At 40.9% G+C, this 42,497-nt stretch carries 47 protein-coding genes (1 of these 47 only partly in view); 20 read left to right on the top strand and 27 right to left on the bottom strand.

Annotated elements, in window-relative coordinates:
* The 16 genes from ODU37_RS04175 to ODU37_RS04100 all read left to right on the top strand — a co-directional run.
* Positions 1–188: hypothetical protein (locus ODU37_RS04175; protein ID WP_398580426.1), on the top strand; the 188-nt coding region annotated here is incomplete at its 5' end.
* Between the two features lie 16 nt (positions 189–204).
* Positions 205–954 carry an HAD family hydrolase gene (locus ODU37_RS04170; RefSeq protein WP_105095046.1) on the top strand — a complete coding sequence of 250 codons (750 nt, stop codon included), beginning with the start codon at positions 205–207 and terminating at the stop codon, positions 952–954.
* 195 nt (positions 955–1,149) lie between these two features.
* On the top strand, positions 1,150–2,484 hold the full coding sequence (trmFO, locus tag ODU37_RS04165) for a methylenetetrahydrofolate--tRNA-(uracil(54)-C(5))-methyltransferase (FADH(2)-oxidizing) TrmFO (protein ID WP_277942551.1): 1,335 nt from the start codon (positions 1,150–1,152) through the stop codon (positions 2,482–2,484).
* A gap of 76 nt (positions 2,485–2,560) precedes the next feature.
* The gene (locus tag ODU37_RS04160; protein WP_105141183.1) at positions 2,561–3,565 is read left to right on the top strand and encodes a winged helix DNA-binding domain-containing protein; all 1,005 of its coding nucleotides are present in this window, start codon (positions 2,561–2,563) and stop codon (positions 3,563–3,565) included.
* A 113-nt stretch (positions 3,566–3,678) separates the two neighbouring features.
* Positions 3,679–4,506: an alpha/beta hydrolase gene (locus ODU37_RS04155; RefSeq protein ID WP_024408890.1), complete on the top strand. Its 828-nt coding sequence runs from the start codon at positions 3,679–3,681 to the stop codon at positions 4,504–4,506.
* A gap of 30 nt (positions 4,507–4,536) precedes the next feature.
* On the top strand, positions 4,537–5,283 hold the full coding sequence (locus tag ODU37_RS04150) for an esterase family protein (protein WP_002935029.1): 747 nt from the start codon (positions 4,537–4,539) through the stop codon (positions 5,281–5,283).
* Between the two features lie 17 nt (positions 5,284–5,300).
* Positions 5,301–6,467 carry an acetyl-CoA carboxylase biotin carboxylase subunit family protein gene (locus ODU37_RS04145; RefSeq protein WP_105156178.1) on the top strand — a complete coding sequence of 389 codons (1,167 nt, stop codon included), beginning with the start codon at positions 5,301–5,303 and terminating at the stop codon, positions 6,465–6,467.
* Between the two features lie 139 nt (positions 6,468–6,606).
* Positions 6,607–6,747 (top strand): hypothetical protein, encoded by a 141-nt coding sequence (locus tag ODU37_RS04140; RefSeq protein ID WP_032504855.1) that lies wholly within the window; start codon positions 6,607–6,609, stop codon positions 6,745–6,747.
* 12 nt (positions 6,748–6,759) lie between these two features.
* Positions 6,760–7,149, top strand: a complete 390-nt coding sequence (locus ODU37_RS04135) for a NisI/SpaI family lantibiotic immunity lipoprotein (protein WP_249546810.1) — start codon at positions 6,760–6,762, stop codon at positions 7,147–7,149.
* Between the two features lie 8 nt (positions 7,150–7,157).
* Entirely contained in the window at positions 7,158–7,910 is a 753-nt protein-coding gene (locus ODU37_RS04130; protein WP_024385226.1) for an ABC transporter ATP-binding protein, read from the top strand.
* Positions 7,911–9,881, top strand: a complete 1,971-nt coding sequence (locus ODU37_RS04125) for an FtsX-like permease family protein (RefSeq protein ID WP_249546811.1) — start codon at positions 7,911–7,913, stop codon at positions 9,879–9,881.
* Between the two features lie 91 nt (positions 9,882–9,972).
* On the top strand, positions 9,973–10,212 hold the full coding sequence (gene relB, locus ODU37_RS04120) for a type II toxin-antitoxin system RelB family antitoxin (protein ID WP_015646833.1): 240 nt from the start codon (positions 9,973–9,975) through the stop codon (positions 10,210–10,212).
* Positions 10,202–10,468, top strand: coding sequence for a type II toxin-antitoxin system RelE/ParE family toxin (locus ODU37_RS04115; RefSeq protein WP_249546812.1), 267 nt, complete (start codon positions 10,202–10,204; stop codon positions 10,466–10,468). Before relB ends, ODU37_RS04115 begins: the two co-directional genes overlap by 11 nt.
* 38 nt (positions 10,469–10,506) lie before the next feature.
* Positions 10,507–11,175, top strand: a complete 669-nt coding sequence (locus tag ODU37_RS04110) for a response regulator transcription factor (protein ID WP_249546813.1) — start codon at positions 10,507–10,509, stop codon at positions 11,173–11,175.
* Positions 11,172–12,113, top strand: a complete 942-nt coding sequence (locus tag ODU37_RS04105; RefSeq protein ID WP_249546814.1) for a sensor histidine kinase — start codon at positions 11,172–11,174, stop codon at positions 12,111–12,113. The genes ODU37_RS04110 and ODU37_RS04105 overlap by 4 nt, the downstream gene beginning before the upstream one ends.
* A 75-nt stretch (positions 12,114–12,188) precedes the next feature.
* Positions 12,189–13,697 carry a phosphomannomutase/phosphoglucomutase gene (locus tag ODU37_RS04100; protein ID WP_398580425.1) on the top strand — a complete coding sequence of 503 codons (1,509 nt, stop codon included), beginning with the start codon at positions 12,189–12,191 and terminating at the stop codon, positions 13,695–13,697.
* A 62-nt stretch (positions 13,698–13,759) separates the two neighbouring features.
* On the opposite strand, the gene xerS is transcribed toward ODU37_RS04100, so the two are convergent.
* From xerS to ODU37_RS04065, 7 genes are all read right to left on the bottom strand, one after another.
* A complete protein-coding gene (xerS, locus tag ODU37_RS04095) occupies positions 13,760–14,830 on the bottom strand; it encodes a tyrosine recombinase XerS (RefSeq protein WP_398580424.1) in 1,071 nt (356 codons plus the stop codon).
* Positions 14,831–14,976: 146 nt separating this feature from the next.
* Positions 14,977–15,498, bottom strand: a complete 522-nt coding sequence (locus ODU37_RS04090; RefSeq protein ID WP_249562398.1) for an AAA family ATPase — start codon at positions 15,496–15,498, stop codon at positions 14,977–14,979.
* Positions 15,499–15,563: 65 nt separating this feature from the next.
* Positions 15,564–16,304: a DUF3307 domain-containing protein gene (locus tag ODU37_RS04085; protein ID WP_249562397.1), complete on the bottom strand. Its 741-nt coding sequence runs from the start codon at positions 16,302–16,304 to the stop codon at positions 15,564–15,566.
* Positions 16,305–16,307: 3 nt separating this feature from the next.
* Positions 16,308–16,976 carry a SatD family protein gene (locus tag ODU37_RS04080; RefSeq protein WP_105159210.1) on the bottom strand — a complete coding sequence of 223 codons (669 nt, stop codon included), beginning with the start codon at positions 16,974–16,976 and terminating at the stop codon, positions 16,308–16,310.
* A gap of 193 nt (positions 16,977–17,169) precedes the next feature.
* The gene (gene ffh / locus ODU37_RS04075) at positions 17,170–18,744 is read right to left on the bottom strand and encodes a signal recognition particle protein (protein WP_024395856.1); all 1,575 of its coding nucleotides are present in this window, start codon (positions 18,742–18,744) and stop codon (positions 17,170–17,172) included.
* Positions 18,745–18,756: 12 nt separating this feature from the next.
* A complete protein-coding gene (locus tag ODU37_RS04070; RefSeq protein ID WP_002935001.1) occupies positions 18,757–19,089 on the bottom strand; it encodes a putative DNA-binding protein in 333 nt (110 codons plus the stop codon).
* 102 nt (positions 19,090–19,191) lie between these two features.
* Positions 19,192–19,890 carry a GntR family transcriptional regulator gene (locus ODU37_RS04065; protein WP_002943214.1) on the bottom strand — a complete coding sequence of 233 codons (699 nt, stop codon included), beginning with the start codon at positions 19,888–19,890 and terminating at the stop codon, positions 19,192–19,194.
* Positions 19,891–20,165: 275 nt separating this feature from the next.
* Here ODU37_RS04065 and guaA point away from each other — a divergent pair, with 275 nt between their 5' ends.
* Positions 20,166–21,716 carry a glutamine-hydrolyzing GMP synthase gene (gene guaA / locus ODU37_RS04060; protein ID WP_002934999.1) on the top strand — a complete coding sequence of 517 codons (1,551 nt, stop codon included), beginning with the start codon at positions 20,166–20,168 and terminating at the stop codon, positions 21,714–21,716.
* 225 nt (positions 21,717–21,941) lie between these two features.
* Here the strand turns inward: guaA and mcrC are convergent, their stop codons facing one another.
* Both mcrC and ODU37_RS04050 read right to left on the bottom strand, forming a co-directional pair.
* On the bottom strand, positions 21,942–22,991 hold the full coding sequence (gene mcrC / locus ODU37_RS04055; protein ID WP_105143466.1) for a 5-methylcytosine-specific restriction endonuclease system specificity protein McrC: 1,050 nt from the start codon (positions 22,989–22,991) through the stop codon (positions 21,942–21,944).
* Positions 22,988–24,685, bottom strand: a complete 1,698-nt coding sequence (locus ODU37_RS04050; protein WP_249562396.1) for an AAA family ATPase — start codon at positions 24,683–24,685, stop codon at positions 22,988–22,990. Before ODU37_RS04050 ends, mcrC begins: the two co-directional genes overlap by 4 nt.
* Positions 24,686–24,880: 195 nt before the next feature.
* On the opposite strand from ODU37_RS04050, the gene ODU37_RS04045 reads away from it, so the two are divergent.
* Both ODU37_RS04045 and ODU37_RS04040 read left to right on the top strand, forming a co-directional pair.
* Positions 24,881–25,669 (top strand): hypothetical protein, encoded by a 789-nt coding sequence (locus tag ODU37_RS04045; protein WP_238710372.1) that lies wholly within the window; start codon positions 24,881–24,883, stop codon positions 25,667–25,669.
* A 27-nt stretch (positions 25,670–25,696) separates the two neighbouring features.
* The gene (locus tag ODU37_RS04040) at positions 25,697–26,644 is read left to right on the top strand and encodes a hypothetical protein (RefSeq protein WP_172087121.1); all 948 of its coding nucleotides are present in this window, start codon (positions 25,697–25,699) and stop codon (positions 26,642–26,644) included.
* 28 nt (positions 26,645–26,672) lie between these two features.
* Here ODU37_RS04040 and ODU37_RS04035 read toward each other — a convergent pair whose 3' ends face one another.
* The 13 genes from ODU37_RS04035 to ODU37_RS03975 form a co-directional block, all read right to left on the bottom strand.
* Complete coding sequence (locus tag ODU37_RS04035; protein ID WP_024378649.1) at positions 26,673–27,020, bottom strand: HIRAN domain-containing protein; 348 nt, start codon at positions 27,018–27,020, stop codon at positions 26,673–26,675.
* Between the two features lie 22 nt (positions 27,021–27,042).
* Positions 27,043–27,792: a DUF6287 domain-containing protein gene (locus ODU37_RS04030; protein ID WP_024385210.1), complete on the bottom strand. Its 750-nt coding sequence runs from the start codon at positions 27,790–27,792 to the stop codon at positions 27,043–27,045.
* A gap of 16 nt (positions 27,793–27,808) precedes the next feature.
* Complete coding sequence (locus ODU37_RS04025) at positions 27,809–28,567, bottom strand: SDR family NAD(P)-dependent oxidoreductase (RefSeq protein WP_044758525.1); 759 nt, start codon at positions 28,565–28,567, stop codon at positions 27,809–27,811.
* Positions 28,568–28,667: 100 nt separating this feature from the next.
* Complete coding sequence (locus ODU37_RS04020) at positions 28,668–29,267, bottom strand: lysozyme family protein (RefSeq protein WP_105105106.1); 600 nt, start codon at positions 29,265–29,267, stop codon at positions 28,668–28,670.
* Entirely contained in the window at positions 29,268–30,242 is a 975-nt protein-coding gene (locus ODU37_RS04015; protein WP_105105105.1) for a nucleoid-associated protein, read from the bottom strand. It abuts the gene before it with no gap.
* A complete protein-coding gene (glyA, locus tag ODU37_RS04010; RefSeq protein WP_014637944.1) occupies positions 30,242–31,501 on the bottom strand; it encodes a serine hydroxymethyltransferase in 1,260 nt (419 codons plus the stop codon). Before glyA ends, ODU37_RS04015 begins: the two co-directional genes overlap by 1 nt.
* A 23-nt stretch (positions 31,502–31,524) precedes the next feature.
* Positions 31,525–31,956 carry a GNAT family N-acetyltransferase gene (locus ODU37_RS04005; protein ID WP_029752302.1) on the bottom strand — a complete coding sequence of 144 codons (432 nt, stop codon included), beginning with the start codon at positions 31,954–31,956 and terminating at the stop codon, positions 31,525–31,527.
* The gene (locus tag ODU37_RS04000) at positions 31,953–32,555 is read right to left on the bottom strand and encodes an L-threonylcarbamoyladenylate synthase (RefSeq protein ID WP_238710413.1); all 603 of its coding nucleotides are present in this window, start codon (positions 32,553–32,555) and stop codon (positions 31,953–31,955) included. The genes ODU37_RS04005 and ODU37_RS04000 overlap by 4 nt, the downstream gene beginning before the upstream one ends.
* Positions 32,548–33,381, bottom strand: coding sequence for a peptide chain release factor N(5)-glutamine methyltransferase (gene prmC, locus ODU37_RS03995; RefSeq protein WP_238710370.1), 834 nt, complete (start codon positions 33,379–33,381; stop codon positions 32,548–32,550). The genes ODU37_RS04000 and prmC overlap by 8 nt, the downstream gene beginning before the upstream one ends.
* Positions 33,381–34,460 carry a peptide chain release factor 1 gene (gene prfA, locus ODU37_RS03990; RefSeq protein WP_015646857.1) on the bottom strand — a complete coding sequence of 360 codons (1,080 nt, stop codon included), beginning with the start codon at positions 34,458–34,460 and terminating at the stop codon, positions 33,381–33,383. Before prfA ends, prmC begins: the two co-directional genes overlap by 1 nt.
* A 451-nt stretch (positions 34,461–34,911) precedes the next feature.
* Complete coding sequence (locus ODU37_RS03985; protein WP_002934983.1) at positions 34,912–35,493, bottom strand: thymidine kinase; 582 nt, start codon at positions 35,491–35,493, stop codon at positions 34,912–34,914.
* A 98-nt stretch (positions 35,494–35,591) separates the two neighbouring features.
* Positions 35,592–35,816 (bottom strand): hypothetical protein, encoded by a 225-nt coding sequence (locus ODU37_RS03980; RefSeq protein WP_249562394.1) that lies wholly within the window; start codon positions 35,814–35,816, stop codon positions 35,592–35,594.
* Between the two features lie 61 nt (positions 35,817–35,877).
* Complete coding sequence (locus ODU37_RS03975; RefSeq protein WP_398580423.1) at positions 35,878–37,185, bottom strand: excalibur calcium-binding domain-containing protein; 1,308 nt, start codon at positions 37,183–37,185, stop codon at positions 35,878–35,880.
* A 134-nt stretch (positions 37,186–37,319) separates the two neighbouring features.
* Between ODU37_RS03975 and ODU37_RS03970 the strand changes: the two genes are divergently transcribed.
* The gene (locus tag ODU37_RS03970) at positions 37,320–37,502 is read left to right on the top strand and encodes a 4-oxalocrotonate tautomerase (RefSeq protein WP_002934978.1); all 183 of its coding nucleotides are present in this window, start codon (positions 37,320–37,322) and stop codon (positions 37,500–37,502) included.
* Between the two features lie 49 nt (positions 37,503–37,551).
* On the opposite strand, the gene lepA is transcribed toward ODU37_RS03970, so the two are convergent.
* The 5 genes from lepA to ODU37_RS03945 all read right to left on the bottom strand — a co-directional run.
* Complete coding sequence (gene lepA / locus ODU37_RS03965) at positions 37,552–39,384, bottom strand: translation elongation factor 4 (RefSeq protein WP_002943192.1); 1,833 nt, start codon at positions 39,382–39,384, stop codon at positions 37,552–37,554.
* Between the two features lie 95 nt (positions 39,385–39,479).
* Complete coding sequence (gene ndk, locus ODU37_RS03960; protein ID WP_015646859.1) at positions 39,480–39,893, bottom strand: nucleoside-diphosphate kinase; 414 nt, start codon at positions 39,891–39,893, stop codon at positions 39,480–39,482.
* A gap of 22 nt (positions 39,894–39,915) precedes the next feature.
* A complete protein-coding gene (yihA, locus tag ODU37_RS03955) occupies positions 39,916–40,503 on the bottom strand; it encodes a ribosome biogenesis GTP-binding protein YihA/YsxC (RefSeq protein ID WP_398580422.1) in 588 nt (195 codons plus the stop codon).
* A gap of 60 nt (positions 40,504–40,563) precedes the next feature.
* Complete coding sequence (gene clpX / locus ODU37_RS03950) at positions 40,564–41,790, bottom strand: ATP-dependent Clp protease ATP-binding subunit ClpX (RefSeq protein ID WP_398580421.1); 1,227 nt, start codon at positions 41,788–41,790, stop codon at positions 40,564–40,566.
* Positions 41,791–41,987: 197 nt separating this feature from the next.
* On the bottom strand, positions 41,988–42,497 hold the 3' portion of the coding sequence (locus ODU37_RS03945; protein ID WP_398580420.1) for a dihydrofolate reductase. It continues 3 nt past the right edge of the window; only the last 510 of its 513 coding nucleotides appear in the window; its start codon lies beyond the right edge, outside the window; its stop codon occupies positions 41,988–41,990.

Here is a 42,497-nt window from a genome sequence, read left to right as displayed (position 1 = left end):
TGGCTAAGAAATTAGTCCAAGATAGTAGAAGCAGAAAGAAAAACACAGACAGTTCGGCTGAATTTCATCAGAATCAGCTTGAATCTATCTGTGTTTTTTATTTACTGGCTAGTTTTTGCCCAGTCTCTTTTTGTTCTATTGTTGCAAACGTTTTCGTTGTGGGGTATAATATAAAAAATGCTGTCTAAAGATTAGGAGAAAGACATGAAAAGTTACAAAAACTATATCTTCGATTTTTATGGTACATTGGTTGATATTCGTACAGATGAGAATAAACTAGAGGTCTGGAATCAGCTAACACAGATTTACAATGCTTTTGGTTGTTCCTATCGGCCGCGCCAGTTGAAAAATGCCTATCATCGTTTTGTAGAAGAGGCGGAGAGATCTCTCGCGGAAACAGTGAGTTATCAGTATGTCGAAATTGATTTAGAAACAATCTTCATTCGTCTATTAATGGATGCACCAAATGAAAACCAAAGTACCAATAAGCCGACTGATTTAGAGACTTTTGGGCAAGTAGTAGCCACGATTTTCCGCGTGCTTTCACGTGAAAAGTTAGAGGCTTATGAAAATACCCTAACTAGTCTACAGACATTAAAAGATAGAGAAGCGCGATTATTTATTCTCTCCAATGCTCAACGAATTTTTACTCAGGCAGAAATTGAACAGACAGGTTGTGCTGATTTGATGGAAAAAATTTATATCTCTTCTGACTTTAAGATGAAGAAGCCTGAACCGGCATTTCTTCAACTGGTTTTAGAGGAAAATAATCTTGATGTTGAGGAAACGGTTATGGTTGGTAATGATTTGACATCCGATATAGCTATTGCTCATGAATTGGGAATGGATTCCATTTTGCTGAATACTTTCCCGTATAGTCAGGAAGAAATCGACTCTTATAGGAGACTTGGTTGGAATTTTGAGGTTGTTGGAGATATAGCGGAGCTATTGTAAATAAGCGATAGAACAGTAAAGAATATACATAAAATATATTATGTAAAAAGGTGAAACTACTTTCATTTCAATGAAGGTAGTTTTGTCTTTTCTAGCCATTTTCTGGTATACTAGATAGGTATAAAATTTAGAAAGGTTCTGTTTTGGGGTATTCCCAAACAGTAGTCAGATATTCTGGCTAGAGGTATTAGTTTCATGTCTCAAACCCACATTAACGTTATCGGAGCCGGCTTGGCTGGCTCAGAAGCTGCTTATCAGATTGCCAAACGTGGCATTCCTGTCAAACTCTACGAGATGCGTGGTGTCAAGCCGACTCCTCAGCACAAGACGGACAAGTTTGCTGAGTTGGTTTGTTCCAATTCATTCCGTGGTGATAGTTTGACCAACGCTGTCGGCCTTCTTAAGGAAGAGATGCGTCGTTTGGATTCCATTATCATGCGAGCTGGTGAAGCCCACCGTGTGCCTGCTGGGGGTGCCATGGCCATGGACCGTGAGAATTTCTCTCAAGCGGTTACTGATGAGATTCACAACCACCCACTGATTGAGGTCATTCGTGGCGAGATTACAGAGATTCCTGACGATGCTATCACAGTTATCGCGACGGGACCTTTGACATCTGACGCCTTGGCGGAGAAGATTCACGCGCTTAATGGTGGTGACGGTTTTTACTTCTACGATGCGGCAGCACCGATTGTCGACAGCTCGACCATTAACATGGACTTGGTTTATCTTAAGTCCCGTTACGACAAGGGAGAGGCTGCCTATCTCAATGCTCCGATGAACAAGGAGCAGTTCAACGCTTTCTATGAAGCTTTGATTTCAGCTGAGGAAGCACCGCTTAACTCCTTTGAAAAAGAAAAATACTTTGAAGGCTGTATGCCCATTGAGGTCATGGCCAAACGTGGTATCAAAACCATGCTCTATGGCCCAATGAAGCCAGTTGGTCTGGAATATCCAGAAGATTACAAGGGACCACGTGATGGCGAATACAAGACACCTTACGCAGTTGTCCAGCTCCGTCAGGATAACGCAGCAGGTAGCCTTTACAATATTGTTGGCTTCCAGACTCACCTTAAGTGGGGCGAGCAGAAGCGGGTCTTCCAGATGATTCCAGGACTCGAAAATGCTGAGTTTGTCCGCTACGGCGTTATGCACCGCAATTCCTACATGGATTCGCCAAACTTATTGGAACAGACCTTTGCGACCAAGAAAAATCCAAATCTTTTCTTTGCAGGTCAAATGACAGGAGTAGAAGGCTATGTCGAGTCTGCCGCCTCTGGCTTAGTGGCTGGTATCAACGCTGTTCGCCGCTTCCGTGGCGAAGAGCCGGTCATCTTCCCGCAAACAACAGCCATCGGAGCTCTGCCATTCTACATCACCCACACCGAAAGCAAGCACTTCCAGCCTATGAATGTCAACTTTGGCATCATCAAGGAGCTGGATGGCCCACGTATCCGCGATAAGAAGGAGCGTTATGAGGCAATAGCAGAGCGTTCCCTCAAGGACTTGGAAGAGTTTTTGGCTTACTAAGATAATCAACTATCTCCAGACACCTTCGGGTGTCTTTTGTGTTATACTGGGATTAGAAAAGCGGAGGAGAAATACGATGCACCACGATACTTGGAAGGGAATTATTCTGCAGAAACAAGGTCTGTTGAAACCCCAGTCTGTTCAGCAAATCTGCCAAAATCTCAATGGTTTGCAGGCTCAGTTTCAGCCCTATGTTCATGTCGGATTTCGTAACCGTATGACAGCGGAGGATTTTCATGAGGGTAGCTGGCAGGAGGAACTGACTCGTCAGTGGTCCATTCGGCGAACGGTTCATGCCTATCTCAAGTCGGAAATTCCTCTCTATATCCACGAGGGGCGGCTGGCCAGCACCGATTACCTCAAGACAGAAGGACGGGACGGTTTTAGTCCTCAGACCAAGCAGAAATATCACCAGCTGATTTTAGAAGCCCTTGAACAAGGTCCCATGACCCGTGAGGAACTCAAGGCCCTTTGCCGTGGGGAAAAGATGACACAGGAAGAGGAGAAACTGGTCTTTAATGCCTGGGGCGGTCTCTTTCGCTACATGGTCGAGCGTGGAGAAGTCTATCAAGAATATGGTGCCAAGCGTTTTCATCGTCTGACAGACTTTCAGCCACTTTCTCGGGAAAAAGCAGAGCTGGAAATCGCTCGACGGTATTTTACAGGTTTTGGGCCAGTCAGTTTAGCGGATGCTCGTTATTATTTCAAGGAAAATAAATCTACGGTCCTAAAATGGATGGAGCAATTAGATTTAAAAAACGTTGAGGTAGCAGGTGAAGAACGCTTTTATCTGGGAGAATTAGAAGAAGCAGAACTCCCTGACTGCCTCTTCGTTGCAGGATTTGACCAACTTTTGCTAGGCTATGAAAAGAAAGCTAATCCCTTTTTTAATCCTGAATACATCCGTAATATCTATACTTTGACGGGTATTGTCAAACCTGTTGTCTTTTATAAAGGGCGATTTGTGGCAACCTGGAAACGAGATAAAGGTACCATTTTGCTAGATATTTTTGAAGACATCACACAACAAGAAGAAAAAGAATTAGATCATTACCGCCAAATGTATGAGAAAACTCTGTGATATTGACTAACTATGTTCGGAAAATCCGAAAATTGCAAATAAATAACTAAATTTTCTGAATATTCCAGAAAAACTATGATATAATACTTAAAATACGTAAGGAAGAGATAGATATGAATAAGTCTTACTTTTATTTGGACATGAGAACTCATGAATTAGATGTACCATTTACAGGAAGAAAACGTCGAGTCCGTGTTTTATTGCCGAAAGGATATGCTGAAAATACAGAAGAGACCTATCCCGTTGTTTATTTCCACGATGGGCAAAATGTACTCTACAGTAAGGAAGCTTTTTCAGGTCATTCATGGAAAGTCATCCCAACTATTAAGCGTAATCCAGACATTGCAAAAATGATCGTAGTGGCTATTGATAACGATGGTGCTGATCGCATGCATGAATATGCTGCTTGGAAGTTTAGTGAGATGGGGATTCCTGGGGTGCAGTTCGGTGGTAAGGGAACCTTGTATGCTGAATTTGTCATGGATGTCGTCAAACCATTTATTGATCAAGAATACCGGACAAAATCTGATAAAGTTCACACTGCAATGATTGGCTCATCCTTGGGAGGCAATATCACCCAGTTTATGGGATTGGCTTATCAGAACCAGATTGGCTGTCTAGGAGTATTTTCATCTGCCAACTGGCTTCATCAAGATGCTTTCGACCGTTATATTGAACGTCAACAATTAGACTCAGAGCAACGAGTCTACATCTACGTTGGGACAGAAGAAGCAGATGATACAGATAAAACATTGATGGCAGGAAATATCAAGCAGGCCTATATCAATTCTTCATTGACTTACTATCGTCAATTGATCGCTGGCGGAGTGGATTTGGACAATATCGCCTTGGAAGTCGTTTCAGGTGCGGTCCATAATGAAGAGGCTTGGGCGCTCTATTTGCCAGCTTGCCTACGATTCCTAAGCGAACATTGGTCATAAAACAAAAATATACAAATAGGAGGCTTTACTATGCACGTTGAATTTTTAAGTCATTGGTCTGGAAATCTTGGCCGAGAAATGAATCTAAATCGTTATGGTCACGCAGGGATTCCTGTTGTCGTATTTGCTTCATCAGGTGGTTCGTACAATGAATATGCTGATTTTGGTATGATTGAAGCTTGTCGTGGCTCTATCGAGGCCGGTCAGGTCCAATTTTTTACTCTAACTAGCTACGATAGTGAAAGCTGGTTGGCAGACTGGAAATCCATTCATGATAAGGCAGAGGCTCACCGCGCCTACGAGCGGTATGTGATTGAAGAAGCGATTCCCTTTATCAAACATAAAACTGGTTGGTTTGATGGGATGATGACAACTGGTTGCTCAATGGGGGCCTACCACGCGCTCAACTTCTTCCTCCAGCATCCAGATGTTTTCACAAAAGTTATCGCCCTTTCAGGTGTCTATGATGCTCGATTCTTCAACAACAACCATGATTATGGTCATGATGATGCGGTCTATCAAAACTCACCGTCTGATTACATCTGGAACCAGAATGATGGTTGGTTTATTGACAAATACCGTCAAGCAGATATTATCGTCTGCACAGGTTTGGGCGATTGGGAACAAGATGGTCTGGACTCATTCTACAACCTAAAACGTGCCTTTGAAGAGAAGAATATCCCAGCTTGGTTTGATACTTGGGGGACAGATGTGGCCCACGACTGGGTGTGGTGGAGAAAGCAAATGCCATTCTTCCTTCATTCTATCGGACTATAAGCTAGAAAGGACTACCTATGAATTATCTCGTTATTTCACCTTTTTATCCAGAAAATTTTCAACCGTTCACCATTGAATTAGCTAAAAAAGAAGGCGTTACGGTTCTAGGTATCGGGCAAGAACCTTACGATCAATTGCCCGAAGAACTTCGTAATGCCTTAACAGAATACTTCCGTGTTGAGAATCTTGAAAACTTGGATGAAGTCAAGCGTGCAGCAGCCTTTCTTATTTACAAGCATGGTCCAATTGACCGTGTAGAATCCCACAATGAACATTGGCTTGAAAACGATGCAGCCCTCCGTGAACAATTCAACATTTTTGGTGCTAAGCCTAAACACCTGAAAAAGACCAAATTTAAGTCTGAAATGAAAAAATATTTCAAAAAAGCAGGTATTCCAGTCGTTCCAGGTGTGGTTGTTAAATCGGAACGCGATTTTGGCAGAGCTTTGAAGAATGTTGGATTTCCAATGATTGCCAAGCCTGACAATGGTGTTGGAGCATCCGGTACCTTCAAAATCGAAAATAAAGAAGATTTTGATCGGTTTGTGGAGACATGGGATGGAGCAACTATTTATTTCCTCGAAAAATTTGTCAACTCAAGCATTATCACAACCTACGATGGATTGGTGGACAGCAAGGGAAATGTTGTTTTCGAAACAGGTTTAACCTATGTTCATACTCCTCTGGAACTGATGTTGTCTAGAAAGGACAATGCTTACTTCATCGAAAAAGAACTAGATCCAAAATTAGTAAAATATGGTCGAGCGATTATCAAAGCCTTCGGTATGAAAGAGCGTTTCTTCCATATTGAATTTTTTAAGGATGGTAAAGATTATATTGCTATTGAATACAATAACCGTATGGCTGGTGGCTTCACTGTAGAAGCTTACAACTATGCGCATTCGATTGACCTTTTCCGTGATTATGCCAATGTAGTGACAGGTGGAACAGTTGAGGAACGTAGATTTGAACCTCAATACTGCTTAGTAGCAACTCGCCGAGATACGACCGAATATGTTTACACAGCAGATGACATCCATCAACGATTTGCTGGCAAGATTAAGACTGTCAAACGCATGCCAGATGCCTTTGCAGAGCTACAAGGGAATGATGCTTATCTTCTCGTGACTGAGAGCAAGGAAGAATTAGACGACATGATTGCCTTTATCGGGGAAACAAAATAGACTAGATTGAAAGATGCCAGAATGGTGTCTTTTTTTGCTTTCCTTACAAAGCTGTAAGTTTTTTAATCAGAACTGTAAGAGAGTACAGGAGGAATATTTTCTATAATAGACTCATAAGAAAGAGAAAGAAGGAAATCACATGTCATTCAAATTTTTACAAGCAAAGAGAATCGAAGAAAAGGTATTCTCAGAAAAAGAAAAGTCTGAACTCTTGGAACAAGCCGTATTCTTAGAAGAGCTCGCCCATGATTTGCAAAGTATAAGATTTATGGCATACTAGAGGGAGGAAACTATGAAAAAGAAAGTATTTGGCTTGCTGGCTTTGGGCAGTATAATGCTAACCGCTTGTTCTTCCTCTTCAGCAAGCCTTAGCTTTGATGAGGGCTATCAAACTTTCCATTACAAGGGAAAAGACTATGCTGTTAGCAAACAGGAAGTAGCCGAAGATGGTATTCAAGGAACAGAAGTTAAGTTTATGGAATGGCCTGTTGTCAAAGAAGAGGGTTCAGTGAAAAAAACAGTGTCCTTGAATAATCTCTATGTAACATCCAGCAATGACTGGGCCATCGGTGTCCAGGATGGTTATTATAAGGTGGATTTAGAAGATAATATTGCTGAATCAGACCGAATCGACTATCAAGCATTACTTGATACAGTTGATTTATCCAAAGAAAACAATTAGGAGTTTGTATGTTATTAGAAATCAATCATTTAGAAAAAGTTTACCGCACGCGCTTTTCAAAAGAGGAAACTCGTGCCTTGCAAGATGTGGATTTTAAGGTAGAAGAGGGCGAGTTTATCGCTATCATGGGGGAAAGTGGCTCTGGTAAGACGACTTTGCTCAACATTCTAGCAACCCTGGATAAGCCGACGAGGGGCTCTGTTATCTTAAACAATCAGGATATTACGAAAATCAAGGAAAGCAAGCTGGCAGATTTCCGTTTGCGTAACCTAGGCTTTGTCTTCCAAGATTTTAATCTCTTGGACACCCTGTCCATCCAAGACAATATCTTTTTACCTCTGGTATTGGCACGTACCAGCTATGAGGAAATGGAAAAACGGTTGAAAGTTTTGGCACCAAAACTGCGGATTCAAGATTTGCTGAAAAAACGTCCTTTTGAACTATCTGGTGGACAAAAGCAGCGCGTGGCCATTGCCCGTAGTTTGATTACCCAGCCACAGATTGTCCTAGCAGACGAACCGACGGCGGCTCTAGATTATCGCAATTCAGAGGACTTGCTGAATTTGTTTGAAGAGATTAACCGTGACGGCCAAACCATTCTCATGGTGACTCACTCAGCCAACGCAGCTAGTCATGCTAAGCGAGTACTCTTTATCAAGGACGGGCGGATTTTCCACCAATTGTACAAGGCAGGTAAGAGCAATCAAGACTTTGCCAAGGAAATTTCGCTCAATATGTCTGCACTTTTAGGGGGTGAGTAGATGTTTTACCTCAAACTTGCTGGGCAAAATATCCGAAAATCCATGGGTGTTTTTGCTCCATTCGTTTTAGCCAGTCTTGTGCTATTTACTCTGATTTGTTCCATGTTCTTACTCATGCTGAGTCCAGTTATGAAGACCATGGGCTCTGGTGCCGTTTCTATCGGTCTTGGTGTTGTTGTTCTGACCATTTTCTCGGTCATTATGGAGATTTATAGTTTTAATTTCCTGATGAAACAACGGGCGAGGGAATTTGGTCTCTATAACATGCTGGGGATGAACAAGAAAAAAGTAGCCTTGATAGCCAGCCTAGAATTGATGATGATATTCTTACTGGTTGTGGTTCTTGGTTCTGTCTTAGCTGGTGTGTTTGCAAATGTTCTCTACTTGATTTTTGTCAATCTAACAAATTATAGTGATTTGCATTTTGGAATAGCTCCTCTGGCATTTGCCATGACCGCCTTTCTCTTTGCAGGTATCTTCTTTATCTTGGAATTACTGGCTATTCGGACTATTGGCAAGACCAGTCCACTGATTTTGTTTCGAGCTAGTGAAAAGGGTGAGAAGGAGCCACGTGGGAATCTCCTCTTGGCTGCTCTCGGTGTCATTAGCCTAGGCGTTGGCTACTACCTATCGCTTTCATCGAAAGCAGCAGGGGTGGCTGTCATCATTCGTTTCTTCATCGCTGTGCTCTTTGTCATCGCGGGGACCTACTTGTTCTACATCAGCTTTATGACTTGGTATTTGAAGGCTCGTCGGAAAAACAAACGCTATTTTTACACACCAGAGCATTTCATTACCACGTCGCAGATGATTTTCCGTATGAAACAGCATGCAACTGGTTTGGCAAATATTACCCTCTTAGCAGTCATGGCCTTTGTGACCATTGCAACAACGACTTCACTTTATACTGGCATGTCAAGCATGACAAGTGGTCTTTATCCAAAGGAAACATCTATTACCTACAAAGTTGCGGATAGAAGTCAGGGTGAAAGTGCCTATCAGCAATCGGTGCTCAGCCATTTTCCAGAAAAAGCGGAAGATAGTCTGTCCTACCTGACCTACCAAGCTGGTCTGGTCTATGACGGTGGGAAGGAGATTGTCATTAGTCCAGAAACCATTGCCAATCCAGACTTTAGCAAAATAGCCTTTACCTACTTCGTCACCCAAGATGATTTCCGGAAGTTGGGCAATGACCTGCCAGAGCTGGCTGCCAATCAAGTTGCCTTTATCCGTCCAAGTGAAATGCCGTTGCTAGAGAAAGTCACTTTGGGAGATAGTACTTTCGAGAATGTAGTAAATCTTGACCAGGCTATTTTCCCAGACATCACCAATACGCTAAATGCCGCCGTTATGGTAGTCAGTGATGACACTGTGTTGGATGCTGTACGTGAGTATTACGAATCCAATAATCCGCAAGGCTCTCTTGTTAGTCTAGACTACCGTGTCTTTACTGACTTGACTGATGAAGAAGTAGCAAAAGTTGGTGAACAGGCAGGTGATACCTATAATATCAGCGATGCTAATGGAGAATCTTTTGGTTACGCCATGCAGAAAACAGATTTCAATAATATGCTCATGGGCCTCAGAGGCGGTTTCCTCTTTACAGGTTTCTTGCTGGGAATTAGTTTCTTGCTGGGTGCTGCCTTGATTATCTACTACAAGCAGTATTCGGAAGGGCATGAGGACAAGAAATCCTACAAGATTTTACAGGAAGTGGGCATGAGTGCAGCAGCGGTCAAAAAGACCATTAACTCGCAAACACTTACGGTCTTCTTTATGCCACTAGCTATGGCGACCTTGCATTTCGTGATTTCTCTTGTTATGCTTAAGCAAATGCTATTGACCCTTGGTGTCACCTCTTCGCTTATGATTTATACCGTCAGCGGAATTACCCTACTGGCAGTCGCTCTGATTTACTTTGTCATTTACAAGTGGACTAGTCGCACCTATTACCGCATTATTGAACGGTAGAAGAAGTCTCGCCTTGTGCGAGATTTCTTGCATTTTCAGGGAAATGGTGTTACAATGGTAATACCAAAGGAATACTATAAGAGGTAAGAAAATGGCAGCTATTACATTGAAAGTTTCTGAGCAGGACAAGCTCTTTATGCAGGCTATGGCAAAGTTTGAAGGTGTCAGTTTGTCAGAACTCATTCGGACTAAAACCCTTGAAGCCCTTGAAGATGAGTATGATGCGCGTGTGGCAGACATTGCTTGGGCAGAATACCAAGAAGACTTGGCGAATGGAATTGAGCCGATAACATTAGAACAAATGGCTGAGGAGTTGGGCATTGAGTTATAAGGTTATTTTGTCTGCTAAGGCTCAAAAACAAATTCGAAAGATGGATAAAACTGTTGCAAGTTTGATTTTGCGGTATCTTTACAAGCATATTGACGGGTGCGACAACCCTAGACAATACGGAAAAGCCTTAACTTCCAATCGTTCTGGCCAATGGCGCTATCGTATCGGAAATTACAGGGTGATCGTCAGTATTGAAGATGACAAATTGATTGTAACGGCCCTTGAAGTCGGGCATCGGAAAGAAATATATAAATAGAAAGCCAAGACCTGTGTCCTGGCTTTTGTAGAATGAAGATGATGAAAAAAGAAAAGATTTATATTGTTGAAGATGATGAGATGATTGTCCAACTCTTGAAGCAGCACCTAGGCAAATCGTATCAGGTAGAAAGTGTTCAGAATTTTCGATCTGTCAGTCAGGAAGTGGCGGAAATCAAACCTGACTTGGTGCTGATGGACATTAGCCTACCCTATTACAACGGCTTTTACTGGACGACGGAAATCCGTAAAACCATGACCATGCCCATTATCTTTATCTCCTCTAGCGATGATGAGATGAATGCAGTCATGGCCATGAATATGGGTGGCGATGATTTTGTGTCCAAACCCTTTTCACTGGGAATTTTGGATGCCAAAATCGGTGCCTTCTTGCGTCGGGTCAATCAATTCAACAAATCAACTGACTTGTCTATCGATCAATTCCAGCTTAGTTTGGACGGGCGATTCTCAAGCGAATTGGAGCAGGTTCAATTGTCTCCTACAGAAACCAAGATTTTGTCCGCCTTACTAGAACGACAAGGGCAGATTGTCAGTAAGGAAGAACTCTTGGAAAAACTCTGGGAGAATGAAGAATTTATCGACCAGAATACCCTCAATGTGAACATGACTAGACTGCGTAAGAAGGTGAGTGAAGTTGGTTTTGACCGTATTCATACTGTTCGTGGCGTGGGGTACCTGGTCAAATGATAGCAAAATTTATCCGAGAATACCGTAGTTTTTATTTTGCTTATCTGGTCTTGGCTGGTAGTTTTATCTTGCTCTTTTTACTTTACAAACTGCCCTCCGAATTCCTGCAAAACGCTCTGCTATTGTCCCTAACCCTCTTGATCCTTCTGACTGTAGGGCTTTTCTGGAAGTTTCGCAACCGCATGAGAGCCTTGGAAGACTACGTTCATGAAGAAGCTCTGCCCCTGCTTAATAAGCCTGTGGACCTTGCCTATCTCAACTTGATTGAAGCGGAGAAGGAGTCGACGCGGGAGCAACTCTTGGATTATAAGTCGCGGGAAGAGGACCTACAAGCCATGGTCAAAATGTGGTCTCACCAGATGAAAGTGCCTTTGGCTGCCCTGTCTTTGATGAGCCAGACTGACAATCTCAACCAGCAGGATGTCAATCACCAGCTCTTACGCTTGGACAATTACATGGCTAATCTGCTCAATTACCTCAAACTGACTAACCATGCCAGCGATTTTCGATTTGAGCAGGTGGAAGTGAGAGAAGTGGTTGTGGATTTGGTCAAAAAATACCGCAATCAGTTCTTGCAAAAAGACATTTCAGTGAGCATCAATGGAAATTGGTTACTGAAAACTGACAGAAAGTGGCTCAGTTTTGCCCTATCACAGATTATCGACAATGCCCTCAAGTACAATAAGACTGGTGGTAAGGTAGCCGTTGAACTGAATAAGGGAATTTCCATTTCCGATACGGGAATTGGAATTCTGGCAGAAGACATTCCACGCCTGTTTGACGAAGGTTTTACAGGTTTTAATGGCCGTGAACACCAAAAAGCGACAGGTTTTGGCTTGTATCTGACCAAGCGGGTCTTGAATCAGTTGGAACTAGCTATTTCCGTGGAAAGTCAATTGGAAGCTGGGACAACTGTAAGCATCACTAAAGTACAGTAAAAGCTGTGCTTTTTTTGCTTTGAAACCGCTTCAAAAATATGATATACTAAATTTAGTTTGAATTAGGAGGTTACTATGTCCCACCATCACGTCTTGCAAAATGGATCAGATATTCGTGGCATTGCTATCGCTACAGACGAATATGCTGTCAATCTCACTCCACAAGCCACCAAGGAAGTGGCTCGCGGACTTATTCATTGGCTAACTCAGAAGCCAGAACTGGCACAGGCCTATCAAAAAGGCCAATTGACCATCGGTATCGGTCGAGACAGCCGTCTCAGCGGTCCAGACTTGGTCGCAGCCTTTACAGAAGAAGCCGTTCGTCTGGGGGTTCAGCTGATTGACTTTGGCATGGCAACCACGCCAGCTCTCTTCATGAGCACCCAGTATCCTCAGTTCAAGTGCCACGCTGGTGTCATGATCACTGCCAGCCACCTGCCTTATTACTTCAACGGCATTAAGATTTTTTCGGAAAATGGCGGAGCAGAGCACGAAGATATTGACTTCATCCTCTCGCATAGTGAAGACTTGCCAGCTTCTTCCCTTGGAAGTGTCACCAGTGCAGACCTGATGACGCCTTACTCCCAAGACCTCGTAGGCAAAATTCGCTCAGCCTGTGACGGACAAGAAAAACCACTTGCCAATCTCAACATCATCGTCGATGCTGGAAACGGCGCGGGTGGATTCTTTGCTGAGAAAGTGTTGGCAGAATTGGGAGCAGATACCACAGGTTCACAATTTCTAGACCCAGACGGAACTTTCCCAAATCACGTTCCAAACCCAGATAACAAGGAAGCCATGGAAAGCATTCGTCAGGCTGTCTTGAAGCAAGGTGCAGACCTAGGCATTATCTTTGATACCGACGTTGACCGTGCCGCCCTGGTCACCAAGTCAGGAGAAATTCTCAATCGTAACAACCTGATTGCCGTTCTCAGCCAGATTACTTTGGCGGAACACCCAGGAACCAGCATTGTGACCAATTCTCCAACAACTGAACACCTGAAAGTCTTTATAGAAAGCCTGGGCGGCAAACAAATTCGCTATATTTCAGGCTATCGCAATGTGATTAACCGTGCTATTTTAGCTAACCAAGAAGGAGTTGACTGCCAGTTGGCTATCGAAACCTCTGGACATGCTGCCTTTAAGGAAAATTACTTCCTCGATGACGGAACCTATGTAGCGGCCAAGATTCTCATGCTCTTACCAAAACTGCAAGCGGAAGGCAAGTCCTTGGACGACTTGATTGCCCAGCTTAAACAACCGCTGGAAACCCAAGAAGTGCGGTTCAAATTAGAAGTGGCAGACTATCGAGCACTGGGTGAACAGGTCATTGCTGAACTCCGCCAAACCAGCCTCGAAGGCTTTGCTTTTAACCCAGAAAACGAAGAAGGAGTGCGGTTTGACCTGACTGAGCCTTATGGTGACGGCTGGCTCTTGCTCCGTATGAGCCTCCACGAGCCACTCTTGGTCTTGCAGGTGGAGAATGACCAGACTGGACACATACCTGCCGTTTTACGAACTCTCTCAGCCTTTTTGGACCAGTACCCAGCTGTCAATCAGGAAAAATTGAAAGCATTGCTATAATTGAAAACACGAGTAAGTTTGAGCTTACTCGTGTTGTTTTACATAATTAATTTTACGTAAAATTATAATTTATCCAGAGCATTTTTTTGCTCATCGTTGACGATATGGGTATAGAGGTCGGTGACCTGAGTATTGGCATGACCCAGTTGATGACTGACCAGAACTTGCGACTTGGTGGCGTCGTAGAGACGAGTTGCCAATGTGTGACGGAGTTTGTGGGGGGTTACGCGTATCTTGAAGTCCGCAGAGTACTTGGCAACCATTTTTTCAATAGAAGAAGCATCGATACGATTGGGTAGACCACGGTATTCGGACAGGAAGAAGGCTGTATCCGTTTTTTCAGCCTTGTAGCGTTGCTGACGGATGCTCATGTAGGCTTCCAGATAGGGCTTAGCAAAACCAGCCACATTGACCGAGTCCCGTTTATCACCCTTACGAGTTACTTCGATAATCATCATATTGAGGTTTACATCTCGAAGATCCAAATTCACCGCTTCTGACAGACGGACGCCAGAAGCCAAGAGAAGCGCCAGAATCGCCAAATCCCGCTCCTTATTTTTCTGGAAGGAGGAGAGGGCACGTTTAGAGAGAGTGACTTGGTATTCCTTGTCCACATAGTTCAAGAATTCCATCGTTTCATCGCCCAAAAAGAGCTTTTGCTTGATGTTCTCCGCCCGCGCTGCCAAGGTTTCCTTCTTCTTCTTAGTAGACACCTTTTTCATGACATTGCGGTAGAAGTAGGGCTCGCCCTGCTCATTTTCCACTTCTTCGGTTAAATACTTGAAGAGACTAGAAAGGGCCGAGAGGGTACGGTTAATGGTGGTCTGCGACACACCGTTCTGCGTGGTATTGGCGTTCAGCAGCGGACGCTCCCGCAGATAAAGAATAAAGGCCTCCATATCTTTTTTTGTCAAATGTTCCAGAACATCCAGCGGAATGTCAGCAATCCGCTCAACAGTGACCAAATCCGAATCCTGTAGCCACTCAAAAAAACGACGGTATTCTTTCAAGTATTCATATAAGGTTGTAAAACTATAAGGGACCGCCAACTTGGACTGATAATATTCCAGAACAAACCAAGGCATAATTTCTTTTAGTTGATCAATTTTTTCCAATAATAACTCGCGTCTCATCATTTTCTCCTGATTTTTGCTATATGAGTAGTATAGCATAACCTTATATAAGTTTCAAGAAAATTATAGTTTTTCGGAAAGATGTTTATAGGGATATCAGAGGGATAACCAAAAAAATTTTTAGCTATTTTTTCCAAAAATCTACATTATTTCACGGTAAACTCACTGAGCATTAGAATCTCCTTTGCAATCTCTTCTGGCTTCAAACAGTCTGTGTTTAACCTTTGCCCCGGAATGTGACTTTCAAAAGCTTTTAAACAAACATCAAGATGTCTCTTGGCCCAGATGTTGTCTTCATTGACTCGATTATCTAAACGTTCTAAAATGGTTGTTTTGTCAGCTAACAAAATATAATGTTCCAAAGGAATCTTATCCTCTATCAGCCGCTGAATAATCTCCTGATAATATTCTTTCTTATAGATTGTCATGGGAATAATAATAATCTTATCAGTTTTAGTCGCTAAATCAAATACTATTTTATAAGTACTCTGTCGCCAAACGGAATAATCTTGAAAATTTTCAGGACATACAGTCTTAGGTAATTGATGTTGTAAGAAATCACCTAGTAACTCGGGATCATAGAGATATGAGTTTTCTATTCGTTTGTGTAATATATTTGCTAAAGTAGTCTTTCCGACACCGAATGGGCCATTTAACCAAATAATCATATAGTATTCCTTTCTATTTTTATAAAAAAGTTTACATAATTTATTTTGTGTAAACTTTTTTTCTTTTATAAAATCAATAAAACGTACAATACTAGGACACTAATGATACTAAATAGCGAACCAATTAAATAGTATTCAGCAAAGGCTTGGCTTTTGGATATTTTATCATAGCGTGCGATGGACTTTGCTGTAAATACCAGTCCGATAGCTGTGTATTGCCCCAGAAGTAGAAACATTCCCATTATGAGGCGCTCCAATTGGCCAATCAATGCTCCTGCACCTGTCACAGTCTGCTCTTCTTCTCCTTCTGTTACCTGATATTTGCTAAAGTAGAGTTTAAAAAGAATATTGACGGGCTTGCTGATTAGGAGGATAAAAAGGATTTGCAGGAGGAGATAATTTGGTTCAATCCAGAGTGAGTGTGAAGCGACATTAACACCGATAATGTGATAAAGAACGATGATAGAGATGATATGTAGCAATTGATCAGCTAGGAATGCTCCAGCTTCCCAGGAGTCCTTTATCCAATGGTGTTTGTTGAGAAAATATTTGACATAGTCAATCGCAAGATGGCTCAGCCAAACTTGAAAAAATAAATCTCCGTTTTGAACGGGGGTAAGTAAGGCTAGAATAAGAAGAGGGAGAGAAACAATGAGAAGGTGCATGAAAAGAGCTTTCAAATGCAGTTTTTTAGCATCCGCCAGTGCTTGACTTTGGAAGGTGAAATCACTTAAAAAGTGGGCAATAAGCAAGGCGGTTAAAACTGGATGTTGAATAAGATAGCTAGAAATAACTAAAAATGACATGCTTTATCCTTCTTTCTGACTGATCTGGAGAATCAAATTCATGGCAGTTTGACGATTACGCAGGTAGAGTTTGATTCCGCTGGATTTCAAACGTTTGGTAAAGGCGCTTTGACTGAGTTTCATTTTCTCAGCAATTGGTTTTTGTGTGAAATCTTCTTGATAGATTTTTCTGGAGATTAAGGTCTCAAACAGATCCGTTTGCGAACGATTCCAGGCAGCTTTGATGAAATCACTAGAAGTTAGCAAGGGGTTAATCACACGATCGATTTGCTTGTATTCAGATGAAAATGCAATTTTGCTGGTGCCATAGTCATGGTTGTCATGAATGAAGTCAATAGCCTTGCGTGCTTCCCAATAAGCTGGACCATCTGCTCCAATACTTAGCTTGGGATCGATAGCTGTCAGAATCTCACCCAAACCAATTCCAAATCGAATCTCCACCTCATCACGAAAGGCTAATTGGATTTGGTCAATCATCAAAAAAATATAAGGGTTAGGCTTGCATAAGGCTTGAAATTCATCTCCCTTTGTAATGGTAAATGGCGATGCGAAGTCCTGAGCGAAGGAATGATTGATTCTATTCAGCTGCTGTTTTAGCCGCTCTTGAATACTAGAGCGGTTGGAAGTTTGTTTTGAATTGACAATATCTCCTATTATTGCGATATAATTCATAACTTGTCCTCTGATTTCTATTATATTTCTATTATAACGGACATTATAAAGATTGTCCACCAAAAAGGACATTTTTGATTATTTCCGTTATAATGGAAAGTTTGTGAGTTCAAAAAACATTTTTTCTGCTTTGCTACTTCTATTTTATATTGCTGTATCTTATTTCTTCGAATAAAAAGTAAAAAAGAAGAGATTATTTTCTCTTCTTTTTGGCTTTCTTGATTTTATTGGCTTGGCGCTTCATGGCTTGTTTCATAGCAAATTCACCAATTTTACCTTTCAAACCGCCTCCAAACATTTGGGACATGTCTGGCATACCAGCCCCGCCCATCAGTTGGCTCATATCAGGCATGCCTGCACCGCCCATCATATCTTCAAGAGCAGACATATCCATGCCGTTCATGTTTGGCATGTTTTTAGGGAGATTATTTGGGTTGATTCCCATTTGCTTCATCATTTTATTCATGTCGCCTGACATGACACCCTGCATCATGGTTTTCGCTTGGTTGAAATCCTTAATAAATTTATTGACTTCGACAAAGCTATTTCCAGAACCGTTAGCAATACGACGACGACGGCTCGGTGTCAACAAATCAGGATTTTCTCGTTCGGCTGGTGTCATAGAAGATACGATAGCTCGTTTTCTTGCAATTTCACGCTCGTCAACTTTCAAGTTGGCAAGGGCTGGGTTACCAGCCATACCTGGAATCATCTTCAGCAGGTCTTCCATTGGTCCCATATTCTGAACTTGGTCCAGCTGATCAATGAAATCGTTGAAATCAAAGGTATTCTCACGCATTTTTTCAGCGAGTTCTAAAGATTTTTTCTCATCGTATTCTTTGCTGGCTTTTTCAATCAAGGTCAGCATGTCACCCATGCCCAAAATACGCGAGGACATACGGTCTGGGTGGAAGGTTTCAATATCTGTGATTTTTTCACCAGTACCGGTGAATTTGATTGGCTGACCAGTAATGTGACGGACAGACAAGGCTGCACCACCACGTGTATCGCCGTCAATCTTGGTCAAAATCACACCAGTAATAGCCAGTTGATCATTGAACTCACGCGCAACGTTGGCAGCTTCCTGACCAATCATAGCATCGACGACCAAGAGGATTTCGTTTGGCTGAGCAAACTCTTTGATTTCTCTCAATTCGGCCATAAGGGCTTGGTCAATCTGCAAACGACCTGCTGTATCGATCAGAACGTAGTCATTATGATTAGCTTTGGCTTGTTCTAAACCTTGGCGTACAATCTCCAGGGCAGGGACTTGATTGCCCAACTCGAATACAGGTACATCAATTTGTTGACCAAGGGTCTTCAACTGGTCAATGGCAGCTGGACGATAAATATCAGCAGCAATCAAGAGTGGACGGGCATTCTCTTCCTGCTTGAGTTTGTTAGCCAACTTACCTGTGAAGGTCGTTTTACCAGCACCCTGCAAACCAGCCATCATAATGATAGTTGGAATTTTTGGTGATTTGATAATTTCTGAAGTTTCAGAACCCAATACAGCCGTCAATTCTTCATCAACGATTTTGATGATTTGTTGAGCAGGGTTCAGAGTATCAATGACTTCATGACCGATAGCACGTTCACGTACTTTCTTGATAAAGTCTTTGACAACTGGCAAGGCAACGTCGGCTTCTAGTAAGGCTAGACGGATTTCCTTGGTTGCTTCCTGAATATCACTCTCAGAAATTTTTCCCTTACGACGCAGATTTTTAAACACATTCTGCAAACGTTCTGTTAAGCTTTCAAAAGCCATATACTTCTCCTCTTATTCTCTATTATCAATACTGGTTAGAATAGCGATTTTTTCCTTCAAATAAGCATCTTCTGGATACTTGTTCAGTATTTCATCGAAAATCTGGCTACGCACCACATAGTCAGAATACATATGTAGCTTCATCTCGTAGTCTTCCAGTAATTTTTCTGTTCGTTTAATGTTATCATAGACCGCCTGACGGCTAACTTGAAATTCCTCAGCAATCTCAGCCAAACTATAATCATCTGCATAATATAGCTCAATGTAGTTCATTTGCTTGTCTGTTAGCAAGGCTGCATAGAATTCAAATAAGGCATTCATTCGGTTGGTTTTTTCAATTTCCATAAACTTTATTATATCAAAAATTCCATATTTTATAAATAAGAAAATCCGTCATCACTAGAAAGATTACGGATTTTAAAAATGTTTAACATAATTATTTTTATGTTAATTGTTTTCTAAATAGAATTCGAAACGTTCCCCAACATACTGACTATTTACAAATTCAAATGCTTGACCATCCTCGAGATAAGATACCTGTTTCAGTGCGAGAATAGCCTGGTTTTTAGAAATTTGTAAATATTGAGCCACTTTTTCGTTGGCTAAACGCGCAAAAATGGTTTGTTTGCTCGTTCCAATTCGATAACCATTGTCCATAAGTGTTTTAAAGAAATGGTTGGTAACATCTTCTTTGGGGACATTTTTTATCAAGCGTTCAGGAATGCTGGCAACCTCATACACGACGGGAACATTATCTGCATAGCGGACCCGCTCCATTCGAATAACATACTCGCCACGGGATAAACCTAATTGTTCAACTTCTTTTTCATTAGGTTTGGTTCGTGTATAGGACAATAATTTGCTGCTTGGCGTCTTTCCTTGGAGTTGTACTAATTCAGTAAAGGAAGTCGTGCCTCGCATCTTTTCTTGAACCCGTGTACTGGCGACATAAGTACCGGAACCAATCTTGCGTTGTAGAATACCTTCTTCCACTAAAAGTGTGATTCCTTGACGGAGCGTCATACGAGAAACACCAAATTCATCTGCTAAATCGCGTTCACTTGGTAAACGTTGACCAATTTTCCAGATTCCGTTATCGATTTGTTCCTTAATTTTATCGTGAATTGTGATATATGCTGCTTTCATTTATCTAGCCTTTCTCTTCTTTCTAGTTTACCAAAAATAAAGGCGTTTGGCTAATTCAGGCCACATTCTATTGGTAAAATTCTCCTAGGCAAACAATGAAGTCAGATTACCTAAAATAAAGTGAGTAAAAACAATAAAAATACGAACACTAACATTTTTATTATCACTCATAGTTTGCAAAACAGATATTTAACTAATAAAATTTGGAAAATGTTCGCTTTTATGTTAAAATAACTACTAGTATTTGAATTTTTTTCAAAACGAAAGGGAAAAACATGACAAAACAAGATGTCCAAAAAATTATTGTATTGGATTATGGTAGCCAGTACAACCAACTTATTTCACGTCGAATTCGTGAATTTGGTGTCTTTTCAGAATTGAAAAACCATAAAATTACAGCTGAGGAAGTCCGTGCTATCAATCCAATTGGTATCGTTCTTTCAGGTGGACCAAACTCTGTCTACGCAGAAAATGCCTTTGATATTGATCCAGAAATCTTTGAATTGGGTATTCCTATCTTAGGAATTTGCTATGGTATGCAGTTAATTACCCATAAATTGGGTGGTAAGGTTGTTCCTGCTGGTGAGGCTGGAAATCGTGAATATGGTCAATCAAATCTTCAACTGAAGACTGAATCAGCGCTTTTTGCTGGAACACCAGAAGAACAGCTTGTACTCATGAGCCACGGGGATGCTGTAACTGAAATTCCTGCTGATTTCCACCTGGTTGGTCTGTCTGCTGACTGTCCTTACGCTGCTATTGAAAACACGGAACGCCGTATCTACGGTATCCAGTTCCACCCAGAAGTTCGTCATTCCGTATATGGAAACGATATTTTGAAAAACTTTGCGTTTGGTATCTGTGGAGCCAAGGGCGACTGGACAATGGAAAACTTCATCGAAACAGAAATTGAAAAAATCCGCCAGACTGTTGGGGACAAGAAAGTCTTGCTCGGTTTATCAGGCGGTGTGGATTCGTCTGTTGTTGGTGTGCTTCTTCAACGTGCTATTGGTGACCAATTGACCTGTATCTTCGTTGACCACGGTCTTCTTCGTAAGAATGAAGGCGATCAGGTTATGGAAATGTTGGGCGGTAAATTTGGCCTCAATATTATTCGCGTCGATGCTGCTAAGCGTTTCTTAGACCTACTTGCTGGCGTATCTGACCCTGAGAAGAAACGTAAAATCATCGGTAATGAATTTGTTTACGTATTTGACGATGAAGCGAGCAAGTTGACTGATGTTGAATTCCTAGCGCAAGGAACACTTTATACCGATATTATCGAGTCAGGAACGGATACTGCTGAGACAATCAAATCTCACCACAACGTTGGTGGTCTGCCAGAAGATATGCAGTTCAAGTTGATTGAACCGCTCAATACTCTCTTTAAGGATGAAGTTCGTGCCCTCGGTACTGCTCTTGGTATGCCGGATGAAGTTGTATGGCGCCAACCATTCCCAGGACCAGGCCTTGCCATTCGTGTCATGGGTGAAATCACTGAGGAAAAACTTCAAACTGTTCGTGAATCTGACGCTATCTTGCGTGAGGAAATTGCAAAAGCGGGTCTTGACCGCGATGTGTGGCAATATTTCACGGTTAATACTGGCGTTCGCTCCGTAGGTGTTATGGGAGACGGTCGTACCTACGACTACACCATCGCCATCCGTGCTATCACTTCTGTCGATGGAATGACAGCTGACTTTGCCAAACTACCATGGGATGTTCTTCAAAAAATCTCTGTCCGTATCGTAAACGAAGTCGACCACGTCAACCGCATCGTCTATGATATAACAAGTAAACCACCAGCAACAGTTGAGTGGGAGTAAATTAGTCCAGTGGACTAATTTACCCGATGCCCAAAAATGAAAGAGCATCGTTGTCTGGGGATAGACTGTTTTACCCGACGCCTAAAAATAAAAAAGCGTCGCTGATCTGGGAAATCAATTAACCAGACGCTCCAAAATAGGAAAGGGTCTTATAAAAAAACAATCAAAGGGTAGTTTAGTGCTACTACTTCGATTGTTTTTTTGTTTTCTAGCTTAAAGCTCTAACTAGTACCGTTTTGGAGGGGATACAAAATGCGATGTAATGATGTCATCCAGTTGTTCAGCAATATTTGCAAACTGCAGGTTTAAGTCTAAATTTTTGACACTAATCCGGTTTCCATGCATTTGGTAGACCTGATTAGGTTGAATATCTATATCGGTTTTAGCGTATAGAAGCATTCCTGCTACTGTATCGTTTGTATCTGACAGGCGATAAGCCTGATTTTTCACATAGGTAAAAATTTGGTATAGATTATTTGAATGGAGTGTGCGCTTATCAAAGCGAATCTGTGTGTTACTAGAATAATATTTAGCATCAATAATCAATATAGTATCTTTATATTTGAGGTAAATATCACTCTGCATGATGGGGAGCATTTCTCCAAAACCATCATCTAGTGCCCAAGGTATCTGAGAGGCGGTAACCTGTATTTGGGGATAATGCTTTTTATAATATCCAAGAATGAACTTCTCATATAGCAAGGATTCCCTTCGCTCATCAAGAAAATTCATCAATTTCTTATTCCCCTCCCTCTCTGTATGAATTAATCCATTCACCACCAAATAGCAGATTGACATTAGTAATTGATACGATTGATTGTTTCGATTATATTGTAAATTCCAATTGATTGAGTGCAGATTAATTTTCGAGACTTCTCCAAAGAAAACTAAGAGTTTTCTCAATTTCTTTTTCCTGTCCCTGCTTATATCAGCTTTTAGCAGTATCTCAATGCTTGCTTTGATAATGCGATTCATTGTACTGTCAAGAGAAAAATCATCGTATTGGCAAACAAGTTGCTTTCTACGCCAATTCGGAGGCGTTAAAGATTCAGCGATATGTATTTTACCTTTAAGTGCCGAGAGTGACTCGGTTTGAGAACGATACTCTCGACCAAGTCCTCTTTTCACCTGTATCGAGAGGCTGATTATCATTATTTCCGCCAGTAGATCTGCAGCATTTTTAAATTCTTCAGTAGCAATCCGTTTATATTCCTGCTTATGAAGGATTTTGAATGCGTAGGATAGCATATAGTAGATATTTTGGACAGGTATCACTGGATGGTACTCCTTAACTTGCTACTCCAATCATGAATTTTTGTCGGTTCATCAAACCAATATTCTTTCAAGAGGGGAATCAGTTCATATTCAACAATGGCTTCTAGCAAACCTTGGTCCAGTACTTCTGCCGATAAACCGCAGAAGTAACTATGCCCAATACAGAAGCTATCTCCCAGTACTTCCTCTGTTGAAATGGCCTGATTTAGCTTTTCTACACAGGAAATGAGTCTATCGAATTTTTCGTTTTTCAGATTTGTTTGATAATCTTTGAATCCCACAGTTGAAAAACCTGGCTTGATGTCAAAGAAGGCAAAGCGTCGTCTCAGTGCATAATCAAGTAGGGCTAAACTCCTATCTGCGGTATTCATCATGCCGATGATATATAGATTTTCTGGAATTGAGAATTGCTCATCCGAGTAGAGGAGCTGTAAAGACTTGCCTCGTTTGTCATTTTCTATCAGCATAAACAATTCACCAAAAATTTTGCTCAAATTTCCCCTGTTTATTTCATCAATAATAAAGAAATAATCATGACTCTTGTCAGACTCTGCTTTTTTACAGAAGGTATAGAATGCCCCTCTTCTCAGCTCAAAGCCACTTGTCGAAGGCCTAAAGCCCATGATGAAGTCCTCGTAGGAATAGCTTTGGTGAAACTGAATTGTCATGACCCTTTCTAAATCTGGTTTCCCCATTAATGAAAATGCTAGGCGTTCTGCAATAAATGTCTTTCCAACTCCTGGCGCTCCTTGTAAGATGATATTCTTTTTCATTTGGAGTATGGTGGTTAATTGATCATACTCTTCTTCTGTCATATAGACTTCTGATAGGAAGTGATTTTTCGTATAGCTATCTTCTACTACCTCTTCACTACCTATCTCGTTTCCAGTATCAGTTTCATCAGCCAGTGGAGAAATTGCTCTAGCACTTCTTTCCTTCTCTTCTTGATTGATCTGTTTAGAGTATTTCCAAGCCATGGATGATAATTCTTTAAAATCTTTCAGTTTGCTCTCTGCACTGTTTAAATATTGAAGTATGGAATCTGAAATATAAGAATACTCGTCGGCAGAAATTTTTGACTTCATCTTTGGCAATTTTTGGACAATGTCAGTTGGAATCTCCCCAGACTCATACACATACGCTTCATTTTGCCTATCTAAGTTCAAGAAAAAGTCAGGAGCAATCCAATACAAGGCCATCGTAATCTTGCTGTTACCATTTCCTTTCTTGTTTATAGCCAAATCAAAATAGTGTGAAAATTTTTCTTTCTTCTCAGCCGTAGGCTCCTTGCTATAGGTCAAAGCAGCAATGAAAAGTTCCCATAAGTCATCAATATCTTTCTCATCACGATCTCCGATGAAGTAATAGAAAGTCGCATTCTGATTATTCAGTACTGGTATGCTTTCAAAAGAGGATGGGATTTCCGCTTGGAGGTGGAATAATTCTGCTATAGCTGTCAGAATTTTGATGCGATTCTTCTCTTTTATTTGCTTATTGAAGAGTCCAAATATCGTAAAAGGATCAATATCTATCAGTTGATTGTCCTTTTCTAACGTGGGCATATGTATTTTTGTTTTGGTATAGATAGCTTTTACTTTCTCAACCAGTTCTGCTCTATTATCTTTATAGTCTACTAATTTCCAAGCAAATTCCTTATAAAAGTTTACCCAATTGAATTGATTTTGTTCATCCATAGTATCCTCCAACGGTGTTGTATCTACACCTATTAAATTATGAGTTCGAATTTACCTATATTTTATCATTAAACATTCCTGTCGTAAACTTAGAATTTATATACTTGTGTAACCGTTTAATGCGGTACCTCAAAATAGTTGCTTTTGATATTTTTATATGATAATATGTGAATGAAAACGTTTTAGAAAGGTATGATGGCTGTGCTGAAATACTCGAAAGTGCTGTTACTTGTCTTGCTTATTGCCACTGGACTATCTTGTATCGGAATCTACTGGCTCGAAAAAGAGCAAAATAGACTATTAAATGAGCAGTGGCATCCCTTGAACATACGCATTATTAATGATCTAGGAACAAAAATTGATGCTATTGGTGGTCCGCAAAATCCGCGTATCATTGGATTCTTTCAGCAAGATGACACTACTGCTATCAGCCAGCGGATTGGTACAGCTTCTGAGGAGGAACTGAAAATAGCTAAACCTGACAATCTATTCCAGAAAGAGTGGATTGTTCTCTATCCTCAAACGCGCAGCAGTCCCTTTGAAAATACTTCTGCCTATGCAGTAATGAAAACCAGTATCAAGGCTGACTGGCTCCATGTGACTACTTCGTCAGAGACGGAATTAGATATTTTTTATGAGAAGGCAGATGAAAGCTTGCTGACCTTGGAAGACTTGGTGCAAGACAAGGAGAGTTTTCGTACTAAACTAAAAACAATCCTAGTTTCAGCTAAAAATGAGGCTGAAATTCAAGTTCAAAAAGATATTTTAGAAATGTTCGAGAGTGATGATTGGTCTGCTATTCCCTTTGCTTACACTGAAAAATCTCTGATATTGGAGAAAGCTGTCATTTCAATTTCTGCATTTGTAGATAGTCTAAATCCCTACTATTTTTCAGAACAAACCCTTGCAGATTTGCGTTTATCAGAAGAATCGCGCCAGGCTTTAGAAGATTCGGTAGATAAGACAATTATCACCTATCCTTGAATAAACGGTGGGAGTGGGAAAGTCGTCATGGATGTCTTTCCCGGCTTCTTTATATTTTTGTTTAACAAATTAAACATTTTTGTGGATTTGAAAAATATTTTTTGTTATACTTGTGTTATGAAAACATCAACACTTGGAAAGTTACTAGAATTACCAAATTTTCACCACTTCTACACCGTTCCAATTAGAGAAAATACGGAGTCTTCTGGAAATTATATAATTGTTTTTGAACAGGACAAGCAACCTGTATTTGTTGATTTGAAAAATGAGACTGGTCACACTTGTGAGGTACGCTTTGCTAGTCATTTTGACAGCGCCGGTCTTTTGGTCGGATTAGGAGCCATTCCTATCAATTATTGGCCTACCTGCCAGATTCTTGGTGTGAAGAAAAATAATAATCGACGAGGACTTAGTCTATCTAGTCTGATGGATGGTTATGGACGTTTACCTATTTTTAAGGAAATGGCAGAGCGTTATAGAGCGCGTGGACAATCAACCATTTATGACCCCTACCGTTATTCATATACTATTGATGAAAAGAAGGTTATTAAGGATAATCAATTAACCCTTATTCCAAAGAAAGAATACGAAAAGATAAAAGATTTCCATCCTTTTTTGCAAACAAAGCATGGAAATGTTTATGCAGTTCCTTGTTTCTATCAAGACAGAAAACGAAATCAGATTACTAAAATCTATATTATGGGCTGGTACTTTTATGAGAAGCAATTAAAAATATCTTGGAAACCTTCTCATTCTCGTAAAAGCCGCTGGCGTTCTTCTCTTGTTTCAGTTGATAAATTATCTGACCGCTTCTTCTTTCAAGGAGAATTGTATAAAAAAGGAACCTATCCAGTGTTCCTGGAAGATCTCACAATAAAAAATAAGGCCTACCAACATCGCCTAGATAGGGAGTTTGCAGCCTTTTTAAGCATTATTGAAGAACAAAAACGGAGAGCACAGCTCCGTGTTAAGTAGAAAATGGTTAGGTTGGTAAATTACCGACCTAACCATTCTTACGATTATCTTTTAGTTTTACAACGACTCGAAACTGGCGATCAGGATGATTTTCTGTATTGGACATCTGAATACGTGCCTCTAGAATATCGCCGTGTCCAAAATAGATTAACCGGCTGATTAGTGAGTTTTTATCCGATGGGATATATCCTAACTTTGTGCCCTGATAAAAGATTGCTACAGCTTCTGAGTCATGTGGGTTTGAAGGTTCTCCGACTAGCTGAACAGGTGTTCCTGGCTTGAGTTGGTCGATTACATCTAGTCCATCATAGTAGGCAAAGGCTGCCAAATGAAAATCTTGCACATTGCGTGTTGGTTCAAATGATGTGAATGTCATGGTCTAACCTCCTAGAGAATCATTATGGTTGATAAACAATTTGATAATCTGCATTGATAATAACACCGTTTTGGTAAATAGTGTAACGGGCATTATCATCGCCTTCCAAAATATTATAAGGAATAGATTCGGTGCGCGTGTAGTTACCTTCAATGACGCGCCAATTGTTTTCGCCTAAAATTGAGTTGGCATAATCAATCGTTTTTGGTCCACTATCCAACTGGACGCCTGTTTCAGTATTTTTTAATGGGTCTATACCGCTAGTGGCTGAATTGGTCAAGCGATAATAGACATCTACCACGTCTGCTGTTGTTTCTTGGCTTATTACAATCATTCTATCGCGCGTAGAGTCAGTAGTGTCTGTCTCAGTTGTATTTGCTTGTGTTCCTTTGGGAATCATTAATAGTGTTACATCGCCAATCGTTGTGTCTACATAGCCTGTTTCAAAAATTCCGTCAGTTATTTTTCCGCGGCCAAGTAAGGACTGGCTATCTGCTACTAATCCTTTGCTATTGAAGACTAGTGAATTTCCTTGGCTATTTTGCCAGGTGCCTAGTATACTATCGTAATTGCCTTGCATTAGAGCATCTATATCCATAGAACTAAGAGAAATCTCACGTTGGATTGTTGATGACGTGCTTGTATTGGCATTAGAAACCTGGGTATCAGCAGTTGAGGTACTTGCAGAACTGCCCTTCTTTTCAGTTTGACAGGCAGAAAGCGACATGATAGTGAGCAAGCCAAGAGCGAGTGCTAAATATTTTCTTTTCATTCTAGCTATCTCCCCTCTAATCTCTATGAATAGTAAAGCCAGTTGCCTGTTTGGTTGCCATAATGGTCATATCAGAAATCTGCACGTGTGCAGGTTGATTTGCAACAAATAGAGTACAGCTGGCAATATCATTTGCTTGAAGAGCATCAATTCCTTGATAGACTGTCGCTGCTCTCTCTTTATCTCCATGAAAACGGACTTGGCTAAAATCAGTCTCAACGATACCGGGTTGTAACGTAGTTACCTTGATATTTTTATCAATCGTGTCAATACGGATCCCGTCTGAAAGCACCTTGACAGCTGATTTGGTTGCAGCATAGACAGCAGCTCCTGCATAGGCGTAAATACCGGCCGTTGAGCCAATATTGATAATATGACCCTCATTATTTTCAACCATTTGTGGCAATAACTGACGTGTCACAGTTAGTAATCCTTTAATATTGGTATCAATCATTGTCATCATGTCAGTCAAATCATAGTCTTGGAATTTGTCCAATCCCAATGCCAGGCCAGCATTGTTTACCAAAATATGAATTTGTCCAACTTCTTCTAAGATTTTTTGACAATTTACAATCGTTTGTTCCATATTCGTAATATCAAATGAATGAACTGATACCTGAACATGGTATTGCTTTTCAATATCTTGCTTAATTTCTTCTAGTTTGTCCAATCTTCGTCCTGTAATGATGATATTATCACTATTAGCAGCAAACACATAAGCGATTGCTTTGCCAATACCACTACTTGCGCCTGTAATCAATACATTTCGTTTCATCACTCTGTCTCCTATTCTCTTTATTATACTACAATTTTACCTAGTTTGTAAAAATGCTGTAGTTAAAAACTCATCAGATTTCCGATGAGTTTGATAGGTATTAAAATAAATTAATGAGGCGCATCAGGTGCATATTAAAACGAACCTGTCTAGCATAGTAGATATTTCCACCATTTACATATAACTTCCCACCATTTAGCAAAGCCAAGGGATGAAAATAGGTATATGTTTCTTCTGTAGTATTCCCTAAGCTTGGTGCTACTACTGTTCTGGAGTATTCTTTAGCTAAAGAGAGTGTATGTTCTCCACCATGCTCAGCAATATAGTCGATGTAGGCTGGACCGAAATTATATGCCTGAACTGCTGTCCAAACCTCTACTCCTTTTTCCTCAGCCAACCGTAGGTTTTCTGTTAGGTAGATAATTCCTTGCCTGATACTCTCTCTACTATCCGTGATAGTGTTAGCATAGCCAGTAGCGGACTCACTTGATTGCATGACATCTGCTTCTTGTCCTTTGGTTTCTGTGTAAATCATTGCTAGGACTAGTTCTTCATTAGTTGGTGTGTCGTTTTCTGCCAATACTTCTTGTACCATAGTTTGATAGGTCATCACTTGCTTGACTGCACTGTAGGTTTGATAGAATTTGTAACCGAGAAAAATCAGCAAAAGAAGTATCAGCGTACGTATCAGTTTTTTCATTTACTTGCTCTTTATGTCTTCAATATTTTTGATAAGAATAGAATAGGTTCCGTTGTCATTTTGAATAAACTCAACCGATTCTGCATCCTCATAGATTGCATTTGGCACAATCAACTCAATTCCGTTTGATAAAGATAGCTTCTGATTTTCAAATTTCTTAAGTTGACGGCTACTATCAATTTCATCGAAGGAAATCTTATCAGGTATGACCTCTTTCAGTTGATCGACGAAATTTAAACGAGCGGTCAGGTTGTTATCGAATAACTGATCAGCCAATTTTTCGGGTGAAAGCTCATTATCTTCTTCCAAATTGTTAAAAATAGCTGACTTGACTTTCGATTGAAATTGAAAATCGCCTTGATGGAAATTGTCAGCAATCTTCTGTGCAGTTTGCTCTACTGCTTTGATTGATTTTTTTGCAGAAATAGCTGGTGTAACTTGCAGAAGATTATCTGAGAAATAATTGAGGAAGGCTCCATTGTGTTTGATTCTTTTCTCAATCAAATGATACTTCCGCGTTTGAAGATTGACAATCAAGGCTTCATCAGGTGCTGAACCTGCTCCAGGTAAATTATTCTGGGTGATTTTTAAAGGACTTCCGCTTTCCAGACCAACGTGGGTGAGATTTTCACGCAGTGAGATTCTCAAAAAGGCAAAATGTTCCACACCATTTCGTTCAAACTCTATGAAAATGAGGTCATTGGTTTTTAAATTCTCAGAAATTGAAAATTCTTCTTTCCATAGATTAGCAATCTTGACAGAGTTGGTCAGTAGGTCACTATCTAAATAGTCAAGAAAAGGATTGTCGGGGTTAAATTGTCCTGTTTTTGCTTCATCAGAAAAGACACGTTCAATCTTTTTACGCAAATATTCTTCTATTTTTGGGCTAACAGTCAAAAGCTGGTCGGCAAGGACCAGCTCTGTATCATCAGGACTAAATTGATGTATGATGGCTTTTTTTACAAATATATCCATTATAAACCTTCGTAAAGTGGGAATTGATCTGTCAAAGCACGCACTTCTTGACGGACTTCCTCAAGAGCAGTTTCATTTTCTGCATTTTCAAGTGCTTTGATAGTTAGTTGTGCAACCTTGCGAGCTTCCTCTACTCCAAAACCGCGAGCAGTAATGGCCGCAGAGCCAATACGGATACCGCTTGTTTTGAATGGTGAGAGTTTTTCGTAAGGAATTGAGTTTTTATTGAGAGTAATATTTACTTCATCCAAGAGATGCTGAGCAACTTTACCATTTTCAACAACTTTGGTCACATCAACGAGGAAGAGATGGTTGTCTGTTCCTCCTGTGATGACTTTAAAGTTAGGGTTTGCAAGGAAGACTTCGGCCATGGCCTTGCTGTTCTCAATCACTTTCTGAGCATAGTCTTTGAAAGCTGGGTCCAAAACTTCTTTGAAAGATACGGCTTTTGCAGCAATGACATGCTCTAATGGACCACCTTGGATGCCTGGGAAGATGGCTGAGTTGATTTTCTTGATGAGCTCTTCATCATTGGTCAAAATTAAACCACCACGTGGCCCACGAAGAGTTTTGTGAGTCGTAGTTGTTGTAATATGGGCATGTGGCACTGGGTTCGGATGAAGACCTGCTGCTACAAGACCAGCAATATGAGCCATATCCACCATCAGTTTGGCACCCACTGCATCTGCAATTTCGCGGAATTTAGCAAAGTCAATTGTACGTGCATAGGCTGAAGCACCTGCTACAATCAATTTTGGCTGTACTTCTTTTGCTTGTTTTAAAATTGCATCGTAATCAAGCAAGCCAGTTTCTTCGTCAACATTGTAAGCTACAAAGTTGTAAGTTTGTCCTGAGAAGCTAACTGATGCTCCGTGAGTCAAGTGACCACCTGCAGCTAAGTCCATTCCCATAACAGTGTCTCCTGGCTCAATCAAGGCCATGTAAGCAGCACAGTTGGCTTGGCTACCTGAGTGTGGCTGAACGTTAGCAAATTTTGCACCGAATATTTCTTTAGCACGTTCAATAGCTAAACTTTCAACTACGTCAACGCATTCCGTACCGCCATAGTAACGACGACCTGGGTAGCCTTCTGCGTATTTATTGGTCAAAATAGAACCTTGAGCTGCCATAACAGCTTTAGAAACAACGTTTTCAGACGCAATCAATTCGATATTATTTTGTTGGCGTTTTTCTTCAGCTTGGATAGCTTCCCAAACTTCTTTATCAAATTCTTTGTAGTTAACTTTGTCAAAAATCATATACGGTACTCCTTTGTATTGGGCTAAATGTGCTTGATAAAACGCTTCTGCATTTTATCGGAGTGATAGCCATTCTTTTCGTAGAAAAGATGGGCTTGGAGACGACTTTCAGCAGAATTGAGGCGAATAAAATGGTAGCCCTCTTTCTGTGCAATTTGCTCAACGGCTTTCAGCAGGCTTGCTCCAATCCCTTGTCCTTGATGATCAGGCAAAACAGCTAGTCCGAGAATATTGAGGCCTGTATCCGAATAGAGACTTTCATAGACTTGTGCGTGAATGTAGCCTTGCACTGCGCCGCTTATGTCATCTATATAGACCAACAAGATATGCCCCAATGTGCTCGTGCATCTAAAAAACTGTCGCTCAGTTTGTTCCAATGAACAATCATACCCTAAGGATTGAGCATTGATTTCTCGGATGACTACCAAGTCACCTTTCTCAATGGGACGAATCATAAAACTACCTCAAATTCTATTTCGGGAATGGCTTTCTGAATCTCTTCGCGGCTGATAGCACCTTGGCGCAAAATCCGCGCTTTCTGTCCAGAAAGGTCCAAAATCGTTGAATCAATGCCTGTCAGAGCTTGGTCATCCTCAATGCCAGGCAAATCAACTGAAAATTGTGCCTGGATGTCCGAAAACTTCTTGCCACTTTCGTTTCCTGAAATATTGGCGGACGGTCCAATAAGTGGGCCAGCCTCTGAAATCAAACGTAAGGTTTGTTCGTGATTGGGAAGACGAAATCCAACAGTATCCAGTCCAGAATTAACCCAAAAAGGAACTTTTTCGTTCGCTTTCAGGATAATCGTTAGTGGTCCTGGCATAAATCTATTATACAGTTTCTCCAGAAAAAAGGGTGTATTTTGACTGAAAAAATAAATATCGTTCAGATTTGAGACATTTAAATTCATTGCCTTGTCCCTCGGACGCTGTTTCAACTGATAGACACGATTGACTGCATCTTCATTCAAGGCTTGGGCAAAAAGCCCATAGACTGTTTCAGTTGGAAGGATAACAGCACCACCATTTTCAAGAATTGTTTGGAGTTTATCCATTGTCATCCGCTACGACCTTTCTATCCTGTCCAAATTGGTCTTTGAGGACTCTAATTCGCTTTTTGGGGAAATGCAGAGCGAGTAAGTCGGTTAGATTTTGCCCTTGCTTGTAGCCAATTTCAAAGTAGAGTTTTCCATTTTCCTTCAAAAATGCCCCTACTTGCTCCGCAATTTGTCTATAGATAGCCATGCCATCTTCTTCCGCAAATAAGGCAAGATGAGGCTCAGAAGTCAATACATTGAGTCCAATTTCGTCTGTGTCATCTGGTGAGATATAGGGCGGATTAGAAACAATGATGTCAAATTGCCCTGTCACAGCTTGAAAGACATCCGATTCTAGAAAGTGAACAGAGACTTGGTTGGTTCTTGCATTTTCCTGAGCCACTGCTAGGGCATCCTTTGAAATGTCAAGCGCTACCACTTCCCAATCAGGTCTAGCTTTTGCAAGGGAAATAGCTATGGCACCGCTTCCTGTACCGATGTCTAAGATACGCAAACTTGCTCCGCTATTTTCCTGCAAAATCAAATCAACTAATTCTTCCGTTTCAGGTCTTGGAATCAAGACTCGCTCATCCACCGCAAACTCCAAGCCATGAAAATCAGCCTTGCCGATAATGTACTGGGCGGGTCGGTGCTGGGAAAGTTGCTGAAAAATCGCATCAATCTCTTCTTTGTCAGCCGGTGTGACTTCCTGACGGAGCAGGAGGAGAAATTCCGTAAAGTTCAATCCCTTTAAGCCACGAAAGGTGAAGGACAGGGATTCTGCCTCTTCACCGATTGCGACTAATTGTTCTTCGTATGCTGCAAATAATTGAGCGTAATTCATTATTTGTTAAGCTCTTCTAGTTTTTGCGTTTGATCGTAGAGAACAAGGGCATCTACGACTTCGTCCATCTTACCTGACAAGATAGTATCCAGCTTTTGCAAGGTTAAGCCGATACGGTGGTCTGTCACACGGTTTTGTGGGAAGTTGTATGTACGGATGCGCTCTGAACGATCACCTGTACCGATAGTTGATTTACGCTCAGCATCCTGCTCATCCTGGGCAATCTGTGCAAAGTGATCCGCAACACGGGCACGGATAATCTTCATGGCCTTTTCACGGTTTTTCTGCTGAGTACGCTCTTCCTGCATTTCCACCTTGATGTTGGTTGGCAAGTGAACGATACGCACGGCAGTCGCAACCTTGTTGACGTTCTGTCCACCAGCACCAGAAGCGTGGTAAATATCGACACGAAGATCTTTTGGATCGATGTCATATTCCACTTCTTCAACTTCTGGCATGATTAGAACGGTTGCTGTTGAGGTGTGGACACGACCTTGGCTTTCTGTCACAGGGACACGTTGAACACGGTGAGCTCCTGATTCATACTTGAGTTTTGAATAAACGGATTGACCAGAGACCATGGCAACAACTTCTTTGATACCGCCGACACCATTATAAGAAGCCTCCATGACTTCAAAACGCCAGCCTTGACCTTCTGCATACTTTTGGTACATGGTCAAGAGGTCGCCTGCAAAGAGGGCAGCTTCATCACCACCTGCGGCACCACGGATTTCCAAGATGATGTTTTTATCATCATTAGGGTCTTTTGGTAAAAGAAGGATTTTCAGCTTTTCTTCGTAAGCTTCTTTATCAGCCTTAGCTTGTTTGAGTTCTTCCTTAGCCATTTCCTCCAAGTCAGCATCACCAGAAGATTCTTTAATCATCTCTTCTGCATCGACAATGTTTTGAAGTACAGTCTTATATTCGCGGTAGGCTGTTACTGTATCACGAGTTGCAGCTTCTTCCTTAGACAACTCCATAAAACGCTTGGTATCGCTGACTACATCAGGGTCAGACAACAATTCACCAAGTTCCTCGTAGCGGTCTTCCACCGCCTGTAATTGATCATAGATGTTCATAATTTTAAGATATTAAGGGCGTTAAACGAACAAAGCAAAAATAGGAGTTTTGACGAAGGACGAAAGCGTCCTAGGAAAAACTATCTTTTTTGCACAGTTCGTAGCCCGTATTCAATTCCTTTCTGTAATATGTAGGTCGTGAAACAGGCACAGTTCGTAGCCCGTATTCAATTCCTTTCTAAATATTTGACCGAACACACTTCTAGTTAGCTTGTAGGGCGTGTTCAATTCCATTAAGATACAAAGCCCGTTAAGCAAGCACAGTCAAAATAGGAATTTTGACCAAGTGTTACAAACACTTGGAGAAATTATCTTTTTGACACAGCTTGTAGGGCGTGTTCAATTCCTTTGCCGTAGTATGTAAGTCATGAAAATTGGCACAGAGTCATAGGCAAATTCAGTTCTATACAGATGCTCAGTTTACAGTCGCTTCTCATTTCATTTTCAAAAATTAGGGTAATTCTTTAATTTCTGGTGAAAAATAATGTTTGCGACAGACAGGAATGTAGGTTTCATTGCCACCAATTTGGATTTGTTCTCCTTCATAAGTAGGTTTTCCATCCTGTGTTCTCAAAACCATTGTCGCTTTTTTAGAACAATATTGGCAGATTGTTTTGATTTCATCTAATTTATCAGCCAATAAGAGCAAATGTTGGGAACCTTCAAATAGTTCATTTCGGAAATCATTTTTAAGACCGAAAGCCATAACGGGTACATCTAATTCATCGACTACGCGAGCAAGTGCGTAGACATGATGACGTCGAAGAAATTGTGCTTCATCAATGAGAACACAGTAAGGACGCGGTTCCATTTTTTCAATAAAACCAAAGATATCCATATCATCGTCAATCGCCACTGCATCTCTTCTCATGCCTATACGACTGGATACAACACCAAAGGCATCACGAGTATCAAGTGCAGATGTCATGATAACAACAGGTTTTCCTTGTTCTTCATAGTTGTGGGCAACCTTCAAAATCTCAATGGTTTTTCCTGAGTTCATTGTCCCATATTTATAATATAATTGAGCCACTTTTCTCTTTCCAATCTTAAATTTTCACTCCTTCCATTCTATCATAAATTGACCATTTAGGAAATAGAAAAACAAGCCCGTTTTGAGCTTGTTTGATATTAAAACCATGGTAAAGAGAGAAATTCTCCAATACATTGGAAAATGATTTTAGCTGCCGTTGGTTTCCACTTGTAGAGCATAACACAACCATATATCAGGCTGTAAAAAGAAAATGCAAGAAACAATGGTCCTTCCCAGATACTCTTGGCAAAAACAGTTGCTACTAGATACAAACATAATCCAGCGAGTAGGAACGATAAAATCATACGGTATTTATAGGCCATGAGTAATCCCTCCTTATAAGAGCAGTATAGCATGCAATGTAAACGTTGTTAATGTTTTTTCTTACTCGCACCCAACTCCATCTCCATCACGGTCTAAATGACTACCGTAACCTGGTTCTCCACGATAGATAGGTGCAGCTCCTGCTTGTCTAACTGCCTTACAATTTGGATAATATGTGTTTTGAGATGGTGTAGCAGCAAATTGCTGAACTTGGCTCTGTGCTTCTGCCATTTTTTGCGCTTCGGCGGCGAGACGTTCTTCCTCCTCTTTACGTGCTTTCTCAGCAATAGCTTTTTCAGCATTCCAATATTTGATAATGACTTTGCTATCTTTTTTGATGACCTTATCGTTCATCTCGTTAAAAGATTTTCCGTCAATCTCGACCGCAATGATTTGTCCGTTTTTAGCAATTTCATTGGTCTCTGTTGCTACTTCAGATACTTGAGAAAAACCACCGTCGGTAAACAATTTTTTAGTATCTGTAGCTGTTTTCGTTGAAATGGATGATGGCAGTTCAGCGAAGCTAGAGAAATCGTAGTAGGTAATTACAATGGGGGTTGATTTTTTGCTGATAATCTCCTGTTTGGTGGGCAATTGAATCTCTGCACCACCTAGACTAATTTTTTGAATTTTTTCGTGCTTTGCTTTATCCTTGTCTGCAACAGCAGTCCACTTTATGTCTGTAAATCCTGCTGATTTTAGTTGTTTTTCGAGCTCTGGTTTTGTTTTAGCCTCTGCTAGATTTTCTGGTAGTTTGATGTTATCTTTGCTAACGTCAAAATAGGTTAATGTGACAGGGAGACTAGTAGAGTAAAAATGATTGGATTGATAGGTGTGATTTCCGATTTGAAGGCGATCAATTTTATCTTTTTTGTCCGCATTGCCTTCTTCTACTAGCAGAACAGGAGTTAGTTCGACTTGCTTAAAACCTGAATCTTTCAGCTCTTTCTCGACATCTGCTAAATTTTTAGAAGCTGGTAGGTTGAATTCAACGGCATCTTTTTTGGGAACATGGTAGGAGATTGTAATTGAGATGTTTTTTAAAGCACGTCCTTCCTTCCAATCTTCTCCGTCAACAGAGACGAGTTCGACAAGATTGCTTTCACCTATTTTTCCAAATTCTAAATCACTAAGTTCCACCCCCTGAATATTTTTAAAACCTGCTTCCTGAAGATGTTTTACGACTGTTACATACTGTTGTCCATAAAGGTCATCTTTTTTTGGAAGCTCAGCAGTCATTAATTGTGAACCGATAAATGTTGTAAGTAGGATGCCACCAGTTATTCCTGCTGTTTTCCGATTAAGAAACTTTCTAGATTTTTTAATTGACGTTTCGCTAACTATCTGAGTTGCTTTTTTCTTAAACATAAATCATTCTCCTTATTGTTTGTTGTGATATTATTATAACAAAATATAAATATATTTTGCAATATCTTATGAAAATATCCTTGGAGAATCATAAAAACTATGGTACAATAAACGAAAAATAAAGGAGGAAATATATGCCATTTGTACGTATTGATTTGTTTGAAGGACGCACAGAAGAACAAAAGATTGCCTTAGCACGTGAAGTTACCGAAGTTGTATCTCGTAATACTAATGCGCCCAAAGAAGCCATTCATGTCTTCATCAATGATATGCCTGAAGGGACTTACTACCCACAAGGTGAAATGAAACGAAAATAAGAGAAAACACTCTTGCAAGAAAATGCAGGAGTGTTTCTTTGTATCAAGTTTATTTCTTATCGTCTTCATCCATGCTGAGAACGCTGAGGAAGGCTTCTTGTGGGACTTCGACAGATCCGATGGCCTTCATCCGTTTTTTACCAGCTTTTTGCTTTTCTAGGAGTTTGCGTTTACGGGAAACGTCACCACCATAACACTTGGCCAAAACGTTCTTCCGAAGAGCCTTGATGTCGCTACGGGCAACAATTTTCTGACCGATAGCTGCTTGTATTGGTACTTCAAACTGTTGACGCGGAATGATTTTCTTGAGTTTGTCCACGATAATTTTCCCACGTTCGTAGGCAAATTCCTTGTGGACGATAAAGCTGAGGGCATCGACCTTATCGCCATTGAGGAGAATATCCATTTTCACCAACTTGGATGAACGGTATTCAGAAATCTCATAGTCGAAGCTGGCATAACCACGAGTGGATGACTTAAGTTTGTCAAAGAAGTCAAAAACAATCTCCGCAAGTGGAATTTGGTAGATGACATTGACACGATTATCATCGATGTAATCCATAGTCACAAAGTCACCGCGTTTGCGTTGGGCCAATTCCATGACTGCACCGACGTATTCCTGTGGTACCATGATTTGTGCCTTAACGTAAGGCTCTTCGATAGTGGCGATCTTGGTTGGGTCTGGGAATTCGGATGGGTTGGCTACATCAATCATTTCACCGTCCGTCATGTTGACATGGTAGACAACCGACGGTGCTGTCATGATGAGGTCAATGTTAAACTCACGCTCAATCCGTTCCTGAATAACATCCATGTGCAGGAGACCTAAGAAGCCACAACGGAAACCAAAGCCGAGGGCCTGCGATGTTTCTGGCTCAAACTGTAAGCTGGCATCGTTGAGTTGGAGCTTTTCCAAGGCTTCACGGAGGTCATTGTACTTGTTGGAATCGATTGGATAGATACCTGCAAAGACCATTGGATTCATCTGCTTGTAGCCCGCTAGTGGCTCGCTGGCAGGATTTTCTGCCAAGGTCACTGTATCACCGACACGGGTATCTGCAACTGTCTTGATGGAGGCTGCAATGTAACCAACATCACCAGTCGCCAAGTAATCACGACCGATTGCTTTGGGTGTGAAAATCCCCACTTCCGTCACATCGAAAGTCTTACCATTGCTCATCATCTGAATGGTATCACCAGGTTTTACCACACCATTGACGATACGAACTTGCAGGATAACGCCTCGATACGGATCGTAAACCGAGTCAAAAATCAAGGCTTGCAATGGAGCTTCGACATCACCAGTCGGTGCTGGAACCTTCTCCACGATCTGCTCCAAGATTTCCTCGATACCAATACCTGCCTTGGCTGATGTTGGCACTGCTTCAGAAGCATCCAAACCAATCACATCTTCGATTTCCTGACGGACACGTTCTGGGTCTGCTGCTGGTAGGTCAATCTTGTTAATGATTGGCAAGATTTCCAAATCATTGTCCAAGGCTAGGTAAACGTTAGCCAAGGTCTGTGCTTCAATCCCTTGAGCCGCATCCACCACTAAAATAGCCCCCTCACAGGCCGCAAGAGAACGCGATACTTCATAGGTAAAGTCAACGTGTCCTGGTGTGTCAATCAAGTGGAAAATGTATGTCTCTCCATCTTTAGCTGTATAGTTGAGTTCGATTGCGTTGAGTTTAATTGTGATGCCACGCTCGCGTTCCAAGTCCATACTATCTAGCAACTGGGCTTGCATTTCACGGCTGGAAACTGTTTCTGTCTTCTCAAGAATACGGTCAGCCAAGGTTGATTTACCATGGTCTATGTGAGCAATAATGGAGAAATTACGAATTTTCTCCTGTCGTTTTTTCAAATCTTCTAAATTCATGTTTCTTCCTCTACAAGGGTATTACACCTCATTATATCAGATTTAGTGATAATTTTCCATAAGAAAAACACCTAGAAAACTAGGTGTCTGCTCTGCTATTTTCCCAGCCAAAGACCGATCTCGCGTTCGGCTGCTTCTGCACTATCTGAGCCATGAACGACATTTGCCACAATTCCCTCAACGGGCGCTGTCGCAAAATCTCCACGAATAGTCCCAGGTAGGGCGTTTACTGGATTGGTAGCTCCCATCATATCTCGCCAAGATTTGATAATTTCTGGGCCTTCTATAATGCCAGCTATCATCGGCCCGCTCGTCATATATTGTACTAATTGCGGGAAGAAAGTTTTATCTGTCAAATGATCATAATGTTGACTGATTAGCTCTTCTGTCGCTGTAACCATTTTTAAATCTCGGATTTGAAATCCCCTGCGTTCGATACGTGAAAGAATTTGTCCTGCAAGTCCACGCTTAAGAGCATCTGGTTTGATGATGAAGAAAGTACGTTCCATGATTTTTCTCCTGGACTGTTTATTAGATGTTACTTAAGATAGCATCCCATGCCTGATCGTATCCGTGACGAGTCTCAGAAGAAAAGATAACGAATTGATCATTTTTATCAAAATCCAATTTCTTTTTAATCATCGATTCGTGCTTATTCCACTTTCCTCGTGGGATTTTATCAGCCTTCGTTGCCACAATAATAACAGGAATTTCATAATATTTCAAGAAATCATACATTTGAACATCATCTGCTGATGGCTCATGACGCATGTCTACTAAACTCACCACAACACGTAGATTTTCTCGTGTCGTCAAATACTCTTCAATCATTTTGCCCCATTTAGCACGCTCAATCTTGGAAACCTTGGCATAGCCATAACCGGGCACATCGACAAAACGAATCTTATCATCAATATTGTAAAAGTTTAACTGCTGGGTCTTTCCTGGTTTTCCCGAAGTACGAGCTAGATTTTTTCTTCCCAAAAGGGTATTGATAAAGGAAGATTTTCCAACATTTGACCGACCAGCTAGGGCGATTTCAGGAATATCATCTTCTGGATATTGGGCCTTTGAAACTGCACTTAGCAGAATTTCAGCATTATGTGTATTGATTTCCATTGTTTACCTTTCATAAATAAGGGGAGAAAGCTCGTAGCTCACACCCCTCCTTGTACTTCTTTAAGCTGTTTCAAGCAATGGTTTTTCCTTGCCATCTACTGCTGCTTTTGTCACTCGCACACGTTTGACTTCATCTTGACCTGGAACTTCAAACATGACATCCAACATGGTTTCTTCGATAATGGAACGAAGTCCACGCGCTCCTGTTTTCCGCTCGATCGCCTTCTCAGCAATGGCCAACAAGGCATCCTCGTCAAAATCCAACTCTACATCATCGTAAGACAATAGCGTTTGGTATTGTTTAACCAGTGCATTCTTAGGCTCCGTCAAGATGCGAACCAAATCTTCTGTTGTTAACTGGTCTAAAGCTGCAAATACAGGCAAGCGACCAATCAACTCTGGAATGATACCAAATTTTTGAATATCATCAGCGATAATGTGTTGCATATATGAATCTTTTTCATCAATAGCACGGTTGTTTTGACCGAAACCGATGATTTTCTCACCTAGACGCTGTTTGACAATTTCCTCGATACCATCAAAAGCACCACCTACGATGAATAAAATGTTTTTGGTATCCACATGGATCATTTCTTGGTTAGGATGCTTGCGTCCGCCTTGTGGTGGCACGCTGGCAACTGTTCCCTCAATGATTTTCAAGAGAGCCTGTTGGACACCTTCACCCGAAACATCGCGGGTAATGGATACATTTTCACCTTTTTTGGCAATCTTATCAATTTCATCCACATAGATAATTCCTCTCTCAGCACGGTCAATGTTAAAATCCGCTGCCTGCAAGAGTTTAAGAAGGATATTTTCCACGTCTTCACCAACGTAACCAGCCTCAGTTAATGCTGTCGCATCTGCAATGGCGAATGGTACATTCAAACTTTTAGCCAAGGTTTGAGCCAAGAAGGTCTTACCAGAACCAGTTGGACCAATCATGAGGATATTTGATTTTTGCAAGTCGACATCGCTTTCATCACGGTTATCTTGGAAATTGATACGTTTGTAGTGGTTGTAAACAGCTACTGCCAAGGCACGTTTTGCACGATCTTGTCCAATAACATAATTGTTTAAAATATCGAGCAATTCCTGTGGCTTAGGTGTGTCAGCCAAGTCTGTCAACACTTCTTCTGCTAGTTCTTCACGAATAATTTCTTGAGCTAACTCCACACACTCATTACAAATGAAGACATTGTTTCCTGCAATAATTTTTTTAACTTCTTCTTGATTTTTTCCACAAAATGAGCAATAAATCAACTCATGGGTATGCTTAACAGCCATGTAATTCCTCTTTCATATCTCTTATCTAAATAAAAAGCCATAAATGGCATGAATGCTATTAACCAGATTGGTAAATGCATTCAACAAAAATAAAATAGCTAAACCAAATCGTTTCTTTCTAAAGGCTTGAATCGCACAAAGAACACATATTCCACAGAGAAGTACTGAAAATAAACCGAATAAACTTCTCTCCATGCCTAACCATCTCTTCTTTCATAGGTTTTTATTGTAAAATCATACGGGTTTTTCTCGTCTTTTGGACGTAAATTGGCGCTTTGTAGCTGAAATTTCTCCATAGGAAATGCTTTCGGAAAATACACATCGCCATTAAATTGACCGTGAATATCTGTCACTATTAATGTTTCAATGTAAGGTGCAAAAGCAGTAAAAATTTGTCCCCCACCAAGCACAAATAGTGTCTGCTCCTGCTTGTTATACCAATCTAGGACATCTTCCACACTGTGTAAAATGTTAACACGTTCACTCTCTAGTTGATAGGTTTTATCCGTTGTCAAAACGATGGTGTGACGATTGGGAAGAGCACGTTTACCCATGCCGTCGAAGGTTATACGTCCCATCACCATCGTGTGACCTGTTGTCGTTTCTTTGAAATGAGCGAAGTCAGCTGGCAATGACCAAGGAAGTCTATCACCTTTTCCAATCAATCCATTTTCATCTTGAGCCCAAATGGCAACAATCTTTTTAGT

Source organism: Streptococcus sp. 2021WUSS109, assembly GCF_044427305.1.
Taxonomy (GTDB): Bacteria; Bacillota; Bacilli; order Lactobacillales; family Streptococcaceae; genus Streptococcus; species Streptococcus suis.
The sequence above is the reverse complement of the archived record's forward strand: the minus strand, read 5'-3'. Positions and strand labels throughout refer to the sequence as shown.

What these genes read in the sequence shown, in the direction of transcription:
- ODU37_RS04100 (WP_398580425.1), top strand. Translation starts at nt 12,189, where the DNA reads ATGTCCCACCATCACGTCTTGCAAAATGGATCAGATATTCGTGGCATT.
- ODU37_RS04130 (WP_024385226.1), top strand. Translation starts at nt 7,158, where the DNA reads ATGTTATTAGAAATCAATCATTTAGAAAAAGTTTACCGCACGCGCTTT.
- ODU37_RS04065 (WP_002943214.1), bottom strand. Translation starts at nt 19,890, where the DNA reads ATGAAAGCAGCATATATCACAATTCACGATAAAATTAAGGAACAAATC.
- ODU37_RS04110 (WP_249546813.1), top strand. Translation starts at nt 10,507, where the DNA reads ATGATGAAAAAAGAAAAGATTTATATTGTTGAAGATGATGAGATGATT.
- ODU37_RS04030 (WP_024385210.1), bottom strand. Translation starts at nt 27,792, where the DNA reads ATGAAAAGAAAATATTTAGCACTCGCTCTTGGCTTGCTCACTATCATG.
- ODU37_RS04035 (WP_024378649.1), bottom strand. Translation starts at nt 27,020, where the DNA reads ATGACATTCACATCATTTGAACCAACACGCAATGTGCAAGATTTTCAT.
- ODU37_RS04160 (WP_105141183.1), top strand. Translation starts at nt 2,561, where the DNA reads ATGCACCACGATACTTGGAAGGGAATTATTCTGCAGAAACAAGGTCTG.
- ODU37_RS04140 (WP_032504855.1), top strand. Translation starts at nt 6,607, where the DNA reads ATGTCATTCAAATTTTTACAAGCAAAGAGAATCGAAGAAAAGGTATTC.
- yihA (WP_398580422.1), bottom strand. Translation starts at nt 40,503, where the DNA reads ATGGAAATCAATACACATAATGCTGAAATTCTGCTAAGTGCAGTTTCA.
- ODU37_RS04025 (WP_044758525.1), bottom strand. Translation starts at nt 28,567, where the DNA reads ATGAAACGAAATGTATTGATTACAGGCGCAAGTAGTGGTATTGGCAAA.
- clpX (WP_398580421.1), bottom strand. Translation starts at nt 41,790, where the DNA reads ATGGCTGTTAAGCATACCCATGAGTTGATTTATTGCTCATTTTGTGGA.
- prmC (WP_238710370.1), bottom strand. Translation starts at nt 33,381, where the DNA reads ATGAATTACGCTCAATTATTTGCAGCATACGAAGAACAATTAGTCGCA.
- ODU37_RS04070 (WP_002935001.1), bottom strand. Translation starts at nt 19,089, where the DNA reads ATGGAAATTGAAAAAACCAACCGAATGAATGCCTTATTTGAATTCTAT.
- ODU37_RS04080 (WP_105159210.1), bottom strand. Translation starts at nt 16,976, where the DNA reads ATGAATTATATCGCAATAATAGGAGATATTGTCAATTCAAAACAAACT.
- ODU37_RS04045 (WP_238710372.1), top strand. Translation starts at nt 24,881, where the DNA reads ATGGCTGTGCTGAAATACTCGAAAGTGCTGTTACTTGTCTTGCTTATT.
- ODU37_RS04135 (WP_249546810.1), top strand. Translation starts at nt 6,760, where the DNA reads ATGAAAAAGAAAGTATTTGGCTTGCTGGCTTTGGGCAGTATAATGCTA.
- ODU37_RS04170 (WP_105095046.1), top strand. Translation starts at nt 205, where the DNA reads ATGAAAAGTTACAAAAACTATATCTTCGATTTTTATGGTACATTGGTT.
- ffh (WP_024395856.1), bottom strand. Translation starts at nt 18,744, where the DNA reads ATGGCTTTTGAAAGCTTAACAGAACGTTTGCAGAATGTGTTTAAAAAT.
- ODU37_RS04105 (WP_249546814.1), top strand. Translation starts at nt 11,172, where the DNA reads ATGATAGCAAAATTTATCCGAGAATACCGTAGTTTTTATTTTGCTTAT.
- ODU37_RS04040 (WP_172087121.1), top strand. Translation starts at nt 25,697, where the DNA reads ATGGATGTCTTTCCCGGCTTCTTTATATTTTTGTTTAACAAATTAAAC.
- ODU37_RS03975 (WP_398580423.1), bottom strand. Translation starts at nt 37,185, where the DNA reads ATGTTTAAGAAAAAAGCAACTCAGATAGTTAGCGAAACGTCAATTAAA.
- relB (WP_015646833.1), top strand. Translation starts at nt 9,973, where the DNA reads ATGGCAGCTATTACATTGAAAGTTTCTGAGCAGGACAAGCTCTTTATG.
- ODU37_RS04145 (WP_105156178.1), top strand. Translation starts at nt 5,301, where the DNA reads ATGAATTATCTCGTTATTTCACCTTTTTATCCAGAAAATTTTCAACCG.
- xerS (WP_398580424.1), bottom strand. Translation starts at nt 14,830, where the DNA reads ATGAGACGCGAGTTATTATTGGAAAAAATTGATCAACTAAAAGAAATT.
- ODU37_RS03980 (WP_249562394.1), bottom strand. Translation starts at nt 35,816, where the DNA reads ATGGCCTATAAATACCGTATGATTTTATCGTTCCTACTCGCTGGATTA.
- glyA (WP_014637944.1), bottom strand. Translation starts at nt 31,501, where the DNA reads ATGATTTTTGACAAAGTTAACTACAAAGAATTTGATAAAGAAGTTTGG.
- ODU37_RS04150 (WP_002935029.1), top strand. Translation starts at nt 4,537, where the DNA reads ATGCACGTTGAATTTTTAAGTCATTGGTCTGGAAATCTTGGCCGAGAA.
- ODU37_RS04050 (WP_249562396.1), bottom strand. Translation starts at nt 24,685, where the DNA reads ATGGATGAACAAAATCAATTCAATTGGGTAAACTTTTATAAGGAATTT.
- ndk (WP_015646859.1), bottom strand. Translation starts at nt 39,893, where the DNA reads ATGGAACGTACTTTCTTCATCATCAAACCAGATGCTCTTAAGCGTGGA.
- trmFO (WP_277942551.1), top strand. Translation starts at nt 1,150, where the DNA reads ATGTCTCAAACCCACATTAACGTTATCGGAGCCGGCTTGGCTGGCTCA.
- prfA (WP_015646857.1), bottom strand. Translation starts at nt 34,460, where the DNA reads ATGAACATCTATGATCAATTACAGGCGGTGGAAGACCGCTACGAGGAA.
- ODU37_RS04155 (WP_024408890.1), top strand. Translation starts at nt 3,679, where the DNA reads ATGAATAAGTCTTACTTTTATTTGGACATGAGAACTCATGAATTAGAT.
- ODU37_RS03970 (WP_002934978.1), top strand. Translation starts at nt 37,320, where the DNA reads ATGCCATTTGTACGTATTGATTTGTTTGAAGGACGCACAGAAGAACAA.
- guaA (WP_002934999.1), top strand. Translation starts at nt 20,166, where the DNA reads ATGACAAAACAAGATGTCCAAAAAATTATTGTATTGGATTATGGTAGC.
- ODU37_RS04005 (WP_029752302.1), bottom strand. Translation starts at nt 31,956, where the DNA reads ATGATTCGTCCCATTGAGAAAGGTGACTTGGTAGTCATCCGAGAAATC.
- ODU37_RS04090 (WP_249562398.1), bottom strand. Translation starts at nt 15,498, where the DNA reads ATGATTATTTGGTTAAATGGCCCATTCGGTGTCGGAAAGACTACTTTA.
- ODU37_RS04000 (WP_238710413.1), bottom strand. Translation starts at nt 32,555, where the DNA reads ATGGATAAACTCCAAACAATTCTTGAAAATGGTGGTGCTGTTATCCTT.
- ODU37_RS04085 (WP_249562397.1), bottom strand. Translation starts at nt 16,304, where the DNA reads ATGTCATTTTTAGTTATTTCTAGCTATCTTATTCAACATCCAGTTTTA.
- ODU37_RS04015 (WP_105105105.1), bottom strand. Translation starts at nt 30,242, where the DNA reads ATGGATATATTTGTAAAAAAAGCCATCATACATCAATTTAGTCCTGAT.
- ODU37_RS04125 (WP_249546811.1), top strand. Translation starts at nt 7,911, where the DNA reads ATGTTTTACCTCAAACTTGCTGGGCAAAATATCCGAAAATCCATGGGT.
- ODU37_RS04020 (WP_105105106.1), bottom strand. Translation starts at nt 29,267, where the DNA reads ATGAAAAAACTGATACGTACGCTGATACTTCTTTTGCTGATTTTTCTC.
- lepA (WP_002943192.1), bottom strand. Translation starts at nt 39,384, where the DNA reads ATGAATTTAGAAGATTTGAAAAAACGACAGGAGAAAATTCGTAATTTC.